This window comes from Alicycliphilus denitrificans K601 (assembly GCF_000204645.1).
Classification (GTDB): Bacteria; Pseudomonadota; Gammaproteobacteria; order Burkholderiales; family Burkholderiaceae_C; genus Alicycliphilus; species Alicycliphilus denitrificans.
This window is the reverse complement of sequence record NC_015422.1, coordinates 3,340,659-3,395,675: the sequence shown is the minus strand read 5'-3', so window position 1 is coordinate 3,395,675 and position 55,017 is coordinate 3,340,659. Positions and strand designations below refer to the sequence as shown.

General features: G+C 66.7%; 52 protein-coding genes, 1 tRNA gene and 1 pseudogene (2 of these 54 running past the window's edge). 33 read left to right on the top strand and 21 right to left on the bottom strand.

Annotation, left to right across the window (positions count from 1 at the left end; all coding sequences use genetic code 11):
* On the bottom strand, positions 1-212 hold the beginning of the coding sequence (locus tag ALIDE2_RS16135; RefSeq protein WP_013722590.1) for a protein adenylyltransferase SelO. The gene continues 1,276 nt to the left of window position 1, outside the view; 212 of the gene's 1,488 nt are visible here — the first part of the coding sequence; it begins with the start codon at positions 210-212; its stop codon lies off the left edge, out of view.
* A gap of 142 nt (positions 213-354) precedes the next feature.
* On the opposite strand from ALIDE2_RS16135, the gene ALIDE2_RS16130 reads away from it, so the two are divergent.
* The 20 genes and pseudogenes from ALIDE2_RS16130 (at position 355) to ALIDE2_RS24580 (ending at position 20,984) form a co-directional block, all read left to right on the top strand.
* Positions 355-1,992, top strand: a complete 1,638-nt coding sequence (locus tag ALIDE2_RS16130; RefSeq protein ID WP_013722589.1) for a 3-(methylthio)propionyl-CoA ligase — start codon at positions 355-357, stop codon at positions 1,990-1,992.
* A 140-nt stretch (positions 1,993-2,132) separates the two neighbouring features.
* Positions 2,133-3,368, top strand: a complete 1,236-nt coding sequence (locus ALIDE2_RS16125; RefSeq protein WP_013722588.1) for a branched-chain amino acid ABC transporter substrate-binding protein — start codon at positions 2,133-2,135, stop codon at positions 3,366-3,368.
* A gap of 73 nt (positions 3,369-3,441) precedes the next feature.
* Positions 3,442-4,395, top strand: coding sequence for a branched-chain amino acid ABC transporter permease (locus tag ALIDE2_RS16120; RefSeq protein ID WP_013722587.1), 954 nt, complete (start codon positions 3,442-3,444; stop codon positions 4,393-4,395).
* A gap of 4 nt (positions 4,396-4,399) precedes the next feature.
* Positions 4,400-5,734: a branched-chain amino acid ABC transporter permease gene (locus ALIDE2_RS16115; protein WP_013518424.1), complete on the top strand. Its 1,335-nt coding sequence runs from the start codon at positions 4,400-4,402 to the stop codon at positions 5,732-5,734.
* A complete protein-coding gene (locus tag ALIDE2_RS16110; RefSeq protein WP_013518425.1) occupies positions 5,731-6,519 on the top strand; it encodes an ABC transporter ATP-binding protein in 789 nt (262 codons plus the stop codon). Before ALIDE2_RS16115 ends, ALIDE2_RS16110 begins: the two co-directional genes overlap by 4 nt.
* A complete protein-coding gene (locus ALIDE2_RS16105; protein ID WP_013518426.1) occupies positions 6,519-7,214 on the top strand; it encodes an ABC transporter ATP-binding protein in 696 nt (231 codons plus the stop codon). Before ALIDE2_RS16110 ends, ALIDE2_RS16105 begins: the two co-directional genes overlap by 1 nt.
* Before the next feature lie 194 nt (positions 7,215-7,408).
* A complete protein-coding gene (locus ALIDE2_RS16100; RefSeq protein WP_013518427.1) occupies positions 7,409-9,508 on the top strand; it encodes a 3-hydroxyacyl-CoA dehydrogenase NAD-binding domain-containing protein in 2,100 nt (699 codons plus the stop codon).
* A gap of 34 nt (positions 9,509-9,542) precedes the next feature.
* Positions 9,543-10,712: an acetyl-CoA C-acyltransferase gene (locus ALIDE2_RS16095; protein ID WP_013518428.1), complete on the top strand. Its 1,170-nt coding sequence runs from the start codon at positions 9,543-9,545 to the stop codon at positions 10,710-10,712.
* A 227-nt stretch (positions 10,713-10,939) separates the two neighbouring features.
* On the top strand, positions 10,940-11,842 hold the full coding sequence (locus ALIDE2_RS16090) for a glutamate ABC transporter substrate-binding protein (protein ID WP_013722586.1): 903 nt from the start codon (positions 10,940-10,942) through the stop codon (positions 11,840-11,842).
* Positions 11,843-11,845: 3 nt separating this feature from the next.
* Positions 11,846-12,508, top strand: a complete 663-nt coding sequence (locus tag ALIDE2_RS16085) for an amino acid ABC transporter permease (RefSeq protein ID WP_013722585.1) — start codon at positions 11,846-11,848, stop codon at positions 12,506-12,508.
* Positions 12,505-13,305 (top strand): amino acid ABC transporter permease, encoded by an 801-nt coding sequence (locus tag ALIDE2_RS16080; protein ID WP_013518431.1) that lies wholly within the window; start codon positions 12,505-12,507, stop codon positions 13,303-13,305. Before ALIDE2_RS16085 ends, ALIDE2_RS16080 begins: the two co-directional genes overlap by 4 nt.
* A 467-nt stretch (positions 13,306-13,772) precedes the next feature.
* Entirely contained in the window at positions 13,773-15,638 is a 1,866-nt protein-coding gene (locus ALIDE2_RS16075; protein WP_174764502.1) for an acyl-CoA dehydrogenase, read from the top strand.
* Positions 15,639-15,670: 32 nt separating this feature from the next.
* Positions 15,671-16,174 (top strand): flavodoxin family protein, encoded by a 504-nt coding sequence (locus ALIDE2_RS16070; RefSeq protein WP_013722583.1) that lies wholly within the window; start codon positions 15,671-15,673, stop codon positions 16,172-16,174.
* A 21-nt stretch (positions 16,175-16,195) separates the two neighbouring features.
* On the top strand, positions 16,196-16,333 hold the full coding sequence (locus tag ALIDE2_RS25205; protein WP_158306328.1) for a hypothetical protein: 138 nt from the start codon (positions 16,196-16,198) through the stop codon (positions 16,331-16,333).
* An 81-nt stretch (positions 16,334-16,414) separates the two neighbouring features.
* Positions 16,415-17,272 (top strand): DMT family transporter, encoded by an 858-nt coding sequence (locus ALIDE2_RS16065; RefSeq protein ID WP_013722582.1) that lies wholly within the window; start codon positions 16,415-16,417, stop codon positions 17,270-17,272.
* A gap of 127 nt (positions 17,273-17,399) precedes the next feature.
* Positions 17,400-17,475 (top strand) — tRNA-His (locus ALIDE2_RS16060).
* Positions 17,476-17,584: 109 nt separating this feature from the next.
* Positions 17,585-17,749, top strand: a pseudogene (locus tag ALIDE2_RS25785) (DUF6538 domain-containing protein); the annotation flags it as partial.
* A 12-nt stretch (positions 17,750-17,761) separates the two neighbouring features.
* Positions 17,762-19,048, top strand: coding sequence for a site-specific integrase (locus ALIDE2_RS24585; RefSeq protein WP_013722581.1), 1,287 nt, complete (start codon positions 17,762-17,764; stop codon positions 19,046-19,048).
* Positions 19,049-19,234: 186 nt separating this feature from the next.
* A complete protein-coding gene (locus ALIDE2_RS25045; RefSeq protein ID WP_148262977.1) occupies positions 19,235-19,474 on the top strand; it encodes a hypothetical protein in 240 nt (79 codons plus the stop codon).
* Positions 19,475-19,823: 349 nt separating this feature from the next.
* Complete coding sequence (locus ALIDE2_RS24580; protein WP_081471091.1) at positions 19,824-20,984, top strand: plasmid recombination protein; 1,161 nt, start codon at positions 19,824-19,826, stop codon at positions 20,982-20,984.
* A 1,661-nt stretch (positions 20,985-22,645) separates the two neighbouring features.
* Here the strand turns inward: ALIDE2_RS24580 and ALIDE2_RS16045 are convergent.
* The 4 genes from ALIDE2_RS16045 to ALIDE2_RS16030 are packed head-to-tail and all read right to left on the bottom strand — an operon-like array spanning position 22,646 to position 25,789.
* Entirely contained in the window at positions 22,646-23,992 is a 1,347-nt protein-coding gene (locus tag ALIDE2_RS16045; RefSeq protein WP_013722579.1) for a TolC family outer membrane protein, read from the bottom strand.
* Positions 23,993-24,008: 16 nt separating this feature from the next.
* The gene (locus ALIDE2_RS16040) at positions 24,009-24,347 is read right to left on the bottom strand and encodes a rhodanese-like domain-containing protein (RefSeq protein ID WP_013518446.1); all 339 of its coding nucleotides are present in this window, start codon (positions 24,345-24,347) and stop codon (positions 24,009-24,011) included.
* A gap of 18 nt (positions 24,348-24,365) precedes the next feature.
* Entirely contained in the window at positions 24,366-25,076 is a 711-nt protein-coding gene (locus ALIDE2_RS16035) for a protein-L-isoaspartate O-methyltransferase family protein (RefSeq protein ID WP_013518447.1), read from the bottom strand.
* Between the two features lie 50 nt (positions 25,077-25,126).
* The gene (locus tag ALIDE2_RS16030; protein WP_013518448.1) at positions 25,127-25,789 is read right to left on the bottom strand and encodes a TetR/AcrR family transcriptional regulator; all 663 of its coding nucleotides are present in this window, start codon (positions 25,787-25,789) and stop codon (positions 25,127-25,129) included.
* A gap of 148 nt (positions 25,790-25,937) precedes the next feature.
* On the opposite strand from ALIDE2_RS16030, the gene msrA reads away from it, so the two are divergent.
* The 6 genes from msrA to ALIDE2_RS16000 all read left to right on the top strand — a co-directional run bounded on the left by msrA (position 25,938) and on the right by ALIDE2_RS16000 (position 32,835).
* Positions 25,938-26,486 (top strand): peptide-methionine (S)-S-oxide reductase MsrA, encoded by a 549-nt coding sequence (msrA, locus tag ALIDE2_RS16025; protein WP_013518449.1) that lies wholly within the window; start codon positions 25,938-25,940, stop codon positions 26,484-26,486.
* 24 nt (positions 26,487-26,510) lie between these two features.
* Positions 26,511-26,894 (top strand): hypothetical protein, encoded by a 384-nt coding sequence (locus ALIDE2_RS16020; RefSeq protein WP_013518450.1) that lies wholly within the window; start codon positions 26,511-26,513, stop codon positions 26,892-26,894.
* Positions 26,895-27,066: 172 nt separating this feature from the next.
* Positions 27,067-29,118: a TonB-dependent receptor domain-containing protein gene (locus ALIDE2_RS16015; protein WP_013518451.1), complete on the top strand. Its 2,052-nt coding sequence runs from the start codon at positions 27,067-27,069 to the stop codon at positions 29,116-29,118.
* A 502-nt stretch (positions 29,119-29,620) separates the two neighbouring features.
* The gene (locus ALIDE2_RS16010; protein ID WP_013518452.1) at positions 29,621-30,493 is read left to right on the top strand and encodes a hypothetical protein; all 873 of its coding nucleotides are present in this window, start codon (positions 29,621-29,623) and stop codon (positions 30,491-30,493) included.
* Positions 30,494-30,544: 51 nt separating this feature from the next.
* Positions 30,545-31,765 (top strand): chromate efflux transporter, encoded by a 1,221-nt coding sequence (gene chrA / locus ALIDE2_RS16005; protein ID WP_013518453.1) that lies wholly within the window; start codon positions 30,545-30,547, stop codon positions 31,763-31,765.
* 131 nt (positions 31,766-31,896) lie between these two features.
* Positions 31,897-32,835, top strand: a complete 939-nt coding sequence (locus ALIDE2_RS16000; protein ID WP_013722578.1) for an AEC family transporter — start codon at positions 31,897-31,899, stop codon at positions 32,833-32,835.
* Here ALIDE2_RS16000 and pdxH read toward each other — a convergent pair whose 3' ends face one another.
* On the bottom strand, positions 32,836-33,489 hold the full coding sequence (gene pdxH / locus ALIDE2_RS15995; protein ID WP_013722577.1) for a pyridoxamine 5'-phosphate oxidase: 654 nt from the start codon (positions 33,487-33,489) through the stop codon (positions 32,836-32,838).
* Positions 33,490-33,505: 16 nt separating this feature from the next.
* On the bottom strand, positions 33,506-34,099 hold the full coding sequence (locus tag ALIDE2_RS15990; protein ID WP_013518456.1) for a gamma-glutamylcyclotransferase: 594 nt from the start codon (positions 34,097-34,099) through the stop codon (positions 33,506-33,508).
* Between the two features lie 62 nt (positions 34,100-34,161).
* Here ALIDE2_RS15990 and ALIDE2_RS15985 point away from each other — a divergent pair, with 62 nt between their 5' ends.
* Positions 34,162-34,683: an OmpA family protein gene (locus ALIDE2_RS15985; RefSeq protein WP_013518457.1), complete on the top strand. Its 522-nt coding sequence runs from the start codon at positions 34,162-34,164 to the stop codon at positions 34,681-34,683.
* 48 nt (positions 34,684-34,731) lie between these two features.
* Here ALIDE2_RS15985 and ALIDE2_RS15980 read toward each other — a convergent pair whose 3' ends face one another.
* Entirely contained in the window at positions 34,732-35,778 is a 1,047-nt protein-coding gene (locus ALIDE2_RS15980; RefSeq protein ID WP_013518458.1) for a DUF72 domain-containing protein, read from the bottom strand.
* Positions 35,779-36,183, bottom strand: coding sequence for a hypothetical protein (locus tag ALIDE2_RS15975; RefSeq protein ID WP_013518459.1), 405 nt, complete (start codon positions 36,181-36,183; stop codon positions 35,779-35,781).
* A 92-nt stretch (positions 36,184-36,275) separates the two neighbouring features.
* Between ALIDE2_RS15975 and ALIDE2_RS15970 the strand changes: the two genes are divergently transcribed.
* Positions 36,276-38,660, top strand: a complete 2,385-nt coding sequence (locus tag ALIDE2_RS15970; RefSeq protein ID WP_013722576.1) for a Tex family protein — start codon at positions 36,276-36,278, stop codon at positions 38,658-38,660.
* Positions 38,661-38,675: 15 nt separating this feature from the next.
* Here the strand turns inward: ALIDE2_RS15970 and ALIDE2_RS15965 are convergent, their stop codons facing one another.
* Genes ALIDE2_RS15965 through ALIDE2_RS15935 form a run of 7 tightly spaced genes read right to left on the bottom strand, consistent with a single transcriptional unit; the run spans position 38,676 to position 45,609 of the window.
* Positions 38,676-39,650 carry a Bug family tripartite tricarboxylate transporter substrate binding protein gene (locus ALIDE2_RS15965; protein ID WP_013722575.1) on the bottom strand — a complete coding sequence of 325 codons (975 nt, stop codon included), beginning with the start codon at positions 39,648-39,650 and terminating at the stop codon, positions 38,676-38,678.
* A gap of 22 nt (positions 39,651-39,672) precedes the next feature.
* A complete protein-coding gene (locus tag ALIDE2_RS15960) occupies positions 39,673-40,071 on the bottom strand; it encodes a Zn-ribbon domain-containing OB-fold protein (RefSeq protein WP_013722574.1) in 399 nt (132 codons plus the stop codon).
* Positions 40,068-41,240: a thiolase domain-containing protein gene (locus ALIDE2_RS15955; protein ID WP_085945349.1), complete on the bottom strand. Its 1,173-nt coding sequence runs from the start codon at positions 41,238-41,240 to the stop codon at positions 40,068-40,070. Before ALIDE2_RS15955 ends, ALIDE2_RS15960 begins: the two co-directional genes overlap by 4 nt.
* Before the next feature lie 5 nt (positions 41,241-41,245).
* The gene (locus ALIDE2_RS15950) at positions 41,246-42,229 is read right to left on the bottom strand and encodes a Bug family tripartite tricarboxylate transporter substrate binding protein (RefSeq protein ID WP_013722572.1); all 984 of its coding nucleotides are present in this window, start codon (positions 42,227-42,229) and stop codon (positions 41,246-41,248) included.
* Between the two features lie 37 nt (positions 42,230-42,266).
* On the bottom strand, positions 42,267-43,067 hold the full coding sequence (locus ALIDE2_RS15945) for an SDR family NAD(P)-dependent oxidoreductase (RefSeq protein WP_013518465.1): 801 nt from the start codon (positions 43,065-43,067) through the stop codon (positions 42,267-42,269).
* Between the two features lie 26 nt (positions 43,068-43,093).
* Positions 43,094-44,650: a class I adenylate-forming enzyme family protein gene (locus ALIDE2_RS15940; RefSeq protein ID WP_013518466.1), complete on the bottom strand. Its 1,557-nt coding sequence runs from the start codon at positions 44,648-44,650 to the stop codon at positions 43,094-43,096.
* A gap of 5 nt (positions 44,651-44,655) precedes the next feature.
* Positions 44,656-45,609: a Bug family tripartite tricarboxylate transporter substrate binding protein gene (locus ALIDE2_RS15935; protein WP_238530031.1), complete on the bottom strand. Its 954-nt coding sequence runs from the start codon at positions 45,607-45,609 to the stop codon at positions 44,656-44,658.
* A gap of 129 nt (positions 45,610-45,738) precedes the next feature.
* On the opposite strand from ALIDE2_RS15935, the gene ALIDE2_RS15930 reads away from it, so the two are divergent.
* Positions 45,739-46,746, top strand: coding sequence for a LacI family DNA-binding transcriptional regulator (locus ALIDE2_RS15930; protein ID WP_013518468.1), 1,008 nt, complete (start codon positions 45,739-45,741; stop codon positions 46,744-46,746).
* 90 nt (positions 46,747-46,836) lie between these two features.
* Here the strand turns inward: ALIDE2_RS15930 and ALIDE2_RS15925 are convergent, their stop codons facing one another.
* The 5 genes from ALIDE2_RS15925 to ALIDE2_RS15905 are packed head-to-tail and all read right to left on the bottom strand — an operon-like array spanning position 46,837 to position 51,908.
* A complete protein-coding gene (locus tag ALIDE2_RS15925; protein ID WP_013518469.1) occupies positions 46,837-47,688 on the bottom strand; it encodes a citryl-CoA lyase in 852 nt (283 codons plus the stop codon).
* Positions 47,685-48,887 carry a CaiB/BaiF CoA transferase family protein gene (locus ALIDE2_RS15920; protein ID WP_013518470.1) on the bottom strand — a complete coding sequence of 401 codons (1,203 nt, stop codon included), beginning with the start codon at positions 48,885-48,887 and terminating at the stop codon, positions 47,685-47,687. Before ALIDE2_RS15920 ends, ALIDE2_RS15925 begins: the two co-directional genes overlap by 4 nt.
* Before the next feature lie 2 nt (positions 48,888-48,889).
* Complete coding sequence (locus ALIDE2_RS15915; RefSeq protein ID WP_013518471.1) at positions 48,890-49,855, bottom strand: Bug family tripartite tricarboxylate transporter substrate binding protein; 966 nt, start codon at positions 49,853-49,855, stop codon at positions 48,890-48,892.
* Positions 49,856-49,887: 32 nt separating this feature from the next.
* Positions 49,888-50,847: a Bug family tripartite tricarboxylate transporter substrate binding protein gene (locus ALIDE2_RS15910; RefSeq protein WP_013518472.1), complete on the bottom strand. Its 960-nt coding sequence runs from the start codon at positions 50,845-50,847 to the stop codon at positions 49,888-49,890.
* Between the two features lie 50 nt (positions 50,848-50,897).
* Positions 50,898-51,908 carry an amidohydrolase family protein gene (locus ALIDE2_RS15905; protein ID WP_013518473.1) on the bottom strand — a complete coding sequence of 337 codons (1,011 nt, stop codon included), beginning with the start codon at positions 51,906-51,908 and terminating at the stop codon, positions 50,898-50,900.
* A 148-nt stretch (positions 51,909-52,056) separates the two neighbouring features.
* Between ALIDE2_RS15905 and ALIDE2_RS15900 the strand changes: the two genes are divergently transcribed.
* The 4 genes from ALIDE2_RS15900 to ALIDE2_RS15885 form a co-directional block, all read left to right on the top strand.
* Positions 52,057-52,767: an IclR family transcriptional regulator gene (locus tag ALIDE2_RS15900; RefSeq protein ID WP_013518474.1), complete on the top strand. Its 711-nt coding sequence runs from the start codon at positions 52,057-52,059 to the stop codon at positions 52,765-52,767.
* A gap of 64 nt (positions 52,768-52,831) precedes the next feature.
* Positions 52,832-53,656, top strand: a complete 825-nt coding sequence (locus ALIDE2_RS15895; RefSeq protein WP_041701037.1) for an HDOD domain-containing protein — start codon at positions 52,832-52,834, stop codon at positions 53,654-53,656.
* Positions 53,657-53,751: 95 nt separating this feature from the next.
* On the top strand, positions 53,752-54,627 hold the full coding sequence (locus tag ALIDE2_RS15890; protein WP_013518476.1) for a 2-keto-4-pentenoate hydratase: 876 nt from the start codon (positions 53,752-53,754) through the stop codon (positions 54,625-54,627).
* A gap of 75 nt (positions 54,628-54,702) precedes the next feature.
* Positions 54,703-55,017: the 5' portion of an alpha/beta hydrolase fold domain-containing protein gene (locus ALIDE2_RS15885; protein WP_373279457.1), read on the top strand. The gene runs 606 nt beyond the window's last position; only the first 315 of its 921 coding nucleotides appear in the window; the start codon lies at positions 54,703-54,705; its stop codon lies off the right edge, out of view.

The window sequence follows — 55,017 nt, the reverse complement described above, 5'->3', positions numbered from 1 at the left end:
AAGGACTGCAGCGCGTCGTCGCGCTGCTGCCAGCCCTCCGGCAGGCCCAGCAGCGCAGCCACGTCGTCGCTCGCGCCCACCCAGTGGGGGGCGGGCAGGGGCGTGGGGCGCAGCTCGGTGAAGAACGCGGGCCCCAGGGCGGCGAAGCCGTTGCGCCAGCCGGCCACCAGGGGCGCCTGCGCGGGGGCTGCGAGGGCCTGGTGCGAAGTCATGTGGTGGATTGTCTCCTGCGTTGCAATGCCCCGCCTCGGCATGCGGCAAAGTGGGTTTTCACTGATGCAACGGCTGGTTCTAGGCGTTTCATCACCGTTACGATGGCGCGGTTTACGTCCACCAATAGATAAAGGAGCACCCATGCTGGGCTTGATGCAGAACCAACCTCTCCTGATCTCCACGCTGATCACGTTCGCCGAGCGCAACCATGGCGACGGGGAGATCGTGTCGCGCAGGGTGGAGGGGGACATCCACCGCTACACCTACCGCGACCTGGCGCGGCGCGCGCGCCAACTGGCCAATGTGCTCGACGGCATGGGCCTGCAGTTCAGCGACCGCGTGGCGTCCCTGGCCTGGAACGGCTACCGCCACATGGAGATGTACTTCGGCGTCTCCGGCTCGGGCCGCGTGCTGCACACCGTGAACCCGCGCCTGCACCCGGACCAGATCGCCTGGATCGTGAACCATGCCGAGGACCAGGTGCTGTGCTTCGACATGACGTTCCTGCCCATCGTGCAGGCCGTGCACGCCAAGTGCCCCACGGTGAAGAAATGGGTGGCGCTGTGCGACGCCGACCGGCTGCCCGCGGATTCGGGTATTCCCGGCCTGACGAGCTACGAGGACTGGATCGGCGGCGCGCCGGGCGAGTACGACTGGCCCACTTTCGACGAGAACTCCGCGTCCAGCATGTGCTACACCAGCGGCACCACGGGCAACCCCAAGGCGGCGCTGTACAGCCACCGTTCCACCACGCTGCACGCCTACGCGGCGGCGCTGCCCGACGTGATGTGCCTGTCGGCGCGCGACAGCGTGCTGCCCGTCGTGCCCATGTTCCACGTCAACGCCTGGGGCATCCCGTACTCGGCCGCGCTCACGGGCTGCAAGGTGGTGTTCCCCGGTCCGGCGCTTGACGGCAAGTCGGTCTACGAGCTCATCGAGGCCGAGGGCGTGACCTTCGCCGCGGGCGTGCCCACCGTGTGGCAGATGCTGCTCAACCACGTGCAGGCGGCCGGCCTGAAGTTCAGCACGCTGGGCCGCACGGTGATCGGCGGATCGGCCTGCCCGCCGGCCATGATCACGGCCTTCCAGGACGGCTACGGCGTCTCGGTGCTGCACGCCTGGGGCATGACCGAGATGAGCCCGCTGGGCACGCTGTGCACGCTCAAGAACAAGCACCTGCGCATGGGCCGCGACGAGCAGATGCACATCCTGCAGAAGCAGGGGCGCGCCATCTATGGCGTGGAGATGAAGATCGTGGGCGCAGACGGCAAGGAACAGCCCTGGGACGGCAAGGCCTATGGCGACCTGCTGGTGCGCGGCCCCTGGATCCTGGAGCGCTACTACAAGGGCGAGAGCCCGCTGGTCAAGGACGAGCACGGCGTGGGCTGGTTCCCCACGGGCGACGTGGCCACCATAGACGCCGACGGCTACATGCAGATCACCGACCGCAGCAAGGACGTGATCAAGTCCGGCGGCGAATGGATCAGCTCCATCGACATCGAGAACATCGCCATGGCGCACCCCGCCGTGGCCATGGCCGCCTGCGTCGGCATGCCGCACCCCAAGTGGGACGAGCGCCCCATCGTGGTGGTGGCCAGGCGCCCGGGCGCGGAGGTCACGCGCGAGGAGCTGCTCGCCTTCTACGAGGGCAAGACGGCCAAGTGGCAGATCCCGGACGACGTGGTGTTCGTGGACGCGATCCCGCTGGGAGCCACCGGCAAGATGCTCAAGACCCGCCTGCGCGAGCAGCTGGCGGGCTACAAGCTGCCGGGGCTGTGAGCGCGTACGCGCCCGGTGCGCCGCCGCCTTCGGGGGCGCGCCGGTCGCATTCGCGATAGGGGCTACGGGCTATCCCTGAAGAAGCTTTCGTCGCCAGCCCTTACGCTGCCGCCTATCCATTCTCATAGAGGAGGCAAGGCATGAGGCGTACTATCAAGAAAATAGCTGTCAGTGCAATGCTGGTGGCTGCTGGCGGCGCATTTGCCCAGAAAGGCGAAACCGTCAAGATCGCCTGGCTCGACCCGCTGTCGGGCCTGATGGCGGCGGTGGGCACGAACCAGCTCAAGAGCTTCCAGTTCATCTCCGAGGAGTTCAACAGGAAGAACGCCTCGGGCGTGAAGTTCGAGATCATCGGCATCGACAACAAGCTCAGCCCGCAGGAGACCACCAGCGCGCTGCGCTCGGCCATGGACCAGGGCGCGCGCTACGTGGTGCAGGGCAACGGCTCGGGCCCGGCGCTGGCCATCATGGATGCGCTGGAAAAGCACAACGCGCGCAACCCCGGCAAGGAGGTGGTCTACCTCAACTACGCCGCGGTGGACCCCGACCTCACCAACAGCAAGTGCAGCTACTGGCACTTCCGCCTGGATGCCGACACCTCGATGAAGATGGAGGCTCTGACCACCTTCATGAAGGACCACGCCGAGATCAAGAAGGTCTACCTGATCAACCAGAACTACTCGCACGGCCACCAGGTCTCCAAGTACGCCAAGGAGAACCTCAAGCGCAAGCGCCCCGACGTGCAGATCGTGGGCGACGACCTGCATCCGCTGGCACAGGTGCGCGACTTCTCGCCCTACATCGCCAAGATCAAGCAGTCGGGCGCCGACACGGTGATCACGGGCAACTGGGGCTCGGACCTCGCGCTGCTCATCAAGGCCGCCAACGATGCGGGCCTGAACAACGTCAACTTCTACACCTACTACGGCGGCGTGACGGGCAGCCCCACGGCCATGGGCGCGGGCGCCGCGGGGCGCGTGTACATGGTCTCGTACGGCCACCTGAACCTGCCGGGCGACATCGGCCGCATCGTGGGCGAGTACAAGAAGAAGTTCAACGACGACATGTACACCGGCGCCGTGTACCACGCCTTCGCCATGCTGGACGCGGGCTTCGTGAAGGCCAAGTCCACCGATCCCGTGAAGGTGGCCGCCGTCATGGAAGGCATGAAGTTCAACAGCTTCAACGGCGAGGTGGAGATGCGCAAGACCGATCACCAGCTGCAGCAGGGCCTGTTCGTCACGCGCTGGGAGAAGGCGGGCGGCAAGTACCCCGTCGATGCGGAGAACACCGGCTACACCTTCGTGCCCGTCAAGTACTACGAGCCCTACGTGGCGAGCACGCCCACCTCGTGCCAGATGAAGCGGCCGTCCTGATCGTTACTCCTGGTGAGACCTTCGGGGCCCGATTCTCCTCGGGCCTTTTTTTCACCTGCCACGAAGCGTTTCCATGAATCTCGAGTTTTTCGTGATCTCGCTGCTGAACGGCATCAGCTACGGGCTGCTGCTGTTCATGCTGAGTTCGGGGCTGACGCTGATCTTCAGCATGATGGGGGTGCTCAACTTTGCGCACACCAGCTTCTACATGCTGGGTGCGTACTTCGCCTACACCCTCTCGGGCGTGATCGGCTTCTGGCCGGCGCTCGTGGCCGCGCCGCTGCTCATCGGCGCGCTGGGGGCGCTGTTCGAGCGCTACGCGCTGCGCCGGGTGCACAAGTTCGGCCACGTGCCGGAGCTGCTGGTCACCTTCGGCCTGTCGTACCTGGTGCTGGAGGTGGTGCAGCTCGTGTGGGGCCGCTCCACCGTGCCCTATGGCCTGCCCGCGCAGCTCCAGGGGCCTCTGTTCACGCTGTACGGCACGCAGTTCCCCAAGTCGCGCTCGTTCATCATGCTGGTGGCGGTGCTCATGCTGCTGTCGGTGTGGCTGCTGCTCACGCGCACGCGCATCGGCCTGGTGATCCAGGCGGCGCTCAAGCACCCGCACATGGTGGAGGCGCTGGGCCACAACGTGCCGCGCGTGTTCATGCTGGTGTTCGGCGGCGGCTGCGCGCTCGCCGGGCTGGCCGGGGTGATCGGCGGCAACACCTACGTGACGGAGCCGGCCATGGCCGCCTCGGTGGGCTCGATCATCTTCGTGGTGGTGGTGGTGGGCGGCATGGGGTCGCTCGCGGGGGCGTTCCTCGCCTCGCTGCTCATCGGGCTGGTGCAGACCTTCGCGGTGGCGCTGGACTATTCGCTCGTGCACGCCTTCACACGCTTGGGCGTGCAGGTCACCGAGCAGACCTTCGGCTACCCGGTGCTCAGGCTCACCATCTCGCAGGTGGCTCCCATCCTGCCGTACCTGTTCCTCGTCCTGATCCTGATCTTCCGCCCCAAGGGCCTGCTGGGCACGCGGGAGGACTGAAGCCATGCGAACGACTTCCTCCCTCTCCCCGGCCGCCGCGCCGGACGCCACCCGGTACTACCGCTTCAAGCCCCTGAACGTGGGCCGGATCGTCATCTGGAGCCTGTTCGCCATCGCGCTCATCGCCGCGCCCCGGCTGTTCACCAGCGGGCTGGCGCTGACCATGCTCTCGCAGATCGGCTACGCGACCATCATCTGCCTGTCCTACAACATCCTGCTGGGGCAGGGCGGCATGCTGAGCTTCGGCCATGCGGTGTACACGGGCCTGGGCTCCTTCATCACGGTGCACGCCATCAACATGGCCGGCGCGGGGCAGCTGCCCATTCCGCTGTGGCTCATGCCGCTCGTGGGGGGGCTCGCGGGCATGTTCTTCGCCGTGCTGCTGGGGTTCGTGACCACCAAGAAGTCGGGCACCACCTTCGCCATGATCACGCTGGGCATCGGCGAGCTGGTGGCCTCGATGGCGCTGATGTTCCCCGAGTTCTTCGGCGGCGAGGGCGGCATCACCACCGATCGGGTGTACGGCCAGCCCTTCTTCGGCATCACCTTCGGGCCGGCCATACAGGTGTACTACCTGATCGCGGCGTACTGCTTCGTGTGCACGGCGGCCATGTACGCCTTCACCGGCACGCCGCTCGGGCGCATCCTGAACGCCGTGCGCGACAACCCCGAGCGCGTGGAGTTCATCGGCTACAACACGCAGCGCGTGCGCTATTTCGCCTTCATCATCGCGGGCTTCTTCGCGGGCATCGGCGGGGCGCTGGCGGCCATCAACTTCGAGATCGTCACCGGCGCCGACAGCGTGAGCGTGGTGCGCTCGGGCGGCTACCTGCTGTTCACCTTCCTGGGCGGGGCCACGTTCTTCTTCGGGCCCATCATCGGGGCGGTGCTGCTGGTGCTGGCCTCGGTGCTGTTGTCGGAGCTGTCCAAGGCCTGGCTGCTGTATCTGGGCCTGGTGTTCCTGTTCATGGTGATGTATGCGCCCGGAGGCATCGCCAGCCTCATCATGATGAACCTGCGGCTGGCCAGGTACGGCAAGCTGCGCGGCATCGTCGGCGCGTACCTGGCGCTGGGCGGCACGGCGCTGGTGGCGGTGCTGGGCGCGGCCGCGATGATCGAGATGACCTACCACCTGCAGCTCAACGCGGCGCTCGGGCCCCGGCTGGAGTTCCTGGGCGCCACGCTGGACGCGCGCAGCGTGGCGAGCTGGTTCGGCGCTGGCTTCGTGCTCGCCACGGGGCTGGGGCTGTTCGAGCTGTGCAGGCGGCAGTTCCTGCGGCAGTGGGGCGAGATCCAGGAAGAGATCGAGCACGAGATCAAGCGCGGGGAGGCGGCATGACGACGGACCACCAGGCGGCCCATGCGCTGGAGCTGCGCGACCTGCGCAAGAGCTTCGGCAAGACGGAGATCATCCGCGGCGCCAACCTGACCGTGCGCTCCGGCGAGCGCGTGGCCATCATCGGCCCCAACGGCGCGGGCAAGTCCACGCTGTTCAACCTGATCAGCGGGCGCTTCGCGCCCACCAGCGGCCAGGTGTTGCTGCACGGCGCGCGCATCGACGGCAAGGCGCCGTTCGAGATCAACCGCATGGGCCTGTCCCGCAGCTTTCAGATCACCAACATCTTCCCCAAGCTCAGCGTGTTCGAGAACTTGCGCTGCGGCGTGCTCTGGAGCCTGGGCTACCGCTACGCGTTCTGGCGCTTCCTGTCGAAGCTGCAGGACGCCAACGAGCGCGCCGAGCAGCTCATGGAGATGATCAAGCTCGACAAGAAGCGCGACACGCTGGCCATGAACCTGACCTACGCCGAACAGCGGGCGCTGGAGATCGGCATCACCATCGCGGGCGGCGCCAGCGTGATCCTGCTGGACGAGCCCACCGCCGGCATGAGCAAGAGCGAGACCACGCGCTTCATCCACCTCATCAAGGAGGTGACCGAGGGCCGCACGCTGCTCACCGTGGAGCACGACATGGGCGTTGTCTTCGGCCTGGCCGACAAGATCGCGGTGGTGGTGTACGGCGAGGTGATCGCCTTCGACACGCCCGAGAACGTGCGCGCCAACCAGCGCGTGCAGGAGGCCTACCTGGGCTCGGTCATTGCGGCGCAGCAGGAAGGGAGGCACTGATGCTGAAGATGGAGAACCTGCACGCCTACTACGGCAAGAGCCACGTGCTGCACGGCGTGACCTTCGACGTGCAGCCCGGCGAGATCGTGGCGCTGCTGGGCCGCAACGGCTCTGGCCGCTCCACGGCTGCCAAGGCCATCATGGGCCTGGTGGACTGGGAGGGCACGCTGGAGTGGAAGGGCCGGAGCCTGCGGGGCAGGAAGGCCTACGAGATCGCCCACCTGGGCCTGGGCTACGTGCCCGAGAGCCGCGACGTGTTCCCCAACCTCACGGTGCACCAGAACCTGCTGCTGGGCCAGAAGGGCAGCGGCCGGGGCAGCCGCTGGACGTTCGACGACATGTATGCCATGTTCCCGCGCCTGAAGGAGCGGCGCAACATCGAGGCGGGCGTGATGTCCGGCGGCGAGCAGCAGATGCTCACGCTGTGCCGCACGCTCATGGGCGACCCGGACCTCATCATCATCGACGAGCCCACCGAGGGCCTCGCGCCCAAGATCGTGGAACTGGTCGCCGAATACTTGACGAGGCTCAAGGAGCGCGGCATCTCGGTGCTGCTCATCGAGCAGAAGCTCACCATCGCCATGACCATCTCCGACCGCGCGCTGGTCATGGGCCACGGCAGCATCGTCTTCCAGGGCACGCCCGACGAGCTGCGCGCCAACAGCTACGTGCGCAAGGAGTGGCTGGAGGTCTGATTCAAAGCCAAATCGGCCTCTGGTGCCCATGCAAAAAGCGTTGGTTGCTATTGAATTAATAGCGAATGACAGCCCGGGCCCGGGCCTTGTCCCGCCAGCGACAAAAAACGCGCCCGAGTCCCCCTAGACTTGCCGAAAAAAACGCACGAGCGTACTTTTCTTTCATCCACCCGAGATCCAAGAGGAACGACAGCATGACGGCTGAATACCAGGTCCACGGCGACGTGGCCGTGATCACCCTCAACAACCCGCCCGTCAACGGGCTTGGCCTTGATACGCGGCGCGGCATCGTCGATGGCCTGGAGCGCGCGCAGGCCGACGCGGCCGTCAAGGCCATCGTCGTCACCGGCGCGGGCGGCGCCTTCTCGGGCGGCGCGGACATCAAGGAGTTCGGCACCGAGAAATCCCTGCAGGAGCCGAACCTGCACTCCGTCATCAGCGCCGTCGAGAACTGCGCCAAGCCCGTGGTGGCCGCCATCCACGGCGTCTGCATGGGCGGCGGGCTGGAACTGGCGCTGGGCTGCCATTACCGTATCGCCGCGCCCGGCTGCAGCGTGGCGCTGCCCGAGGTGAAGCTGGGCCTGCTGCCCGGCGCGGGCGGCACGCAGCGCCTGCCGCGCGTGGTGGGCGTGGAGGCGGCGCTCAACATGATCGTGAGCGGCGAGCCGGTCAAGAGCGAGTTCATCGGCGCCGTGCCCGGCCAGAAGCTGTTCGACAGGATGGCCGCCTCGCCCGAATCCTTGCCCGAGGAAGCCCTGGCCTTCGCGCGCAGCGTGGCCGAAGCGCGTCCGCTGCCGCTGGTGCGCAACCTGCCGTGCAAGCACCCCGAGGGCGACGCGTACTTCCAGTTCGCGCGCAACATGGTCAAAGGGATGGCCAAAAACTTCCCAGCGCCCGCCAAGTGCGTGGACGCCGTGGAGGCCGCCACCAGGCGCAAGTTCGCCGACGGCCTGCAGTACGAGCGCGAACTGTTCATCAACCTGATGTGGACGCCCGAGTCGCGCGCGCTGCGCCACCTGTTCTTTGCCGAGCGCGCCGCGAGCAAGATCCCCGACGTACCTTCGGATACGCCCAAGCGCGACATCAAAAAGGTGGGCGTGATCGGCGCCGGCACCATGGGCGGCGGCATCAGCATGAACTTCCTGAACGCGGGCATCCCCGTGACCATCCTGGAGATGAAGCAGGAGGCGCTGGACCGCGGCATCGCCACCATCCGCAAGAACTACGAGGCCCAGGTCAAGAAAGGCAAGCTCAAGGAGGACAAATACCAGCAGCGCATGGCCCTGCTGTCCACCACGCTCTCGTACGACGACCTCAAGGACTGCGACCTCATCATCGAGGCCGTGTTCGAGGAACTGGGCGTGAAGGAGGCCGTGTTCAGGCAGCTCGACCAAGTCGCCAAGCCCGGCGCCATCCTGGCCTCCAACACCTCCACGCTCGACGTGGACAGGATCGCCGCCTTCACCCGGCGCCCGCAGGACGTGGTGGGCATGCACTTCTTCAGCCCCGCCAACGTGATGAAGCTGCTGGAGGTGGTGCGCGGCAAGGCAACGGCCAAGGACGTGCTCGCCACCGTCATGGCCATCGCCAAGAAGATCAGGAAGACGGCCGTCGTCTCCGGCGTGTGCGACGGCTTTATCGGAAACCGCATGATCGAGCGCTACAGCCAGCAGGCCGGCTTCCTGCTCGACGAAGGCTGCACGCCCAGCCAGGTGGACAAGGCCATCGAGAGGTTCGGTTTCGCCATGGGCCCGTTCCGCATGGGCGACCTGGCCGGCAACGACATCGGCTGGGCCATCCGCAAGCGCCGCTACGTGGAAAAGCCCGACATGAAGTACAGCAAGACGGCCGACCTGCTCTGCGAAATGGGCCGCTTCGGCCAGAAGACCGGCGCGGGCTGGTACGACTACGCGCCCGGCAAGCGCGACGCCATCCCCAGCCCCATGGTCGAAAAGATGGTCGAGGAGCACCGCAAGGCCCTGGGCATCGCGCCGCGCAAGATCAGCGACGAAGAAATCGTGCAGCGCCTCGTCTACTCGCTGGTCAACGAGGGCGCGAAGATCCTCGAAGAGGGTATCGCCAGCAAGGCGGGCGACATCGACATGGTGTACCTGACCGGCTACGGCTTCCCCATCCACCGCGGCGGCCCCATGCACTACGCGAGCGAAGTGGGCCTGTTCAACGTGGTGCAGGCTATGAAGCGCTTCGCCAGGAACCCGCTGGACGACGCGCGCGCCTGGGAGCCCGCGCCCCTGCTGGCGCGCCTCGCCGCCGAAGGCAAGGCCTTCGCCTGATCGAGAGCATCCCTATAGAACAAGGAACACCGACATGACATCCGCAGTGATCGTTTCCACCGCCCGCACGCCGCTCGCCAAGAGCTGGAAGGGCTCGTTCAACATGACCCACGGTGCCACCCTGGGCGGCCACGCGGTGCAGCATGCCGTGCAGCGCGCGGGCATCGACGGGGCCGACGTGGACGACGTCATCATGGGCTGCGCCAACCCCGAAGGCGCTACCGGCATGAACATCGCGCGCCAGATCGCGCTCAAGGCCGGCCTGCCCGTCACCACATCGGGCATGACCATCAACCGCTTCTGCTCATCGGGCCTGCAGACCATCGCCACCGCCGCCCAGCGCATCATCGCGGGCGAGGGCGAGGTGTACGTGGCCGGCGGCGTGGAAAGCATCTCCTGCGTGCAGCAGGAGATGAACCAGCACATGCTGATGGACCACTCGATCACCAAGCCCGAGCTGTACTGGTCCATGCTGCAGACCGCCGAGATGGTGGCCAAGCGCTACGGCATCGGCCGCGACGCCATGGACGAGTACGGTGCCGCCAGCCAGCAAAAAGCCTGCGCCGCCCAGGCCGCAGGCAAGTTCGACGACGAGATCGCCCCCATCACCGTCACTGCCGGCATCGCCGACAAGACGCTGGGCCTGATCACCAGGCAGGTCACCGTGAGCCGCGACGAAGGCACGCGCGAAGGCACCACCAAGGAAGGCATCAGCGGCATCCGCCCGGCGCTGCCCGGCGGGCTGATCTCGGCGGGCAACGCCAGCCAGTTCTCCGATGGCGCCGGCGCCTGCGTGGTGGTGAGCGAGGAATACGCCGGCCGCAAGGGCCTCAAGCCCCTGGGCCGCTTCCTCGGCTTCGCCGTGGCCGGCTGCGAGCCCGACGAAATGGGCATCGGCCCCGTCTTCGCCGTGCCCAAGGTGCTCAAGAAACTGGGTCTCACCGTGCAGGACATCGACCTGTGGGAACTCAACGAAGCCTTCGCCGTGCAGGTGCTCTACTGCCGCGACAAGCTCGGCATCCCCGCCGACCGCCTGAACGTCAACGGCGGTGCCATCGCCCTGGGCCACCCCTACGGCGTGAGCGGCCAGCGCCTCACGGGCCACGCGCTCATCGAAGGCAAGCGCCGGGCTGCCCGCCGCGTGTGCGTGACCATGTGCATTGGTGGTGGCATGGGGGCGGCGGGGGTGTTTGAGGTGCTGTAAGCGCTGACGACTCTCCGAAGACCAACGCCCCGCGCAGGCTGGAAGGCTTGCGCGGGGCGTTTGCTTTTGTTTTGATAGCTGCTGGAGATTGCTGGGTGGGCGTTAAGGGGTATAAAGGATTATTTTCTTGCGATGAACTGGTAGCGGTGGTCGGACCGGACAAGCAGCTCGCGCATTCCATAGCTGCTATATATTGATTCACGTCACAGACCATCCAAGAGGACCGCATGTCGATCAAATCCATTCTGAAATCCACCGTGGTGGCTCTGGCGATCGTGACCGGTGGGTCGCTTTTCGCACAGGGCACGCCCATCGATGCAGCGGCGTTTGACGCACTGGTGGCGCAGGGCCCCGTTGCCGACGCGGCGACTATTCGCTCGAGCACCTGGGCCAGCAAGATCAAGCAGGCCGGTACGCTACGTCTCGGCGGCACACAGACCTCGAATCTTTTCTCGCTGCTCAACGAAAAAGACGGCAAGATCCGCGGCTTCGACGCCGGTCTGGCCCAGCTGATCACCCGCTACATCCTGGGCGATGGAGCCAAGTACCGGTTCACGCAGGTGACCTCGTCCACGCGCGAACAGGTGCTCATCAACGACCAGGTGGACATGGTGTTCGCCACCTACTCCATCACCCCCGCCCGCGCCGAGAAGATCTCATTCGCCGGCCCTTACTACACCTCGCAGGCTGGGGTGTTGGTCAAGGCGAACAACAAGACGATTCAGTCGTACAACGATCTGGCCGGCAAGAAGGTCGCCACGCAGGCCGGCTCCACGGGGCCCGCGATCCTGGCGCAGTATGCGTCCAAGGCTGTCGTACAAGAGTTCCAGACGCATCAGGAAGCTCTCGATGCACTGCGCCAGGGACGCGTGGACGCCTACGTGACCGATTACACGCTGCTGCTCAACGCCCTGAGCCTCGGCACCGGCGACGCGCGGCTGGCGGGCGCGCCCTTTGGTGCGCAGGATCCCTACGGCGTCGGACTGCCCAAGGGCTCGGACGGCGTGGCCTTCATCAATGCCCTCCTGAAAAAACTGGAAGCCGACGGCACCTGGGCCAAGCTCTGGGCCATCTCCATCGGACAGCGCACCGGCAGCACAGCCGTTCCGACGCCGCCCACCCTCCCATAACCGATGGGCGATGTTTCCAGGCTCCTGGCCGACTACGGGCCTGCCTTCGGGCAGGCCCTCTTGCTGACGTGGAAGCTCACTGTAGTGTCGTTCGTGCCCGGCTTTCTGCTGGGTATGGTCGTGACGGTGCTTCGGCTCCTTCCGCTGCCGCCGCTGCGCTTCGTCCTGACCGGCTACGTCGAGATCTTCCGCAACATTCCCAGCGTAGCGCTGCTGATCTTCATCGTGTTCGCGCTGCCCGATCTCAACGTCGTGATTGACTATGAGCCCAGCGTGATCCTGACGTTGGCGCTGGTCTGCTCCGCGTTCACGGCGGACTACCTGCGCTCGGGCATCAACACCATTCCTGGCGGCCAAATTGAGGCCGCACTCAGCTTGGGGCTGCGGCCGATGCGCATCATCTCTGCGGTGGTATTGCCGCAGGCGCTGCGCGCGGTGGTGCAGCCGATGACGTCGCTGCTCATTGCGCTGATGTTGTCCACCTCATTGGCATCGCAGGTACCGTTTCCGGGCCGGGAGCTCACCGCGCTCGTGTCCAAGATCGCCACCGATTCTGCCGCCGGTATTCCCGCGTTCGCGGTGGCCGCCGCGATGTACGTGGCGACCGGGTTGCTCATCGCCTGGGCTGGCGCCGCCCTGGAAAAGAAGGTGCGGATCCTGCGATGAGCCGCCCTCTGGAAGACATTCTGTTTGGTGCGCCGAGCCCCCGGGCCCAGACCGCCATACGGGTGGCCAGCGTGACCGCAGCGGCCGTGCTGCTCCTGCTGGCTGCGGGCATCGTGTTCCGGTTCCATGCCGCAGGGCAGCTCGACGCCCGATTCTGGGAATTCTTCGCCTGGCCGACGACTTGGGCCTTCCTGGGCAGAGGCCTGCTTGGCACGCTGGCATCGGCGGCGATGGCCGCCGTCATCGCGCTGGCCTTCGGGCTGGTGCTGATGATGGGGCGCCTGGCGCGGCTGAGGCTCGTGCGCTGGCCGAGCATCGCGGTGATCGAGTTCCTGCGCGGCACGCCGACGCTGTTGCTCATCTATGTGTGTTTTCTGGTGCTTCCGTCGGTCGGGATCAAGCTGAGCACCTACTGGATGTTGACGCTGCCCATCGGCCTGGCCACCGCCGCCGTGGTGGCCGAGGTCTACCGCGCGGGCGTGCTCGCCGTTCCCCGCGGCCAGACCGATGCGGCGCGAAGCCTGGGGCTGACCGAAGCCCAGGTTTTTTTCCTCGTCGTCTTCCCCCAGGCCCTTCGCTACATCGTCCCGGCACTGGTCGCGCAACTGGTCATCGTGGTCAAGGACACCACCTTCGGCTACGTCGTCACCTACGGTGAGCTCATGCAGAACGCCAAGGTGCTCATCGCCAACTACCACGCGCTGGTACCCGTGTACCTCGTTGTCGCGGCGCTTTACTGCCTCGTGAACTACGCGATATCAAGGGCGAGCAAACGGCTCGGCGGGCCGATGCATTGACCATCACCAAGCTGCTCACGTGCTGTGCTGGACAGTTGCAATGCAAGGAAGTTGCTGCAGGATGTTCTTGACTGCTCGTATGAAATATCGGACGAGGCCTTTGCCATGGCTGCCGAAGCTGGAAGGACTCAGCGGTCTCTTCTCAGTCGTAGCTGTCTGCAACCTCGAGAGCAGGCGTTACAGAGTCGATTGACTAGGAATTTGGTCAACGGCACATAGCGCCCCTTGATGTCGATGAAGTCTATGACTGGGGCGCTTCAAGGCTTCCAGGACGGGACGGCAGCGGCGCATCACAGGTGGACGGAAGTTGGTGAAGCAGTGGAGCGATCCCGAACGTCCGGTTGGGAGTTCGCAATGGGTCGGCTTCCGCCATCTAGAACAACAAGATCGACCCTCCGCTGAACCAGCTTCCACCGCGTCACGCACAGGACATGTCTCCCCAGGGCATGCCTCCCATAATTTCCAGCATGACCACCTCCCTGCGCTCCACCCTCGACTTCCTGCTCTACGACTGGCTCCGCGCCGCATCGCTCACCGCCCGGCCGCGCTTTGCCGACCACTCGCGCGAGACCTTCGATGCCGTGCTCGACACCTGCGAACGCATCGCGCGCGAGAAGTACGCGCCGTTCAACCGCACCGTCGACACGCAGGAGCCCCGGTTCGACGGCGAGAAGGTCATCCTGCCCCAGTGCACGCACGACGCGCGCCAGGCCTATGCCGACAGCGGCATGCTCGGCGCCGCGCAGGACTACGAGCTGGGCGGCATGCAGCTGCCCTACGTGGTGGAGTCGGCGGCCAACAGTTTCTTTGCCTGCGCGTCGATCAGCATCGGCTCCAACCTGCTGACCACGGGCAACGCCAACGCCATCCTCGTTCACGGCACGCCGATGCAGCAGCGGGTGTTCGCCGCCAACGAGTTCAACGGCCGCTGGGCGGGCACCATGTGCCTGTCGGAGCCGCAGGCGGGCTCGTCCTTGAGCGACATCGCCACGCGCGCCGAGCCGGACGGCGCGGGTTTCGAGGCCGATCCGCTGGGCCCGCGCTACCGCCTGCGCGGCAACAAGATGTGGATCAGCGCGGGCGACCACGAGCTGACCGAGAACATCGTGCACCTCGTGCTCGCCAAGATCCCGGGGCCGGACGGCAAGCCGGTGCCGGGCGTGAAGGGCATTTCGCTGTTCATCGTGCCCAAGAAGCTCGTGGACACCGAAGGCAAGCTGACCGGCGAGCGCAACGATGTGGCCCTGGCCGGGCTGAACCACAAGCTCGGCTGGCGCGGCACGACGAACACGCTGCTGAACTTCGGCGAGGGCAGGTACCCCGTGCGCGCAGGGCAGGGCGGCGGCCTGGACGGCCGGGGGGCAGGGGCCATCGGCTACCTGGTCGGCAAGCCGGGCGAGGGCCTGAAGTGCATGTTCCACATGATGAACGAGGCGCGCATCTCCATCGGCATGGCCGCCACCATGCTGGGACTGGCGGGCTACTACGCGAGCCTGGACTACGCCAGGACGCGCCTGCAGGGCCGCCCCATCGGCAGCGGCGGCAAGGACGCCAGCAGCCCCCAGGTGCGCCTGATCGAGCATGCCGACGTCAAGCGCATGCTGCTGGCGCAAAAGAGCTACGGCGAGGGCGCGCTGGCGCTCAACCTGTACTGCGCGCGGCTGGTCGATGAGGGCCGCACGGGCGATGCCGGGGCAGCCGCCGATGCCAGGCTGCTGCTGGAGGTGCTCACGCCCATCGCCAAGAGCTGGCCCAGCGAGTTCTGCCTGGAGGCCAACTCGCTGGCCATCCAGATCCACGGCGGCTACGGCTACACGCGCGACTTTCCCGTGGAGCAGTACTGGCGCGACAACCGCCTGAACATGATCCACGAGGGCACGCACGGCATCCAGGCCGCCGACCTGCTGGGCCGCAAGGTGGTCATGCAGGGCGGGGCTGGGCTGCAGTTGCTCGCGCGCACCGTCGCCGTCACCATCGCCAAGGCGCGCCAGCGGCCCGGGCTGGCCGCCTGGGCCGGCCAGCTCGAACAGGCCCTGCGGGACGTGATCGACGCCACCCGGGCCGCCTGGGCCACGGGCAACGCGGGCGAGGCCCTGGCCAACGCCGTGCCCTACATGCAGGCCTTCGGCCACGTGGTGCTGGCCTGGATGTGGCTGGACGTGGCGGACAGCGTGCTTGCCAAGGATGCTTCGCTTTCCATAGCTGCAAGCGTAGGCAGAATGGGCGCTGCACGCTATTTCTTCCACTACGAACTGCCGAAGACCGGCGCCTGGCTGGCCGTGGTGTGCACGCGCGACGCCACCTGCGCGGACATGGCCGAAGACGCTTTCTGACCATTCCCCCCGGGCAGCGGGACAATGCGGGCATGTCCACCGCGCCCAAGACCCTGCTGATCGTCTACCACTCGCTGACCGGCGGCACGCGCCAGATGGCCGAGGCCGCGCAGGCCGGCGCCGTCGCCGAGCCCGCCGTGGCGGTGCGCCTGCTGCACGCGGCTCAGGCCGGCCCGGACGACGTGCTGGCCGCGCAGGGCTACCTGTTCGCCACGCCCGAGAACTTGGCGGCCATGAGCGGGCAGCTCAAGGACTTCTTCGACCGCTGCTACTACCCGGTGCTCGACCGCATCAACGGCCGGCCCTACGCCAGCCTGATCTGCGCCGGCAGCGACGGCCAGAACGCCGCGCGGCAGATTGCGCGCATCGCCACGGGCTGGCGCCTGAAGGAGGTGGCCGAGCCGCTGATCGTCTGCACCCACGCGCAGACGCCCGAGGCCATCCTGGCGCCCAAGCAGATCGGCGCCGACGAGCTGGAGCGATGCCACGCCCTGGGCGAGGCGTTGGCCGCGGGGCTGGCGCTGGGCGTGTTCTGATCCGCACTACACTCGCCGCCCATGTCCCTCCTGCCCTCGCACCAGCTTCGCGCCCGGCCCGCCGCCGGCCTGCGCGTGCGCGCGGGCAACCCTCCCCCTCCCATCCAGCACGCCGTGGCGGCCTGCCCGCCACCGCCGGCGCACGTCCTCCTGGGCTGACTTCCGGCTCGGCCTCCTCGTCTGCGCGGGGCATTGCCGCCCGCTGCGCACTGGGCTTGTTTCTTGACGGATGGGATATCCATGTCTTTTCGTACCTCTTCCTGGGCCTCGTGGGGGGCCATGCCCATGTTCGTGCTGCTGTGGGGCAGCGCGGCCATCTTCACGCGCTGGGCGCTGGACCATGGCTCGCCCTCGGCCGTGCTGCTGGTGCGCTACGGCGCGGCGTTCGCTGCGCTGCTGGCCGTGGCGCCATGGCGGCGCGGGCGCTGGTGGCCGGCCGCGGGCACGCGCGGCACGGTGGCGCTGGCCGGGCTGCTGATGGTGGCGCTGTACTCCGTGTGTTACTTCCAGGCCATGGCCCACGGCATCACGCCGGGGCTGATCGCCACGCTGCTGGGCGTGCAGCCCATCCTCACGCTGGCGCTGGTAAAGCGGCGCTTTGGCGCCGCGCGCCTGGGCGGCCTGCTGCTGGCGCTGGTCGGGCTGGCCATGGTGGTGTGGCAAAGCTTGGTGGCCACGCGCTTCGCGGCGGCGGGCCTGGCCTTCGCGCTGGGGGCACTGGCCTGCATCACGGCCGGCGCCATCGTGCAAAAGCGCGTGCGGCAGGAACCCCTGCAGGTGCTGCCGCTGCAATACGCCGTGACGCTGGCCGTGTGCCTGGCGTTCGCGCAGGTGCAGCCGCTGCGCCTGGATGGCAGCGCGGGCTTCTGGCTGCCTGCGCTGTTCCTGGGGCTGGGCATTTCGGTGCTGGCGCAGTGGCTGCTGTACCGGCTGATCCAGCGCGGCAACCTGGTGAACGTGACCAGCCTGTTTTACCTGGTGCCCGCCGTCACCGCGCTGCTCGATTACGCGGTGCTGGGCAACCTGCTGGCGCCCATGGCGGTGGCGGGCATGCTGTGCATCCTGGCCGGGGTGATCCTGGTGCACCGGCGCGCCTGAAGGCGGCTGCGCGCGGCCGGCGCGGGCGCAGCCGGTGCCGCGTCCACATGCCTCGGCTCTGGCCGATGGAGAGACTGTGGCAAACGGGGCGAGACCGGAAATTATCAGGCTATAATGTCGAGCTACGGTGGCTGTAGCTCAGTTGGTAGAGTCCAGGATTGTGATTCCTGTTGTCGTGGGTTCGAGTCCCATCAGCCACCCCAAAGACATTTTCCCCTTTGTAATCAATAGGTTACAAAGGGGTTTTGCTTTGTGGTGTAGCAATTGGTGTAGCACTTCCTAGGTGCCGCAACCCCAACCTTGGGGTTCGCCATGCTGCAAAACACCTACCAAAACCGACACGGCACGTTCTACCTTCGCCTGTTCGTTCCTGCTGTACTCCACCCTCACGTTAGCTCCACAAAGTTAGTTCACAGCCTTCGGACCAAAGACCGAAAGCAGGCATACTTACGCTCGTTACAAGTTGCTCTGGCTTTTGAGAAATGGGTCATGGATACGAAGAAAAAACTTGAACTGGTTGATCCAAGGGAGCTCACGGTCAGCCTGCCCAATGGAGTCAAAATTGATTTCAATATGGAAGTTGAGGCAGAACGAGTTGCCTATGAGGACGCCATTGAGCGTATAGGACGATTTAAAGAGCCTCTAATCGTTCAAAAGCAGGTGGAAGCTACTACCCCACATGCAGCGGCTCGCTATCGTCTTATAGACCTGTTTGACTCGTACAAGGTAGCCAAGGTCAAGACCTTTTCCCAGTCAACTCAGGACGGCTACTTTCCTCGCATTCAAAAATTCATTGACTACTATCAGGGCCGTGGAGTCATTTACATTGACGAGATCCACAAGCCCCAAGCCAGTGATTACCGTGAAATCGTAATCAAGGAACAGGATAGCCCTCTGACGGTGGATAACTACACAAAAACCCTCAAAGGCTATTTTGACTTCGCTATTGGTGCTGGAAAATATCCATATGAAAATCCATTTGCGAATATGCACTTGGTCAAAAAATCGGAACGAGCCAAGCACACCAATTCGTGGATTCCATACTCAAAAGATGAAATTCAACGACTGTTCGTTGAAGAATTTGAGGAATACAAACGCCGTTTCAAGAAGCCCGATCTATTTTTTGCTCCTCTGGTAGGTCTGACTATGGGGCTACGTGAAGACGAAATCACGCAGCTTTATATCAACGACGTTTATCAGGAAAACGGAATCTGGCTCATTGACGTCAATGACGACGGTGACGATAAGGAAGTTAAAACACCTTCCTCTGTCCGAAAAATTCCCATGCCTGCCCAACTGCTCCAGACGAATTTTTTGGAGTATTACGAACTTGTCAAAGCAAAGTATGGGGAAACCTCTTTGCTATTTCCCTACCTTATCAAGACTGCTTCCAATGGATATGCCAAAAATGTTTCCTACAACTGGACCCAATACAAGCAGAAGTTGATCAAGGTGGACGAATCCCAAAAATCTTTCCATAGCCTGCGGAAAAACTTCGGAGCGGCAATGGTAGATTTGGGCTTGGATTTGCCATTGCGGAAATGGATTTTGGGGCACAGTCAGGAGCAGGACGTGACCCAAACAGTCTACGGTGCGGAATATTCTTTGCAGAATATTCGCTCCGTGTTAGAGAAAATGGATTGGGGTTTTGACTTCGCCAAGTTCCAATTCAAGTTCAAAAACGAACATATTTTGGCGGGCCTCGTGAACGAGAAAGCCATAAAGTTACGTAAGAAGGCAGCAGCGAAAGCCGAGAAAGAGAAAACCAAGATTTGACTTTTTCTGCTGGTTTCATACCTTGTTCAGAAAAAGGAGCAAGGTATGAGGTGGTTTCGAAAACTAATTGAACTAATTGAGTTATTGAAAATGCGAATTAAACCAAGCTCGTGTTCACCTCAAGAATGCATCGATAAAATTGAAAATTCCCTCCAGATTGAGCTTGACCCAATGGAGGAGGACTTCGTGGAAAATCTCTGTGCAGCGGGTTATCACTGCGAGGAGATATGTAAAGTCATTAATTTCAGAAGAAGACGGAATCAACTAAGGCGACGTCTAAAAAAGCATGGCATGTCAGATTCCGATATAAAAGAAGTTCTAAATCAATCATCAGATCTTCTCCATGGAACAAAAAGTGTGGAAAAGATATTCGAAAAAATAAAAAAAGATATTGAGGAAGCCTCGAATCCAAAGCCAAAAAAATGAGTGGAGTAACACCTATTCAAGCAATGTCAACTATCAAATTTGATAGGTGACAGATTAGATAAAATAGGCCGAGTGTCAAATAAAAATGCTACCGATAGGTGGCATTTTTTTTGGCATTCGGAAAGGAGTTTGAGGACAGGTCCTCAAGGTCCGGGCTTTGACTTTGCTTTTGGGAATCCAAAGGGGAACCCTTTGGCCTACGTAAACCCCGGAGCGCAGCGTAGTGGGTTTGCATAGTAGGCGATGTTCATGAAATGAACGTCAAAGGGGTTTGCTCTTGCCTTTCGGCATTTATGCGTTACGCTTTATATAGGGCAGGAGGCAAAAAGAACGATAAAAAGCCCGCAATATGGCATATAAAAACAAGAACGAAGTCAAGCCAATGTATGCATGCCTTCGCACCAAGAAAATCAGAAATAGGTACCACCTAGCAGGTGCCATGCGGCACAACCTACGGTTAAGAAAACAGAAAAATATCGATTCCTCACGTAGCGAGTTGAATCAAATTTTGGTCAATGACTTCGGCATTGACTGTACTTCGGGTGCGGAGTTCACTGCCAAATTGAACGAGCACTATCAGAAGTTGGGTATCAAGGAAAAGAAAAACAATGTGCTCGCCTTTGAATACTTTGCCATTGCTTCGCCTGGATTTTTTGAGGGGAAGTCAATCGAAGACATTGGGAAGTGGGCCGCTGATCAGGTCAAGTTCATGCGGAAAGAATTTGGTGATCAACTCAAATTCGGCGTACTCCACCTAGACGAAAAGACACCTCATATTCATTTTTTTGTGACCACTGAACAGAAGTCCATGAAGCGGTACAAAAATCAAAAGGGGGAGTTTTTTAAGGAAACCTGGTCATTGAGTTCTCGCCATATCAATCCAGAATTCCTTGCAGACCTGCAAACGAGGTTTGCAGAAAACAATAGCAAATGGGGATTGGTGCGAGGTCAAAAAGGTTCCAAGGCGAAGCACCAGGAAGCGGGTGATTACGAGTACACCATTCAAAAAGTTCAGCAGATTTTGGAAAGCAGTCCTGCATATGAGGAAAAATTCCGTGAACTCATAGGCGGAATTTATTTCACTTGGAAAGAGCGAATGTCAGAAGACATGCTCAAGAAAAAATTTTCTGAATGCGTTTTACCCCTAATAAAAGACATAAAACATGAGGCGGACATTTACAAGCAATTCTCCATGCTCAATTTCCAGAAGCTGCAAATGAAATTTTTCAAGGAAACCAAGGCTGTGGTCTTGGAGAGGGAAGAAATCAAAGAGGAGCGAAAGGAAATAGAAGCCAGAAGGGAAGTCTATGCAACCGCAATCAATGAAAAATTTGGTGATGCTGGCCTTGTCTTTCGTCTGCAAGACCAGTTGCTTAAAAAGGACGAAGAGTTGGCAACGGAGAGAAAGAAAAATGCGGAGTTGAGATCCAGACTCCGGCAGCGGTTTGAAAAATTCTTGGAGATTGCCAAAAATTTCCTTGGCGAGCCGCCAAAGCCAAAAATTTCCTAAAAACGTGCTCTTAAGTGGCCGCCGTCCGTTTATATTAACTTCGTTAATATCTACCCTACGGGTACAGATCTCTATTGATGGTTATTTATATAGATCTCTAGTATTGGATCTGTACTGTACTCTATATAGTCTACTTCGTAGACTAGTTTGTCTTTAAGCTTTACCGGCTTATCCGTCTTTCAGACTACTAAGCCCGGCAAAGCTCTGCTTAAAGGTCAACGAAATTGTTGCCCGAATAGCGGCTCTTACCAGGCCTAGAATATGTATGATTTATGAGCTTGGTCTAGCTGATAAAACACCTACATACCCGGCATGCAGTCATGTTATGTGCTGCAATATCTCGGTTCAGGAACATAACCCCCTGTAAACGTGGTCCGAGATTACTCTCACTTGTGCTCTGTTCACAACTCTTCTAGCACTTACCCTATAAAATTTTAGTTGGGCTGTAGGTCCGTCCAATACAGTATCGATCTATCGCTCTACAAAGCCCTATCGAATTTTGGTCAGGCTCAAGCAGTGAAGTTTATTAACGCGACTCTCTGCATTACGACTTATATCGGCTCCTACTGGCAATATTTACGAACATTGATGCCCCGTTAATAAAAATTGCCCCAGCGTTTTCACTGGAGCAATTCTTTTATATTCGGGGATTGACTTTTTCAATCGGCTGATTATATTTAGATTGCGCCTCGGAAACGCCTTCTTCTTATTTAAACAATTTTTCGGAATTGTCAAATCGGAGAAGATAGAAGCAAAAAAGCCAGTCAAACGACTGGCTTTTGCTATTCCATATCTAGGTGCTTGAAGAACTCGGACGGCTGCAAGTCCATGTAGGTCTATCGTTATTTCCAGTTTCGGTAGAATAAATTTCGCCATTTTCCGCCACGCACTTTCGTTTTCCAGTAAAACCAATTTAATGGGACAAGCGCAAGCAAGGCGACTTTGGAAGAAAATGTCACGTGAGCGTTTGTGGATACGTCACCATTGGCGTGCATTAGATAAACCCCCACAAACAAAGAAACCAGAACCCACAAGAGGACATTCAAAAGAGCCCATGTAACCATGTTGAAAGTTGTACGGCCCACGTCAAAATACAAGGTTGTTTTGTTCGGATCTTGCACGCTACCCCCAATTTTTAAGTTCGCGCGCTTACTTTGCCATTGGCATGGTCACTATACAAGTCCTATGTCGCTCAATCGCCGCTGGGCTCGTTGGAAGGTCTGCCGTTGGCATGTCCTAACGGAACAGGTGAGAAGGTTCAGGAGCTTATACCCCTAATACGAATAGGGTTAGTGTAGCACTTGGTGTAGCACTTTTTCGGGTAAAATAGGTCAACCTACAATGGGTTTTCGTAGAACAATCAATGGGTTGTAGCGCTTTTGGATTTACTCCCATCAGCCACCCCATAAACACTAGCTCTAGTGCTACGCAATATGTAGCAATGGGAAATTAAAAGGCCCTCGTGGGAAATCACGGGGGCCTTTTTGTTACAGAGAGCGACGTTTTGCCTCACGACTGCGCTCGTACACCCTGACCTGCTCAAGCGCCGCGGGCGGACGGTCGTGCTGATCGCGCACAGACCATCGGCCATCCGCCATGCGGATCCGGATCGCGTGGTGCCGCTCCTGGGCAGTTCCCGGGAGTGAGGTTCGGGCGTATGTCTACCGCGCCAGCAGCGTATCCACCGCCGCCACGTCGTCGGCCGTCAGCGTGCCTGCCGCCTGCTTCAGGCGCAGGGTGCCGACCAGCACGTTGTAGCGCGCGGTGGCCAGGTCGCGCTTGGTCTGGTAGAGCTGGCTTTGCGCGTTGAGCACGTCGATGTTGATGCGCACGCCCACCTTGTAGCCGAGCAGGTTGGCGTCCAGCGCGCTCTGGCTCGATGCCTCGGCCGCCTGCAGGGCGCCGACCTGGCTCAGGCCCGACTGCACGTTGAAGAAGGCGGCGCGCGCGGCCTGGGCCGCGGTGCGGCGGGCGTTGTCGAGGTCGGCGCGGGCCTTGTCCTCCAGCGACAGGGTTTCCTTCACGCGGTTCTGCACCGCGAAGCCCGCGAACAGCGGCAGGTTGAGCGCCACGCCCACGCTGGCCACGTTGGTGCGCGAGTGGATGCCGGGCATGAGCACGGTGCCGTTGGGCGTTCGCTGCACGCCGTAGCTGGCCTGCAGGTCCACCGTGGGCAGGTGGCCGGTCTCGGCCTTGCGGGTCTCCAGGCGCGCCACGTCCAGGGCCAGGGCGGCTTGGCGCACCTGCGGCTGCCGGTCTTCGGCGGTGCGCACCCAGTGGTCGACGTCCGCGGGCCGCACGCCGGGCAGCTGCACGGGCTGGGCCAGGGGCAGTGGGCTGGTGCCGGGACGGCCGACGATCTGGTCGAGTGCCAGGCGCTTGACGTGCAGGTCGTTTTCGGCGGCGATTTCCTGGGCGGAGACGAGGTCGTGGCGGGCCTGGGCCTCGCGTTCGTCGGTCACGGTGGCGGTGCCGACCTCGAAGTTGCGCTTGGCCGAGGCCAGCTGTTCGGCCACGGCGGCCTTTTGCGCGCGCACGAAGGCCAGGGTGTCCTGCGCGCCCAGCACGTCGAAGTAGGCCTGGCTCACGCGCACCAGCAGGTCCTGCTCGGCGGCGTCGCGCTGCGCGCTGGCCAGGTCGATGCCGCGCTGGCCCTGTTCGAAGCCGATGCGGCTGGCCGGGCGGTACAGGGGCTGGGATGCCTGCACGCCCAGGGTCTGCGTGGGGCCGTTCACGCCTACGCCGGGCAGGGGCGGGCGCGTCACGTCGTTGCGCGCGTAGGTCACGCCGCCGCTGAGCCCCGCGCTGGGCAGCAGGCCGGCGCGTGCCTGCTCGGCGCGGCTGGCGGCCGCCTGCAGCTGCGCCTGGGCGGCCTGCCAGGGGGCGTCATAGCCGCGGGCCAGTTCCACCAGCGCCGACAGGCTCTGCGCCTGCGCGGGGCTGGCCGCTGCGGCAAGGGCGGCGCACACCGCCAGGGATAAGCAGAGCAGCCGTCGGGGGGTGAGCATGGTCGGGCCGGGTCGTTCAATACCGCGGCACCGCCGGGTCGCATTCGTGCGACCAGGCATCGATGCCGCCGGTGATGTTGGCCACCCGGTCGAAGCCCTGGTGTGCCAGGAAGCCGGCCACGTGCAGGCTGCGCACGCCGTGGTGGCACAGGCAGGCGACGGGGCGGGCGGGGTCGAGTTCGGAGAGCCGCGTGGCCAGCTCGCCCATGGGGATGGCCGCGAGCTCGAAGCCCCGCGGCGTGACGCTGGCGGTCTGCAGCTCCCACGGCTCGCGCACATCCAGCACCAGGGGGCGGTCGCCCGCGTGGGCAGCGATCCAGTCGGCCAGCTGGGCCGGGCGGATGTGGTCGATCATGATGTGCAGGGGGCCGGGTCAGAACTTGAAGGGCGAGGGCTCGGGGAAGTTGCGCAGGCGCGGCACGACCACGTCCCAGGGCTGGCTGGTCTCGAAGCGCTCGCCGCTGCGGCGCACGAAGGTGGCCCGCATCATGGGCTGGTGGCCCACGTAGGCGCCCAGGCGGCCGCCGTCGCGCAGCAGCGCCAGCAGCTTCTGCGGCACCTCGGCCACGGAGCCGCTGAGCACGATCACGTCGAACGGGCCGTCGGGAATGGGATCGAGCGCGCCGTCGGCCTGGCGCACCTGGGCGTTTTCCACGCCGGCGCCGCGCAGGTTCTCGCGGGCGAATTCGGCCAGGTCGGGGTCGATCTCCAGCGACACCACGCGCTCGGCGCGGGCGGCCAGCAGGGCGGCCATGTAGCCCGAGCCGGCGCCGATCTCCAGCACGCGGTCGGTGGGCTGGACCTGCAGGTCGTGCAGCATGCGCGCGTCCACGCGCGGCTCCAGCATCACCTGGCCCAGGCGCTCGGCCTCCTGCGCGTCGGGGTTCAGGGGGATCCGCGTGTCGGTGAAGGCCGCGCCCTGGTAGGCGGGCGGGACGAAGTCTTCACGGCGCACGACGGACAGCAGCTCCAGCACGCCCGCGTCGAGCACGTTCCACGGACGGATCTGCTGCTCCACCATGTTGTAGCGGGCCTGCTCGACGGGATCGTGGATGTCGGCGGACGTGTTCAGGGGCATGTTCATGGGAGGTACTCCGGAAGGCTGACTGTGGGGAATCGGACAAACCCGCAATTTTAGGTCGGCCGCACGCACAGGCCCTGCAATACGTTGTCGGCCTGCAGGCGGATGTATTTTTCCGGTGAAAAACACTCCGGGTCGAGGATGCACAGCGACGGCGAGGGCTGCGAGATCGTCAGGAACATCAGCGGCGCGAGCACGCAGTAGACGGCGTGGTCCAGGTCGAGCGGGCGCAGCTCGCCACGGTCCATGCCGCGCTGCAGGATGCGGCGGATCAGCCGGTGGCCGGGCTCGATGACCTCGCGGCGGTAGAAGTCGGCGAGCTCGGGGAAGTTGTTGGCCTCGCTCAGCATGAGCTTGCCCAGGCCCGCTGCCTTGGTCGAGCCCACGCGCTCCCACCAGGTCTGGAAGCAGTACTGCACCAGCTCGCTGCTCGTGCCTTCGTAGGCTTCGAGCTCCAGGTCCCATTCGGCGAAGCGCCCGGCGATGTTCTTGCGCACCACGGCCTTGAACAGCTCTTCCTTGCTCGGGAAGTAGAGGAACAGCGTGCCCTTGGACACGCCGGCGCGCGCCGCGACCTCCTCCACGCGCGTGGCGGCGAAGCCTTTTTCCACGAACAGGTCCAGCGCCGCTTCCAGCAGCTCGCCCGGGCGCGCTTCCTTGCGGCGGCCGCGCCGGGGGGCTTCGGGCTGGTCGGGAAGGGAGGGGAGGGCGTTCATGGAGTTACTGACTTGCCGGTTAGTAATGACGGCGACCGCATGGTAGCGACCGCGCGGCCCACGTGTCAACGCGCAGCGTTCGCCCGGCCATGGGCCTGGATATGGGTTCCTTCCTATCATGTGCGCCCGTGTTTCAAGGAGTGTGCCCATGTCTTCGCAATTGCAGACCATCACCCTGGGCGGCGGCTGTTTCTGGTGCACCGAGGCCGTGTTCGACCGCGTGCGCGGCGTGACCGACGTGCAGAGCGGCTACGCCAACGGCCATGTGGCCGCGCCCACGTACGAGCAGGTGTGCTCGGGCGATACGGGCCATGCCGAGGTGGTGCGCGTTACCTTCGACCCGGCCGAGATCGGCGTGCGCGAGATCCTCGAAATCTTCTTCGCCATCCACGACCCCACCACGCCCGACCGCCAGGGCAACGACGTGGGCACGCAGTACCGCAGCGGCATCTACTACACCGACCCCGCGCACAGGCAGGTGGCCGAGGACCTGCTGCGCGAGCTGGAGCAGGGCGGCCAGTGGGGCGCGCCCGTGGTGACGCAGCTGCAGGAGCTGAAAAGCTACTGGCCGGCCGAGGACTACCACCAGGACTACTTCGCCAACCACCCCGACCAGGGCTACTGCGCCTTCGTCGTGGGGCCGAAGGTGGCGAAGTTCCGCAAGACCTTCGCGCGCCACCTGAAGCCCGGGGCCTGAATCCTGCGCTATCCTCCCGGGCCCATGCTGCGCCCACCGCACCCCCACGCCCTGCCGCTGCTGCGCCGCCGCCTTGCGCTGGCGTGGCTGCTGCTGGCGCTCGTGCTCGCGCCCACGCTGGGCCGCATGCACCAGGTGCTGCACCTGCCCGGCGGCGCGGCCCCCCAGGCGCACGCGCATGGGGCGGAGCGGCAGGCGTTCGACGCGCTGCACGCCCTCTTTGCCGGCCACGGCAACGCCGACTGCCAGGTGCTGGACCAGCAGACGCTGGTGGGCGCCGCGCTCGGCCATGCCCCGGCGCTGCTGCAGGCCCAGCCGCAGCTGCCGCCCGCCTGCGCGCCCGCGCCCGCGCCCGGCACGGGCGGCGCGGCGCCGTTCCACGCGCGCGCCCCGCCGCCGCGCGCCTGAGGCAGCCCCCGCCTCATGCGGCCGCCGCATCGCGCGCCGGCCCGATCAGTTCCATTTTGATAGCTGCCAGCGCTTGCTGAATAAGCGCTTGTGGCGTTTTTCATTGAAATTCCAGTGCGGCCGCGCGCGACCTGTGCGTGCGCGCGCGCCGCCTCTTTGAACGAATCCATCCATGAATTCCTTTGCTTCTTCCCCGCGGGCGCCCGGCGCCCGCCATCCGCTGGCCTGGGCCGTGCTGCTGAGCCTGGCCGGCGCCGCGCCCGCCTGGGCGCAGGCCGAGGCCAGCCTGCCCGAGGTCACCGTGTCCTCCAGCGGCCTGCAGCTGGGCGCGTCGGAGATGACGCAGCCCGTCTCCGTGCTGGAGGGCGACGAGCTGGTGCGCCGGCGCGAGGCCACGCTGGGTGAGACCCTGGAGGGCGAGCCCGGCATCACCGGCAGCCACTTCGGCGCGGGCGCCAGCCGCCCCGTGATCCGCGGCATGGACGGCGCGCGCGTGCGCGTGCTGTCCGATGGCTCGCAGCTGCAGGACGCCTCTACCGTCAGCCCGGACCATGCCGTGGCCGCCGAGCCGCTGCTGGCCACGCAGGTCGAGGTGCTGCGCGGCCCCTCGGCCCTGGCCTACGGCGCCGGCGCCGTGGGCGGCGTGGTGAACGTGCTGGACGGCAAGGTGCCCACGGCCATCCCGCAGAAGGGCTACGAGGGCAGCGCCGAGCTGCGCGCCGGCAGCGCCGCGCGCGAGACGGCCGGCGCCGTGGCCCTGACGGGCGGCGCCGGCAACGTGGCCGTGCACGTGGAGGCCGCGGGGCGCGACGCGGGCGACTACCGCGTGGGCAGCGGCTGGGCCGGCGGCAGCCGCGTGCCCGGCAGCTTCAACCGCACCGATACGGGCAGCGTGGGCCTGTCGTGGGTCGGCAGCCGCGGCTACCTGGGCATGGCACTCACGCGCCAGAACGCCAAGTACGGCCTGCCGGGCCACGACCACGGCTTCGAGGGCTGCCACACCCATGGCGACCACCTGCACTGCGGCAGCCACGACGGCCACGACCACGACGACCATGACCATGGCGACGTGCCGGTGGTGGACCTGCGCAGCGAGCGCATGGACGTGCGCGGCGAGTTGCGCGACCCGTTCGCGGGCTTCGCCGCGCTGCGCCTGCGCGCGGGCGTGACGGACTACCGGCACGACGAGGTGGAGGACGGCGCCGTCTCCACCGCCTTCAGGAACAAGGCGCATGACCTGCGCGTGGAGCTGCAGCACGCGCCCGTCGCGGGCCTGCGCGGCATGTTCGGCGTGCAGACCGCGCAGCGCAGGTTCAGCGCCGTGGGCGAGGAGGCCTACGTGCTGCCCACGCTCACGCGCCAGTGGGGCGTCTTCGTGCTGGAGGAATACCGCATCGGCAACCTGCGGCTGGAGGGCGCGCTGCGCCACGACCGGCAGACGGCTGAGCTGGAGGACGGCACGGACCGGCGTCGCCACGGCGGCACCTCGGCGTCGCTGGGCGCCGTGTGGCGCTTCGCGCCCGGCTACGCGGCGGGCATCAGCCTCACGCGCGCCAGCCGCGCGCCCACGGCCGAGGAGCTGTACGCGCGCGGCCTGCACATGGCCACCTCCACCTACGAGCGCGGCGACGCCGGCCTGCGCGCGGAAAGCTCGCGCAACATCGACCTGAGCCTGCGCAAGACCAGCGGCGACACCACCTTCGACGTGACCGTGTTCCGCAACCGTATCCGCGACTACATCTACGGCCGCACGCTCGACGAGCACGACGGCCTGCAGCTGCTGCAGTACGCCCAGGCGGACGCCACCTTCACCGGCATCGAGGGCCGCGTGCGCCAGCGTATCACGCCCCGCCTGGGCGTGACGCTGTTCGGCGACAGCGTGCGCGCGCGCCTGGACGGCGGCGGCCTGCTGCCGCGCATCGCGCCCATGCGGGCCGGCCTGCGCCTGGACGCCAACTGGCAGGCCTGGGAAGGCCAGGTGGAATGGGTGCAGGTGGCGCGCCAGGACCGCGTGGCGCAGTTCGAGACAGCCACCCCGGGCTACGGCATGCTGAACATGGGCGTGGCCTACAACGGCCGCACCGGCGGCGGCATGCCCTGGCAGCTGTACCTGAAGGCGCGCAATCTGACTGGCCGCCTGGCCTACGCCCACACCTCGTTCATCAAGGACGCGGCGCCGCTGGCCGGGCGCAACGTGACGCTGGGCGTGCGCGTGTCGTTCTGACTAGGGCCTGTTGACGCTATGGGAGGCAACCCGAAGGGAAGCTCATGACAGCCCGCCCCTCGGCGTTGCGCTCCTTGTGCGTGCACACGCACGCACTGCGTCGCGCGCTTTGATGGGCGGGCTGTCATGAGCTTCGCGACCCCTTCCATAGTGTTAACAGGCCCTCAAGACCGTGCGCCGCCGTGCGACAAGCTTGTCGCCGGCGGGCACGGCTGCTAGCATGCCCGCCCTATGTCCCGTCCCGCCTCCGTGTCCAGCACCACCCCGCGCAGCGTGGGCGGCGCGGCCGTGGCGCGCGAGATCTGGCCATACAAGCCGGTCGCACATTCCCCCGCCCGGCGATAAAGCACCCCTTCCCCTTTCCATCAGCGCAGAACCACCATCGCCGGGCATCCGCCCTGCGCTGCGGTGGACTGGCGCTGCCCCACGCGCGCCCACCGGGTCACAAGGACCATGCGCCCGCGCTGCGCATGGCGCCACCATCCAAGGATTGGAGCGTCGCATGGAATTCACCAAGCAGTTTCTCCGGGCCAAGAACCCCTGCGCCAACGGGTTTCGCTGGTTCGTGCGCCACGTCGAGGACGGCGTGGGCTACCAGCAGGCGCTGGACCAGCTGGTCGCAGCCGGCCGCGTGGACGATGCGCTGTGGCTGCTGGGCCAGTTCGGCCCCACGAACGCCGTGCTGCGCGCGGACGGCCTGGAGGCCGAGGCCGTGGTGTTCGCCGGCACCGTGCAGGTGCGCGGCGGCATCGATGTGGACGGCGTGATCCACGCGGGCCGCTCCATCCACGCGGGCGGCGGCATACGCGCGGGCGGCGCCATCGTGGCGGGCGAGGACATCCGCGCGGGCGCCAGCATCCGCGGCCAGGGCCGCCTGCACTGCGGCGGCGACCTGCGCGCGGATTGGGGTGTGGAGGTGCAGGAATCGCTGCACTGCGGCGGCGAGCTGCGCGCCGCGTGGGACGTGGTGTGCGGCGGCGCGCTGGAGGTGGGCGCTGGCGCCTTCGTCGGCCAGGACCTGACCGTGCACGGCGACATGGCCTGCGGCAAGGGGCTGCGCGTGGGCGGCCACCTGAGCGGCGCGGGCAGCCTGCGCGCGGGGCAGGGGATCGTCGTGGGCGGCGCCATCGGCGGCGTGATGCACCTGGAGGCCGGCTGGGGCATCAAGGCCGGCGAATCCATACGGGCCAACGGCGCCATCAAGGCGGGCGAGAGCCTGTGCGCGCGCGAGGACATCCGCGCGGGCGATGGCTACGGCATCTTCGCCGGCCTGAACGTGCAGGAGCCCGCCTGGGAGGACTGCGCCCAGGTCTGGGCGCAGCGGCTGCCCGCGGGCCTGCGCAGCGGCGTGTGGATGGGACCCAGCGCCATTTGAATAGAGCGGGGGGCCCGATACTCGGGGAGTTTGTCGCCAGCCCCCGTGTCCATGCCCCCGCCCCCATCAAACCCGGAAACCCGCCACGCATCGGCCTGGGCGGTGTTTGCCATCTTCCTGCGCCTGGGCCTGACCTCGTTCGGCGGGCCCGTCGCCCACCTGGGCTATTTCCGCCAGGAGTTTGTCGCGCGCCGCCGCTGGCTTCCAGAAGACGCCTACGCCGACCTGGTGGCGCTGTGCCAGTTCCTGCCCGGCCCGGCCAGCAGCCAGGTGGGCATGGCCCTGGGTCTGCGCCGGGCCGGCTGGGGCGGCGCGCTGGCGGCCTGGCTGGGCTTCACGCTGCCGTCGGCCCTGGCGATGGCGCTGCTGGGCCTGGGCCTGGTGGCGGGCCAGGGGCTGGTGCCCGCGGGCGTGCTGCATGGGCTCAAGGTGGCCGCCGTGGCCGTGGTGGCGCAGGCCGTGTGGGGCATGGCGCGCGGCCTGTGCCGGGGGCCGGCCCGGCTGCTGCTGATGGCGCTGGCTTGCGCGCTGGCGCTGCTGTGGCCGGGCGTGGCGGGGCAGGTGGGCGCCATGCTGCTGGCGGCGCTGGCCGGCCTGGCGCTGTGGGGCCGGGGTGGCGCCGCGCCGGTGCCGCCCGTGCACGACGAGCCCGTGGGCGTGCGCGCACGCACGGGCGCGCTGCTGCTGGCGGCTTTCGCCGCCCTGCTGGTGCTGCTGCCCCTGGCGGCGCGTGCCTGGCCGCAGCCTGCGCTGCTGCTGGCCGATGCGTTCTACCGCGCCGGGGCCCTGGTGTTCGGCGGCGGCCACGTGGTGCTGCCGCTGTTGCAGGCCGAGGTGGTGGCCACCGGCTGGGTGGCTGCGGACGAGTTCCTGGCCGGCTACGGCCTGGCGCAGGCCGTGCCGGGGCCGCTGTTCAGCTTCGCCGCCTTCCTGGGCGCGGCGGCGCGCAACGGCGCAGGTGGCTGGCCGGGGGCGCTGGTGTGCCTGGCGGCCATCTTCCTGCCGGCATTCCTGCTGGTGGCGGGCGCGCTGCCGTTCTGGGAGCGCCTGCGCCACGACGTGCGCGCCCGTGCGGCGATGTCGGGCGTGAACGCGGCCGTGGTGGGCCTGCTGCTGGCCGCGCTCTACCGCCCGGTGTGGACCAGCGCCATCCACGCCCCGGCGGACCTTGCCCTGGCGCTGGCCGCCCTTGCGGCACTGGCATGGGGGCGCGTGCCGCCCTGGCTGGTGGTGCCGCTGTGCGGGGCGGCGGGCCCGTGGCTGCTGCGCTGATTCAAGGTCAAATCTCCCTGTAGCGCCCGGCTGGCAAGCGCTGGCAGCTATCGAATGAAAAGCAGCGGCCCGGCAGGCGGCGGCGCCTGGCCCTACACTTGCGGCCCGCTGCCTTCCGACATTCACGCGCCTTGCTCTCCTCCATCCTCGTTCCGCTGGTCCCCGTCATCCTGTGCATAGGCACGGGCTATCTCATCGCCCGCGTGGGCTGGGTGCGCGCCGCGGCGGTGCCGGACCTGTCCAACATCCTCTTCCTGCTGCTCACGCCCGCGCTGCTCTTTCGCACCATGGGGCAGGTGCACCTGCAGGAGCTGGACTTCCGGCCCGTGGGGCTGTATTTCGCATCGGCTGCGCTGCTGTTCGGGGCCACGCTGGCCTGGGCGCCGTTCACCACGGCGACGGCGGCGCGGGCGCTGGCGCACACCTTCAGCAACACGGTGATGATCGGCGTGCCGCTCATCAGCCTGGTCTATGGCCCCGCGGGGCTGGTGGCGCTGTTCACGCTGGTCTCGCTGCATTCGCTGGTGCTGCTCACGGCCGCCACGCTGGTGTTCGAGCTGGCGCAGGCGCGCGCGGGCGCCGATGACGGGCATTCGATGGCGCGCACGGTGTGGCAGGCGGTGCGGGGCAGCATCGTGCATCCGGTGCCGCTGCCCATCCTCGCGGGCCTGCTGTTCGCGCAGACGGGCCTGCCGCTGCCCGAGGTGGTCGACAAGCCGCTGCAGATGCTGGGCGCGGCGCTCGGGCCCATGGCGCTGCTGCTCGTGGGCATCGCGCTGGCGCACACGCGCATCGGCGCGCACTGGCGCGGCGCGCTGCGCATCGCGGCGATCAAGAACCTTGTCATGCCCTCAACCCTGGCCGCGCTGGCCTGGGCGCTGGGCCTCTCGGGGCCGGCCGTGGCGGTGATGTTCACCGCGTCTGCGCTGCCCGTGGGCGCCAACGTGCTGTACTTCACGCAGCGCTACGGGGTGATGCAGGAGGAGGTGTCGTCGGCCATCGCCATCTCCACGGCGCTGGCGCTGGCGACCGTGCCGCTGGCGCTCGCGGCGGCGCGGCTGTTCATGTGATCAGGGGGCCAGGCGCTCGCGCACCCAGGCGCCGCCTTCCAGCCGGTAGCGCAGCCGGTCGTGCAGCCGGCTCTTGCGGCCCTGCCAGAACTCCCACTGCTCGGGCTTGAGGCGGTAGCCGCCCCAGTGCGGCGGGCGCGGGGGCTTGAGCAGAAACTGCGCGCCGTACCTGGCGGCGTTGGCCACGAGCACGCCGCGGCTGGCGATCACCTGGCTCTGCGGGCTGGCCCAGGCGCCTATGCGCGAGTCGAGCGGGCGGCTGTGGAAGTAGGCGTCGCTTTCCTCGTCGCTGACCTTCTCCACGATGCCCTCGATGCGCACCACGCGTTCGAGCTCCACCCAGTGGAACTGCAGCGCGGCATAGGGATTGCCCGCGAGCTGGCGGCCCTTGCGGCTGTCGTAGTTGGTGTACCAGACGATGCCGCGCGCGTCGTAGCCCTTGATGAGCACCACGCGCGTGCTCGGGCGCAGGTCGCTGCCCACGGTGGCCACGGTCATGGCGTTGGGCTCGGGCACCTGGGCGGCGACGGCTTCCTGCAGCCATTGGTCGAATTGCTGCAGCGGATCGGCGTGGGAGGCGTCTTCGCTGAGCTCGGCGCGCTCGTAGCTCTTGCGCAGGTCGGCGATGGAGGAGGAGAGGGGGCTGTGGCTCATGCGCCGATTGTGCCCCTCAAGCGTGCGGCCGCGACAGGGCCAGCAGGCGCGCCAGCGCCCGGTCGTGGATGCCCAGGCGCAGCAGCTCGGCGTGGGTGGCCTCGGCGTAGTCGCGCGTGGTGCCGTAGATGCCGCTGGCCTGCGCGAAGATGCGCCGGTATTCCTCGTCGGCCAGCACGCCCGTGTGGCTGGGGCTCTTGCGCGAGAGGGTGAAGGCCAGGGCGCGCACCGGGCCGGCGGGGGTGCGGCAGTCGAGCCAGCGCGGGTCGTACACGCCCAGCACCATCTCGCGCTGCCACAGGTTGACCATGACCTGGCGGGCATGGGCCTGCTCCACGCGGAACACCATGCCGCGGCAGCTTCCGCCCGAAAGCATGCCGAACACCAGGCCCGGGCATTCGGGCGTGCCGCGGTTCACGCGGCTCCACATCTTGAGCGCCCGGTGCCAGCCGTGCACCTTGGCGGCGCGGCGCTCGGCGAAGGGGAAGTCCGGGCGCCAGATCAGCGAGCCGTAGCCGAAGATCCACAGGTCGCACGCGCCGCCCCATTCTTCGAGCGTGCGTTCGAGCATGGGGGCGGGATCGCGCAGGGGGGCGGCAAGCGCAGGCATGGCGAGACTCTACAATCGACGGGTTTTGTCCAACGCACGGATTATTCACGGGAGTCTCCATCATGTCCTTCAGCAGCTCCGACGACGACAGCCAGCAGCGCTTCGCACTCGGGTTCCTCTTCGCCCTCATCGCCCTGGTGGTGTCCACCGTCGTGGGCGTGGTGGTCTACAAGCGCGGCATCGCGCACGCGCCGGCCAAGGCGCCGGCCGCCGCCGTGGTGACGACAGCGGTCGAAGTGGTGGCCGAAGACGCTGCCAGCGTGGTGGTCGAGGGCGGCGTGGTGAAGTTCTTCTTCGCCAGCGGCAAGGCCGACCTGGCCGCGGGCGCCAGCGAGGCGCTGGCCGAGGCGGTCAAGGGCGTGCTCGAAGGCGGCAAGACGGCCGTGGTCTCGGGCTTTCACGATGCGACGGGCGACGCCGCGGTGAACGCCGAGCTTTCCAAGCAGCGCGCCCTGGCCGTGCGCGACGCGCTCAAGGCGCTGGGCGTTCCCGAAGAGAAGGTGGAGCTCAAGAAGCCCGAAGTCACGCAGGGCAGCGGCAGCAATGCCGAGGCGCGCCGCGTCGAGGTGATGCTGGCGCCCTGACGGCCCATTCCCACGCGCGCACGAGAAACCCGGCATTGCCGGGTTTTTTTATTGGGCGGCGCCCAGTGCGGCCACCTGCTCGGCCAGCCGGCGCACCGTGAGCGGCGCGCAGCCCTCGGCATGGTTGCTGATGGTGACGTAGGCGTTCTGCCCGCGCCCGCACACGCCGGCGAGCGTGCGAGCGAGCAGCGCATGGGTGTCCGGATCGGGGTGGTGGATGCGGTCGTAGGGGGCGTACAGCTTCTGCGCGTCCTCGTAGCCGTGGGGGCCGTGCACGGGGTGCAGGTTCCAGCGGCATACCAGCGGGCCGGGCCACAGCAGGCGCAGGAGCGGCAGTTGCTCGGCCAGCGGCGGCAGGCGCGCGTGCAGGCCCAGGCAGTAGGTGGCGCCGCTGCTCCTGAGCACGTCGGCGAAGTGCCCCATGTGTTCGGGCGCCAGCCACTCGGGGTCGCGCACCTCCACGGCCAGCACGGCGTCCGGCTGGCCCAGGGGCGGCTGGGCCTGCAGCAGGGTGCGCAGGCGCTCCAGCACCTCGGGCAGGCGGTCGAGCAGGCGCCAGGGCAGGGGACTCAACTGGAACACCAGGGCGCCGGTGCGTGCGCCCAGTCCTTCGAGCGCGGGCGCCACGAACTCCTGCGCGGCCAGCTGCGGGTTCAGGAAGGCCGGGTTGGGCTCGCGCGCGCGTCCATCCTCGCTGCGCACGAGAGCGTCGGCGACCAGGCTGGGCGCCTTGACGACGAAGCGGAAATCCCCCGGCACCTGGGCCGCGTAGCGCGCGTAGTCGCTGGCCGTGAGGGGGCGGTAGAAGCTGCGGTCGATGCTCACCGTGCGCAGCAGCGGGTGCCTGGCGTAGACGGGCAGGCCCTTTTTGGCCAGTGTCTGCTCGGAATGCGCACTCTCCCACACCAGGCCCTGCCAGCCGGGGTAGCTCCACGACGAGGTGCCCAGGCGCAGCCGGGGCGGCAGCCTGGCGGCCAGGGCGTGCAGGTCGCCGCCCCAGGTGGCGGGGTGCACGCCGGTGCGGCGCGCGGGGGCTTTATCGGGCGCGGCCGGGGCCGAGGGCGGCGGCGGGCCGCCGAACAGATCGTCCTGCACCTACATCCCCTCGAACAGGCCGCCCTCGTCGAGCAGGCCGTAGGCGATCTCGGGCCGCCGCTCCATGCTTTTGCGGATGGCCTCGGGAATGGCCTTGCGCGTCTTGCGGCACAGGCCCGGCTGCGCGTGCACGAGGATGGCGATGCCGCGCAGCGTGCGCACTTCATGGGGGCTGGCGGTGATGGACAGGCGCACGCCGAGCTGCTCGAACAGGCGCTGCTCCATGTGGCGCAGGTCGGCCAGGCTCGTGAGGTTCTCCAGCCGCTGCACCAGGCGCTTCTCCTCATCGCGCGTCAAGCGCAGGATGCGCACGTCGCCGCCGGGCGCGCGCATGAGCGCGTCGCGTTCGCATACGCAGCTGCCGGGCGGGCATTCGGTGCGGATGGGAAAGGGCTGGGCGGACATGGCTGGCGTTCGATTATGGGGCGGCCGCCACGGGTGCGCCGGGCCGTATGGCAAACTCCCGCGCTTCGTTTTCCCTCGCGTTTTCCAGGCACATGCAGCAGATCGTCCGGCAGTTGGCCGCAGAAATCAAAATCACCGAAACCCAGGTCCTGGCCGCCGTGGAACTGCTCGATGGCGGCGCCACCGTGCCCTTCATCGCGCGCTACCGCAAGGAGGCCACGGGCGGGCTGGACGACGTGCAGCTGCGCGAGCTCGAAGCCCGCCTGTCCTACCTGCGCGAGCTGCAGGAGCGGCGCGTGGCGGTGCTCAAGGCCATCGACGAGCAGGGCAAGCTGACCGCGCAGCTCCGCGCGCAAATCGCCGCAGTGCCGACCAAGCAGGAGCTGGAGGACATCTACCTGCCGTTCAAGCAGAAGCGCCGCACCAAGGGCCAGATCGCCAGGGAGTTCGGCATCGAACCGCTGGCCGACAAGCTGCTGGCCGACCCGACGCTCGACCCGCACGAGGAGGCCAAGGCCTTCTGCCAGCCCGCGACGACGCTCGACGACGGCAAGCCCGGCCCTGATTTCTCGACCACCTTCGCCGTGCTCGACGGCGTGCGCGACATCCTCTCCGAGCGCTGGGCCGAGGACGCGCAGCTCGTGCAGTCGCTGCGCGAATGGCTCTGGGCCGAGGGGCTCTTGCGCAGCAAAAAGGTGGACGGCAAGAACGAGAACGACCCCGAGGTCGCCAAGTTCCGCGACTACTTCGACTACGACGAGCCCATCGGCCGCGTGCCCTCGCACCGGGCGCTGGCGGTGTTCCGCGGCCGGGCGCTGGAGATCCTGGAGGCCCGGCTGGTGCAGCCGCAGGAGCCCGAGCCCGGCCAGCCCAGCCTGGCCGAGGGCCGCATCGCCCTGCACCTGGGCTGGAGCCACCAGGGCCGCAAGTGCGACGACCTGCTGCGCAAGTGCGTGGCCTGGACGTGGCGCGTGAAGCTGTCCCTCTCCACCGAGCGCGACCTGTTCTCGCGCCTGCGCGAGGAGGCCGAGAAGGTGGCCATCAAGGTCTTCGCCGACAACCTGCGCGACCTGCTGCTGGCAGCCCCCGCCGGCCCCAAGGCCGTGATGGGGCTGGACCCCGGCATCCGCACGGGCGTGAAGGTGGCGGTGGTGGACGCCACGGGCAAGCTGGTGGAGACCGCCACCGTCTACCCGCACGAGCCGCGCCGCGACTGGGACGGGAGCCTCGCCGTGCTGGGGCGCCTGTGCATGAAGCACGGCGTGCAGCTCATCGCCATCGGCAACGGCACGGCCAGCCGCGAGACCGACAAGCTCGCGGCCGAGCTCATAAAGTTAATGCAAAAACAGGCTCCAGCGCAGACGGGGCAAGCGCCTATAGCTATCGAAAAGGTAGTGGTGAGCGAGGCCGGCGCCTCGGTGTATTCGGCCAGCGAATACGCATCCCAAGAGATGCCCGACGTGGACGTGAGCCTGCGCGGCGCGGCCAGCATCGCGCGGCGCCTGCAGGACCCGCTGGCCGAGCTCGTGAAGATCGACCCCAAGAGCATCGGCGTGGGCCAGTACCAGCACGACGTGAACCAGGGCGAGCTTGCGCGCACGCTGGGCGCCGTGGTGGAGGACTGCGTGAACAGCGTGGGCGTTGACCTCAACACCGCCAGCGTGCCGTTGCTCTCGCGCGTTTCGGGCCTGTCGGGCAGCGTGGCCAAGGCCGTGGTGCGCTGGCGCGAGCAGCATGGCGCGTTCAGGAGCCGCAAGCAGCTCATGGAGGTGGGCGGCCTGGGCGCCAAGACCTTCGAGCAGGCGGCGGGCTTCCTGCGCATACGCGGCGGCGACAACCCGCTGGACATGACCGGCGTGCACCCCGAGACCTACCCGGTCGTCGAGCAGATCATCGTGAAGACCGGCAGGCCCGTGCAGGAGCTGATGGGCCGCGCCGAAGTGCTCAAGGCCCTGAAACCCGAGCAGTTCGCCAGCGAGCGGTTCGGCGCCATCACCGTGCGCGACATCCTGGGCGAGCTGGAAAAGCCCGGCCGCGACCCGCGCCCGGACTTCAAGGTGGCGCGCTTCAACGAGGGCGTGGAGGAAATCACCGACCTGAAGGAGGGCATGGTGCTCGAAGGCACGGTGAGCAACGTGGCCCAGTTCGGCGCCTTCGTGGACCTGGGCGTGCACCAGGACGGGCTGGTGCACGTGAGCCAGCTCGCGCACAAGTTCGTTCAGGACGCGCGCGAGGTGGTCAAGACCGGCGACATCGTGAAGGTCAAGGTGCTGGAGGTGGACGTGGCGCGCGGCCGCATCAGCCTGAGCATGAAGCTGGACGCCGCGCCCGCGCGCCAAGGACATGAAAGGGGCCCGCGCGAGAACCGCTTCGAGGGGGCAGGGCGCGGCTATGCCCAGCCGCAGCGCCGGGGCAACGACCCGGCGCCGCAGTCGGCCATGGCATCGGCGTTCGCCAAGCTGCAGGGCCGCAGATAGGCAGCCACGGATTCCTTACTGCACCGTGGCGCCCGATGCCTTGACGACCTTGGCCCAGCGCTCCATCTCCTGGTGCACATAGGCGTTGAACGCCGCGGGGTCTGTCACCTGGGCCTCTGCCCCCATGTCGGCGATGCGCCGCAGCACTTCGGGCTGGGTGAAGATCCGCACCATCTCGGCATGCAGCTTGTCCACCACGGGCCTGGGCATGCCCGCAGGGCCCATCAGGCCGAACCAGGAGCGCACGTCGAAACCGGGCACGGTTTCGGCAATGGCCGGCAGGTCGGGAAACGCGGCATTGCGCCGGGCGCTGGTGACGGCCAAGGCGCGGAGCTTGCCGGCCCGGATGTTGGGGGCCGCGGCGGGCAGGTTGTCGAACATCAGGTGGACGTGGCCGCCGAGCAGGTCGTTGGTCGCGGGGGCCGCGCCCTTGTAGGGGACGTGCTGGTACTTGACGCCGGTGGCCATGCGGAACATTTCGGCGGAGAGGTGCTGCGACGTGCCGTTGCCGGACGAGGCGAACACCAGCGTATCGTGCGTTCGCGCGTACTGGATGAACTCCGCCAGCGTGGTCACGGGCAACGAGGGGTGCACGACGAGCACGTTGGGAATGGAGACGAGGTGCGAGATGAAGGTGAAGTCCTTCACGCTGTCGTAGGGCAGCTTGCCGACCAGGCTCGCATTGATGGTGTGGTTGATGGCGCCCATGAGCAGGGTATGCCCGTCCCCGCTGGCTCGCGCGACGACCTGCGTTCCGATGACGCCGCCGCCGCCCGCGACGTTTTCCACGACCATGGGTTGCGGCCAGGCAAGGCTTGCCTGATGGGCGACCAGGCGGCCGATGATGTCGGTGGCTCCGCCCGCCGCGGCGGGCACGATCAGCCGTATGGGCTTGCCGGGGTAGGTGGCTTGCGCGCCCGCATGGAGGGCGGGCATCGTGCCTGCGGCGGCGATGGCTTGCAGCAGGCGGCGGCGCGTAAGGGGAATCATCGGTCGTCTCCTTCGTTGTGGTTCATGCCGGCCGGAAGACCGGCGCATGCCGGCCTTCGGCGGTCGCGCGGAAATCGCATCGCACGGCCATTCCGATATGCAGGTCTTCCGGGGCCGCATCGATGATGTTGGTCATCATCAAAGGACCCTCCTCGACCTGCACATAGGCCAGCACGCAGTGGGAATCCGGGCGCCGGATGACGGTGCAGGCGTGGATCGTCCCCCTGCCGCTGGCCTCTTCCCAGCGCACGGCCTCCGAGCGGCAGTAGGGGCAATGGGCGCGCGGGTGCCAATGGGCTTGCCCGCAGTCGGCGCAGCGCGGCAGCAAGAGCCTGCCGCGCGCGGCGGCTTCCCAGAAGGGCAGGTTTTCGGGAAAGGCGGCGACATAGGGATCGCCGGCAAGGGCGTGGGCGTTGTTCATTGCAGGCGCTCCAGCAATACCGTGGCGTGTGCATGGCCCGCGCCCATGACGAGGCCCGGGCCGCTGGTCAGGGCGATGTCGCAGTTCGGGACCTGCACGGCAGGATGGGCTTCTCCGCGCAGCTGGCGCACGGCCTCGATGACCTTGGTGATGCCGCCGCGGTTCTGCGGGTGGTTGTTGCACAGGCCGCCGCCGTCCGTGTTCCAGGGCAGCCTGCCAACGCCAGAGATGAGGTTGCCGTCGGCGACGAAGCGGCCGCCATCGCCCTTGGCGCAGAAGCCCAAGTCTTCGAGCTGCATGGCCACCATGATGGTGAAGTTGTCGTAGACCGAGGCGTACTTCACGTCCGCGGGCGTGAGGCGGGCGTTCTCGAAGGCGCGCGGGCCGGTGACTGCGGCACCGGTCTGCAGCAGGTCGAGGCGCCCGGCCTCGTTGGTGCGGATGGTTTCCGCGAACCCGCGCACGCCGACCATGGGGCGCTTGAGCGACCGCGCAATGGAGGGGTGGACCATCACCAGCGCGCCCCCGCCGTCGGTGATCACGCAGCAATCCAGCCGCCGCAGCGGATCGGCCACGAGGGGGGAGGCCAGCACGTCGTCCGTGGTGAATACCTTGCGAAGCAGCGCATGGGGGTTGTGCTGGGCATGGTGCGACGCAGCGACCTTGACCCAGGCCAACTGCTCCATCGTCGTGCCGTATTCGTACATGTGCCGGCTGGCCAGGATGCCGTACAGGCCGGCGACCGTCCATGCGTAGGGCTGCTCGAAGGGCGCGGCGGGGCGCTCCGGGGGAATCTTGCGGATCTCGGTGCCGGTCGCCTGGCCGCTGCTGCGCGGCTTGCCGGCCAGCGTGATGAGGGCCACGGAGCACCTGCCCTGTGCGATGGCCGTGGCGGCATGGCCTACGTGCGCGATGTACGAGCAGCCGCCGGACTCCGTGCCGTCGATGTGCCGCAGGCGCAGATTCAGGTAGTCGGCCATCAGGGCGGGGATGCCGCCTGGCGCATCGGCGGCGCAGAAATAGCCGTCCACGTCGTCCATGCCCAGCCCGGCGTCGGCCAGCGCGCCGCGCGCGCATTCGGCATGCAATTGCGCCACCGACTTGTCCGGCGCATGGCGCGTCGGGTGCTCGAAGGCGCCCACGATGAAGGCGGGATGATGAAAATTCATGGCGTTCATTGGGTGGTGGCGCAGCGTTCGGGAACGGCGGTGCACGGCAGCTTGCCTATCACCTCGCCCCACTTGAGGGTTTCCGCCTTCAGGCGCTTTTCCACATCTGCCGGCGTCCCGGGCAAAGGCTCGTAGCCGAGTGCCGCGAGCTGCTCGCGGAATTCGGCCGAGGCCTGGATGCGGTTGAGTTCCGTGTTCAGCCGTTGCACGATGGCCGGCGGCAGCCGGGCCGGCCCGATCAGCGCGAACCAGCCTCCCGACTCGTAGCCCGGCACGCTGTCGGCAATCGGCGGCACGCCGGGCAGCAGCGCATGGCGCTTGACGCCGCTGACGCCTAGGGCCTTGACCTTGCCTCCTTCGATCTGCGCGATGGCGCCGCCCACCACGTCGAACATGAAATCCGTGCGGCCCGCCATCACGTCCAGGATGGCCGGGCTGCCGCCCCGGTAGGGGATGCCGTTGAGATCGGCCTGTGCGAGCTGGCCGAACAATGCCGCAGCCAGATGGTTGCCGGTGCCCACGCCCGAGGAACCGTACGAGACCGTTCCGGGGTTCTTGCGGGCGCGCTCGACCAGCTCGGCGACGTTCTTGTAGGGCGCATCCGGCGCGGTGATCAGCACGTAGTCGAAGGCGGCATAGGTGCCGACGAAGCTGAAAGCCGAAAAAGCGTCGTAGGGCAGCTTGCCCATGTGCGGCGCGATGGTGTGCAGGCTGTTGGCCGTGGCGCCCAGCGTGTAGCCATCGGGCTCGGCCTGCGCAAGCCGCTGCAGCGCGATGCTGCCCGAGGCGCCGGTGACGTTCTCCGCGACGACCTGCTGGCCCAGCGCAACGCTGAGCCGCTGGGCCACCAGGCGCGCGGCCTTGTCCGTGGCGCCGCCGGCAGCCAGCGGGATGATCATCTTGACCGGCTTGGCCGGCCAGGCCTGGGCGCTGGCGGCGCCCTGTGCCACGCACAGGCCGACCGCGGCGGCGAGCGATATCCATTGCATGGGGGTCTCCTGAAGTATCGGGATGGCCGTTGCCGCTTCAATGCGGCAGGGAGCAGGTGATGCCGCCATCGACGGCCATCACCACGCCAGTGACGTATTTGGACTCGTCCGCGGCGAAGAACAGTGCCGCGTTGGCGATGTCCCAGGCTTCGCCCATGCGCTTCATCGGCACGGCCTGCGAACGCGATGCGCGCATCCTTTCCACATCGCCGCCGAATACCGGCAGGATGGTCTGGTAGATGCGCGGGGAGTCGATGAGGCCCGGCATGATGCAGTTGCAGCGGATGCCTTCGGCCGCGTGCTGCACCGCGACCATGCGCGTGAGCTGGTTCAGCGCGGCTTTCGACGACTGGTAGGACAGCAGGGCATGCCCCGTCCAGCCGACGGCGGCAATCGACGAGACATGGATGATGGAGCCGCCGCCCTGGCGCTGCATGTGCGGGATCACCGCCTTGCATGCGAGGAAGGCGCCCCTGGCGTTGACGGCGTACACGCGGTCCCAGCTTTCCTCGCTGGAATCCAGCGTGCCTCCGCGCACGCTGATGCCTGCGTTGTTGTGCAGCACGTCGATGCGCCCGTAGGCCTCGAGCGCAACGGCCGCCGCATGCTCCAGCTGTTCGAGGCTGGCAACGTCGGCACGCACGTGCACGGCCTTGCCGCCCTCGCGGCGCACGAGTTCCGCGGTTTGCGCTGCGGACCCCTCGTTGATGTCGGCGCACACCACGTTGGCGCCTTCGCGCGCGAAGGTCACCGCGGTCGCGTTGCCGTTGCCCCAGCCCTCGCCGACGCAGCCCGCGCCCAGCACCAGTGCCGTCTTGCCCTTGAGTCGTTCCGTCATGGCCGTCTCCTTGCCTGCGTTTGCGCTCAAACGCGCCGGCTCTGCCCCGCCCAGTAGCGTTCGCGGATCTCCCGCTTCAGCACCTTGCCCACCGTGCTGCGCGGCAGTTGCGGCCACACCTCGATGGACTTGGGCGCCTTCATGCCACCCAGGCGATCGCGGCAGTAGGCCAGGGCCGCGTTCTCGTCCCACGGCACGCCGGGCTTGAGTTCGACGATAGCCTTCACCGACTCTCCCCAGTGGCTGTCGGGCACGCCGATCACGGCGCATTCGCTGACGGCCGGATGCGCCCACAGCACCTGTTCGACCTCGCTCGGGGAAATGTTGAAGCCTCCCGAGACGATCAGGTCCTTCATGCGGTCGACGATGTAGAAGTAGCCGTCCTCGTCGCGGTAGCCTACGTCGCCCGTATGCAGCCAGCCGTGGCGCAGGGTCTCGGCGGTCTTTTCGGGATCCTGGTAATAGCCCTTCATGACGAGGTCGCCCTGCACGACGATCTCCCCGCGTTCGCCGGGCGGCAGCAGGCGGCCTTCTGCGTCCATGACGCCCACGCGCACGAACGGCGAGGCGCGCCCGCAGCTGGACAGGCGGTGCCCCAGGGCCGGGTCGCCCAGGATGTGCGCGTGCTCGTCCGCCGTCATGATCGTGCAGGCGAAGGGCGCCTCGGCCTGGCCATAGGCCTGCACCATGACCGGGCCGAATACCTGCAGCGCCTCGCGCAGCTTGTCCACCGACATCGGCGCTGCCGAATAGACGAAGTAGCGCAGCGAGCGGTAGTCGCCCCTGCGCACGTCCGGGTGTGCGAGCAGCTTGTAGATCACCGTGGGCGGCAGGAAGAGCTGCGTCACCTTGTAGCGCTCGATCGCCTCGATGATGGCTGCGGGCTCGGCGCTCGGCAGGATGATGTTGGCGCCGCCGTAGCCGCAGGTGGCGAAGCACAGCGAGCCGGCCGCGTGCGTCAGCGGCGCCACCACCAGGTGCACGGGCCGCTCGCGCACGGGCATGGCGGCGTACCAGTTGGCATACATGGCCAGGTAGTTGCGGTGGCTGATCAGCACGCCCTTGGGCAGCCCCGTCGTGCCTCCGGTGCCGCGGATCGCGACGACGTCGTCGGTCCGGTCTTCGCTGCGAAAGGGCTGGGCCGGCTGCTCCCCGGCCCAGGTTTGCAAGCCGGGCACGCCGGGCAATTCGGCATCGATGCACACGATGCCTTTGAGCGCCGGCATGGCCTCGCGCAGCTGCGGCAGCTGCGCCGCGAACTGGCTGTGCACGAACAGGAATTCGCAGCCACCACGCACCAGGATGTTGACGTTCTCCTCGGGCGCATTGCGCGCATTCACGGGCAGCCAGATGCCGTTGGAGCGCACGATGCCCAGGATGGCCGCGAACGTCAGCACGTGGTTGGCGCTGAGCAAGCCGACCTTGCTCCCTCGCTCCACCCCGCAGGTCTGCAGGCCGTTGGCGATGCGGTGCGATAGGTCCTGCACCTGCGCGTAGCTCCAGGTGCTTCCTCCGGGCTCGATCAGGCAGGGGCTTTCGGCGCCATAGGTGGCTCCGCGGTCGAACAGATCGATCAATTGCATGTCCGTCACTCCGCCTTGGCGCCGCTGGCGCGCACGACTTGCAGGTAGCGCTGCCGCTCCGCCGCGATGGTGCGGCTCCACTCGGCTTCGCCCATGAAGTCGGCGTCCATGCCTATGCCCTTGGTGAACTCTCGGTAGCCGTCGCTTCCGGCCACTTCGCCCAGCACGCCGGAGAGTTTGCGGACGATGTCGCGCGGGGTGTTCGCCGGCGCGAGGAAGAAAGTGTTGGCCACCCACTCGAACCCCGGCACGCCGGCCTCGGCAACGGTGGGCATCTCCGGGAAGGAGGCCGATCGGCTGGACCCGCTGACGGCCAGGACGCGGATCTTGTCCGCGGCCAGCAGGGGCTTGGCCGTGGCGATGGCGATGAAGGAAAAGTCCACCTCGCCGGACGCAGTGGCCACTGCCGCCGGCACCTGCGCCTTGTAGGGCACGTGCATCAGCTGCGTGTTCGACAAGGTGCCCAGCTGCGCGCCCGACAGGTGCTGCGAGCTGCCGTTGCCGCCGGAGGCATAGGTCAGCCTGCCGGGGTTGGCCCTGGCGAAGTCCACCAGTTCCTTCGCGCTGCGCAAGCGCGAATTGGCGGGCACGCACAGCAGAAGCTGCACACCGCCCACCTTGGCCACGGGCACGAAGCTGTCGAGCGGGTGGTAGGGCAGCTTGGACACCATGGCCTCGTTGGTGAAGAAGCCGGTGGAGGTGATCAGGAAGGTATAGCCGTCGGGCGCCGCGCGGGCCACGTACTCGGTGCCGATGATGCTGTTGGCGCCGACCTTGTGCTCCATCACGGTGGGCACCTTCCAGCGCTCGGAGATCTGCTGGGCGATGTAGCGCGAGGATGCATCGGTCGCGGTCCCCGGCGCATAGGGCTGCACGAAGGTGATGCTGCGCTCAGGCCATTGCGCAGCGCGCACGGTCAGACCTGCCGGCAGGGCCAGGGCCGCCAGTGCCTGCAGCACGGCACGTCGCCGGGATGGGAGAAGGTTCGCTGGTTCCATGGGATCTTGTGGAAGCGTTTTCACACGATAAATCCTATGTATGCTGTGCAAAATCAGCAATCCTGTGGAACGTTTTCATTCGCGTAAACCATGACCGAACGTGTATCGATCAGAGATGTCGCAGCAGCGGCCGAGGTGTCCATCGGCACCGTGTCCCGTGTACTCAACGGCAGCGGCTACGCGAGCCAGGCCGTGCGCCAGCGCGTGCAGCAGGCCATTGCGCGGCTGGGGTACGAGCCGGACTTCACCGCCCGCCACCTGCGTACCGGCCACAGCCGCACCATCGGCTACCTGCTGCCGAACATCGCCAACCCGTTTCTGGCGATCCATCTGGCAGAGGTCGAGAAGCTCGCGCAGGGCGCGGGCTACTCGCTGTTCATCGGCAGCTCGGAGCGGCCGGCGCGCGACAAGGAACTGGTCGCGTTCTTCGAGAACCGGCGGCTGGAGGGCATCATCGCCTCGCCGTCGCACGAATACGAGGATCCGAAGTCATCGCCCTTCGGCACGACGAGCCTGCCCACGGTGATCGTCGATCGCGACCTGGGGCCCGGGTTCGACAGCGTGCTGGTGGATCACTGCCAGGGCATGCGCAAGGTGATGGAATACCTGCTTGCCCTGGGCCACCGGCGCGTGGCGCTGTTCGCCTCGGGCCCGCGCCTGCGCCCGGGCCGCGAAAAGCTGCGCGGATACCGCGCGGCGCTGGAGGATGCGGGGTTCGCGTTCGACGAGCGGCTGGTGCATCTCTCCGAGTCGTGGCTCGAATCCTCGCGCGAGCCCATGCGGCGCATGCTGCGGCTGGAAGCGCCGCCCACGGCCATCATTGCCGTGGGCACCCAATTGCTGTCGGGCGCCGTGCACGTCGTGCGCGAAGCGGGGATGGACATCCCGCGCGACATGTCCGTGGTGGGGATCGGCACGCTGGAGACGCTGGAGCTGATGTACCCGCCCGTCACGGCCCTGCGCTACAACTTCCACCAGAGCGCAAGCGCCGCCGTGCAGCTCATTCTGCAGCGCATCGAGAAAGTGGCTCCGCCGCATGCGCGCACGGTGGTCATCCAGTCGGATTTGATCCTGGGTGCTTCCTGCGGCGCGGTGTGACGAACGTATCGATGTAAAAAGGATAGCGGATACCGCTTTTCCCGCAAGACTCTACGTCGAATTCCGGGAGGAAATCAATCCGACCCGGTTTCAGGTCTGGCTGCCCGGCACCGCGCGCTGCGCAGGGCCGTCGTAGCTCCAGATGTACTCGCGGGGGATGGGGCCCTTGTTGCGCCCTCCCTGCCGCGTCTGCTCCCACGCATGGGCCAGGATGCCCACCGAGCGCGACAGGCAGAACAGGCCGCGCGCGAGCGCGGCGGGAAAGCCCAGCTCGGCATAGATCACCGCGGTGGCGCCGTCGATGTTCATCGGGATGCGCTTGCCGTTCTTGCGCGCCGCAAGCTCCTCCTCCACCGCGCGCCCTATGCGCGCAAAGCGCCCGCCGACCACGCCGGCCCGGGCGGCCTCGTCCACCAGTTCCAGGAGGCGCGGCGCGCGCGGGTCGATGGGGTGGAAGCGGTGGCCGAAGCCGGAGACGAACTTCCCGTGGCGGTCGATCGCCTCGTCGAGGCCCGCGCTCGCGGCGGCGCGAAGGTCCTCGCCCCGGTCCAGCCGCCGCGCGATGCAGGCATACATCTCCACGGCCTGCTCACCCGCGCCTCCGTGCACGTCGCCCAGCACGTTCACCGCCGAGGCCATGGCGTTGTTCAGGCCCACGCCGCAGGTGGCGGCCATGCGGGCTATGGCGATGCTCGGCGCCTGGGGGCCATGGTCCACCGCGGCCACCAGCGCGGCGTCGAGCAGGCGCGCCTCGCCTTCGCTCGGGAGCTCGCCGCGCGTCATCAGCCAGATCATCTGCGCGAAGCCGACGCGGCCGATCAGCTCCTGTATGGGGTAGCCGCTGTAGCGGATGCTGCCCGGCGCCATGTCGATGATGGAGGTGCGCCACCAGTCCCTCACGGCCTGCCGCACCTGTTCCGTGTCTTTCGGTGTCGTGCTCATACGATCTCCTGCTGCTTGAAGGATGCGATCTCTTCCTCGGCATAGCCCAGCTCGGCCAGGATCGCGTCGGTGTGCTCGCCCAGCCGGGGCGGCGGCGCGTCCACGGAAGGCGCCTCCCCGTTGAGCTTGAAGCCCGTGCGCACGAGCCGGATGTCGCGGCCCACGCCCGGGGCGTCCTTGAACGTGGCCACCATGCCCCGCGTGCTGATCTGGGGGTGGTCCAGGGCCTGCGGCACGCTGTACACGGGCCCGGACGGCACTCCGGCGGCGTTGAGCAACTGCCACCAGGCATCGGCCGAACGGGCGGCCAGCTCGGTTTCCATCAGGCGCTTGAGCTCGGCCCTGTTCCCGAGCCGGGCGTGGCGCTCGGCAAAGCGCGGGTCCTGCTTCCATTCGGGGCGGCCCAGCACGTCGCAGACTTTCTCGAACTGCTCCTGCTTGTTGGCCGCGATGTTCAGCAGCCCGTCGCCCGTCCTGAAGGTTCCGGAGGGGCTCGCGGTCACGTTGTCGTTGCCCATGGGCTGCGGTGCGCGCCCGGCGACGAGGTGGTTGGAAACGGCCCACCCCATCGTCGCCATGGTGGCCTCCAGCATCGATACGTCGATGAACACGCCTTTGTTGCGCTTCGGACTGGCCAGGGCCGATGCCACGGCGAATGCGGCCGTGATGCCGCCGATGGTGTCGGCGATGGGGTAGCCGACGCGCAGCGGCGCCGACTCCTGGTCGCCGGTGATGCCCATCACGCCGGACATGCCCTGGATGATCTGGTCATACGCGGGGAAGTCGCGCAGCGGGCCGGTCTGGCCGAAGCCCGAGATCGCGCAGTAGACGAGCCCGGGGTTCTCCTGGAGCAACTCCGCGTAGCCCAGGCCCAGGCGGTCCATGACGCCGGGCCGGAAGTTCTCCACCACCACGTCCGCCGTGCGCACCAGCCTGCGGAACACGGCCTTGGCGCTCTCTTTCTTGAGATCGAGCGTGATGGAGCGCTTGCCGGGGTTCTGCGCGAGGAAGGACACGCCCATGTTGCGGCGGTTGAGCTCCACGTCGGCGCCCAGCTGGCGCGCCAGGTCGCCGCCCAGCCGCGCCTCGACCTTGATGACGTCGGCGCCCATGTGGGCGAGCTGATGGCAGCAGAAGGGGCCGGCGAGCACGTTGGTCAGGTCCAGCACCCGAACGCCTTGCAGAGGTTTGATCGGCATGGTCACTCCGGCTTGATGCCGGCCTGTTTGATGACTGCGCTCCAGCGCTGGATCTCGCTGTGCACGAACTGCGTCGCCTGCTCGGGCGTGCTGCCCACCACGGTAAGCCCCATCTCGGCGAACTTCTTCCTGGCCTCGGGTTGCGCCAAGGCTGCATTGATGGCCTTGCCGAGCTTGTCGATGACGGGCTGGGGCGTGCCTGCCGGCGCGCCGAGCCCGACCCAGTAGTCGATGTCCATCGCCGGGATGCCCGCTTCCTTGGCCGACGGCACGTCGGGCAGCAGGGCATTGCGCTGTGCACCGGTCACCATCAACGCCCGGAGCTTGCCGCTGCGGATGTGGGACAGCGCGGTGGGCACCGCGGTGATCAGCGCCTGCACCTGGTTGCCCATCAGGTCGGCAAGCACCGCGCCGGCCCCCTTGTAGGGCACGTGCACGATGTCCGTCCCGGTAACGCTCTTGAACAGCTCGCCCGCCAGATGGGTGTTGGTGCCGTTGCCTCCCGAACCATAGTTGAGCTTGCCGGGCTGCGCCTTTGCCAGCGCGATGAATTCCTGCACCGTCTTGGCGGGCACGTTCGGATTCACCACCAGCACATGCGGCACCTTGACGGCCGTCGTGATCTGGGAGAACGCCTTGAGCGGATCGAAAGGCATGTTCGGCAGCAAGCCTGCGGCAATCGCGTAGGCCAGTTCGACCGTCAGCAGTGTGTTGCCATCGGGGGCCGCGCGCGAGGCGAGGCCCCAGCCGATGAGCCCGCCGCCTCCGGTGCGGTTATCGACCACCATGGGCGAACCCACGCTTGGCGCCGCGAACTGCGCAATCACCCGTGTCGAAAGGTCTGCAGTACCGCCAGGCGAATAGGGAACGATGATGGTGATGGGCTTGCCCTGCGCGAAGGCCGGTGTGCCGAGCATGCTGGCGGCGCCGGCCAGAAGCATGTGGCGGCGCATGTTGTCGATGGGCATGGATGTCTCCGAGTCATGGTGGAAAGAAGGTATCAGTCGAGCTTGGCGCCCGACTCGCGTACGGCAGTCCCCCAGCGGGCCTGCTCGCTCTTCAGGAAGGCGCCGAGTTCGGCGGGGGTGCCGCCACGCGCCACGCTGCCTTCGTCGCGCAGGCGCTCGGCGATCTCCGGGCGGGCGAGCGCCGCATTCACGGCCTTGTTGATCTGGGCGATAGCTTCCGGCGGCGTGCCGGCCGGCGCCACCATGGCCTTCCAGTCCTCCGCCTCGAAGCCCGGGTAGCCGGATTCGGCCACCGTCGGCACGTCGGGCAGCACCGACAGGCGCTTGGGCGAAGTGACGGCCACCGCGCGCAGCTTGCCGCTCTTGATCAGGGAAATGACGCTCGGCGGCGTGGCGAAGTACATGTCCGTGACGCCGCCCAGCAGATCGGTGGTGGCAGGTCCGGCGCCCTTGTAGGGCACGTGCATGACCTTGATCCCGGCACGCTTGGCAAACATCTCGCCGCCCACGTGGCCCACCGTACCGGTACCGGCCGAGGCCATCGTGAGCTGCTTGGCCTGCGTCTTCACGTCGGCCAAGGTTTTGATTGGAGAGTCCGGCCTGACCACGAGCACCACAGGCTGCGAAGCCAGCAGCACCACGGGCGCGAAGTCCTTGCCCGCATCGAATGGCATCTTCGTGTACAGGGTCGGGTTGATCGCCAGATTGGCCGTCTGCCCCGTGCCCAGGGTGTATCCGTCTTTCCTGGCTTTGGCGACAGCGTCCAGTCCGATGTTGCCTCCCGCGCCGGGCTTGTTATCGACCACGAAGGTCCATTTCTCCTTGAGCGCTACCTCGTTGGCAACCAGGCGCGTCAGCACGTCAGTGCCGCCGGCGGGGGGGAACGGCACGATCAGCTTGATGGGCTGGCTTGGGTAGCCGCCCTGCGCCATCGAGGCCAGGGGCAGCGCGCAAATGGCGGCAAGAAGCAAGCGGCGAGGCGTATCGACCATGGAATGTCTCCGTTGAGTAGATGAAAAAGAATGTGGGCCGGTGGGCCGTTTCAGGCGATCCTGTAGACCCGCGTCGCGGTGCCTTCGAACAGCGCCCGCCTTTCCTGTGCGCTGGCGCCGGATGTGAGGCGTTTGAAGGCGTTCCAGAGCGTCGCGTAGGAATACGAGCCCTTGTCCACGGGGAAATTGCTCTCGAACATGCAGCGCTCGGCGCCGAAAGCCTCGATGCAGGTTTCCATCCATGGGCGCCACGCGGCGGCCAGTTGCTGCGAGGAGGGCGGTGTTTCGGATTTCTCGAAATCGAAGCCGTTGATGCGCATGCCCAGCCCGCCCAGCTTGACGTACACGTTCGGAAGCCGGGCCAGTTCCCGCATGGCGCGGGCCCATTGCCTGAAGACCTCGTCCCGGCATTGCGCATAAGGGCCGATGCGCACGATGCCGCCGCAATGGTTCACGACGACCGTGGTGTCGGGAAAGGCCTCGGCAAGGTCCTGCAGTTCGGGCAGCTGGTGGAAGAACAGCCAGGCGTCGTAGGACAGCCCCAGCGGCGCGAGCTGCGCCACGCCCTCCCTGTAGGCGCCGTCAAGCATGAGCCGCGCGGGGACCGCCGACAGCGGATTGACCAGCGATGCGTCCGCGTCCCAGGTCGTGAGGTGCCGGATGCCGCGGAAACGCCCGCGCCCCGCCTCGATGTGTGCCTGCAGAACCTCGCGTACCCGGGCCCCCGCGCGCAGATCGGCGTGGCCGACGATGCCCGCCGCGACGTTCACGCCGGTCGCTGCCAGGGAGTCGGCGGCATGGGCGACGTACTCGGTCTCCCCGGCGGCGCGCAGGTTGGCGGGCCCTTCCCGGCGGTACCGGGTCTGGGCCTGCATATAGACCGTTGAGTGGATCTTGTGGCCCGAGCGCACGTCCGCCAGGTATTCGCTGGCCAGATAGGTCCAGCCCGGGCGATCGAAAAAGTGGTGATGGACATCCACGATCGGCAGGTCCGGCTCCAGGATTTCTTCCTGCCCGAGTGCAAGCCAATCGGGACGCACGGCCAGGTAATTGCTGCTCATGGTGGTGTCCGGGATGAGGGATCGGCGCCCTGGCGCCGAATATGTTTTGTTCTGTCTTATAGAACTAAAATTCAAAAGATAGAACAATAGTAGTTGTGAGGATCCGGCGTGTCAATCGGGCCCCTGGTTTCCCGTTACCCTCGGCGCCATGCCAAAGAAGTCCGCAACCACCTCTCTCGCCGATGAACAGGCCGCTCCAGGCGGCGCCGCCGCCGTCGACAAGGCGGTCACCGTCCTTGCCGCCTTCCGGGCGGGAGACAGGGCGCTGAGCGTCACGGAGCTGGCAGAGCGCACACGGCTTTACAAGAGCACCGTGCTGCGCCTGCTGGCGTCGCTTGCGCATGGACGCCTGGTGCAGCGGACGGCGGACGGCCAGTGGAGCCTCGGCCCCGAGGTGGCACGCCTGGCGTCGATCTATTCGGCATCGTTCTCGCTCGAGGACCTGGTCATGCCCGAGATGCGCGCGCTGATGGAGCGCACGCAGGAAAGCGTGGCGTTCCACGTCCGCCAGGGTGATCAGCGCCTGGTGCTCTACCGCGTCGATTCGCCCCAGTTGCTGCGCGACCACGTGCGCGCCGGGGATCTGCTACCGCTGGACCGGGGGGCGGGGGGGCGCGTCCTCATGGCGTTCGCGGGGGCCAAGGGCCGCATGTACGACAAGGTGCGGCGCGATGGATTCGTCATGGTCTCGGGAGACCGCGTCCCGGGGCTGGTCGGCATATCCGCGCCGGTATGGAACGCAGCCCGGGAACTGGTGGGCGCGCTCACGCTCACCGCGCCGGAGCAGCGGGTGCGGCCATCGTTCGCCGACGAGCTGCGGCGCTCGGCGCAGGCATTGACCGGGCTGCTCGGCGGATGAGATGCTGCAGGCGGCAACAATCGTTACATAATCCCCGCACCTTCCTGTCCGGGCAATGCAATCGATGGAGTTGAATGCACTGCTGGAACAGCCCTTCGTGCTGCCCAGCCTGCCACGCGCCGTGGCACTACTGATGAACGAGCTGGGCAGCGCCGAGCCGAGCCTGCGGCGGCTGAACCAGCTCTTCGGCACCGACCCGGCGCTGGCCGCGCGGCTGCTGCAGGAAGCCAACTCCGCCCCCTTTGCCGCGCAGCGCCAGGTCAGCGGCATTCCCGAGGCGCTGGCCCTGCTGGGCGTGGACCGGCTGCGCACGCTGGTGGCCGCGGCCCCGCCGGGCACCACGTCGCGCTCGGTGCCGGGCGTGAACCTGCAGCATTTCTGGCGCTACAGCCTCTACACGGCCAAGCTCGCGCGCGCGCTGGCGGGCCTGGTGCACCACAACCAGATCGCGGCCTACACGGCGGGGCTGCTGCATGGCGTGGGCGAGCTTGCGCTGCACATGGCCGACGCAGCGCGCATGCAGTCCGTCAACGCGCTGGTGGGGCCGCTGGATCTGCGCCGCGCCAAGCTGGAGCAGCACCTGCTGGGCTACTGCTATGCGCAGGTCAGCGCGGGCCTGGCCTGGCGCTGGCAGCTGCCAGACGTGGTGGTCGATGCGCTGCGCCACCATCCAGCACCGTTCGACAACGACGTTTGCGAACCCCTGGCCGGCGTGCTGCACCTGGCCGCCTGGCGCGCCCGCGCGCGCGAGGCGGGGCTGGGCGCGCGCGAGCTGGCCGTGACCTTCCCCGGCGAGGTGGGCGTGGCCCTGGGCCTGGACATCGATATGGTGCTGCAGCAGGACCCCATCGACTGGAAGGCGCGCTCCGACGCGGGCGACTACGTATGAGCCGGGGCCGGCCCGGCCGGTGGGTGAGAGCCTTGTGTGCAGCGCCGGCCGGACGCCATTACGATCAGCCGCCACGACACAACAAGGAGACCGGCATGACCATGAAGCAATCTTTCACCGCGCTGGGTGCGGGCCTCGCACTGGCGCTGGCCATGGGCGCACAGGCCCAGTGCCTGAGCGACGGCGAGGTGGGCGTCCTTGCCTCGCACTATTCGGCCAAGACGCCCGCGCCCAATTTCCCAGCGCTTTCGGACGCGGACGGCGCCTGCACGCGCGCCAAGTTCAACGTGCTGCTGGCCTCCAGCCTGGGCAAGGTGGTGGGCTACAAGGCGGGCTTGACCAACCCAGCGGTGCAAAAGCGCTTCCGTACCGACAAGCCCGTCTGGGGCAAGCTCTACGAGGGCATGGTCCAGCCAAGCGGCACCGCCGTGCCCGCCGCCTTCGGCGCCCGCCCGCTGTACGAGGCCGACATGCTGGTGCGCGTGAAGGACGCGGCCATCAACCACGCGCGCACGCCCTACGAGGTGCTGCAGCACATCGACCAAGTGATTCCCTTCATTGAGCTCCCCGACCTGATCGTGCAGGCGCCGCCGCAGCTCAACGGCCCCGGCGTGGCCGCGATCAACGTGGGTGCGCGCCTGGGCGTGGCGGGCCAGCCCATCGCCGTGCCGGCCACGCGCGGCGAGCGCTACGCGCTGCTCGACGCGCTCGAACGCATGGAGGTGCAGCTCACCAACGACAAGGGCGAATTGCTGGCCAGCGGCAAGGGCAGCGACATCCTGGGCCAGCCGCTCAATGCGGTGGTCTGGCTGGCGCAGGCGCTGCAGCAGGAGGACATCACCCTGCAGCCGGGCGACCTGGTCAGCCTGGGTTCGTTCTCGCCGCTGCTGCCGCCGCGCGCCGGGCTCGGCGTCACGGCCACCTATGTGGGCCTGCCCGGCGCGCGGCCGGTGCAGGTGCATTTCAAGTAAAGGACGCATCCATTGACGACGACCGGCCCCGATTCCGCCCTCCCTTCGCCCCACCATGCGCGGCTCACGCCGCAGATGCGCAGCGTCGTCGACCGCATGGCGCGCGCCGGCCGTCCTCCCCTGCACACGCTGACCCCCGCCGAGGCCCGCGCCGCCTATGAGCTGGGCGCCGGCGTGCTGGAGGTGCCGAAGGCCGCGCTGCCCCGCGTGGAGGACCTGCGTATCCCTGCGCGAGATGGCCTGCCGCTGCCAGCGCGCCTGTACGCGCCCGGGGCCGGGCGCGCGCTGCCGCTGCTGCTGTACCTGCACGGCGGGGGCTTCACCGTCGGCAGCGTGGACACGCACGACGTGCTGTGCCGCGAGCTTGCGCGCCTGGCCGGCTGCATGGTG

What these genes read in the sequence shown, in the direction of transcription:
- ALIDE2_RS16130 (WP_013722589.1), top strand. Translation starts at nt 355, where the DNA reads ATGCTGGGCTTGATGCAGAACCAACCTCTCCTGATCTCCACGCTGATC.
- ALIDE2_RS16125 (WP_013722588.1), top strand. Translation starts at nt 2,133, where the DNA reads ATGAGGCGTACTATCAAGAAAATAGCTGTCAGTGCAATGCTGGTGGCT.
- ALIDE2_RS16120 (WP_013722587.1), top strand. Translation starts at nt 3,442, where the DNA reads ATGAATCTCGAGTTTTTCGTGATCTCGCTGCTGAACGGCATCAGCTAC.
- ALIDE2_RS16115 (WP_013518424.1), top strand. Translation starts at nt 4,400, where the DNA reads ATGCGAACGACTTCCTCCCTCTCCCCGGCCGCCGCGCCGGACGCCACC.
- ALIDE2_RS16110 (WP_013518425.1), top strand. Translation starts at nt 5,731, where the DNA reads ATGACGACGGACCACCAGGCGGCCCATGCGCTGGAGCTGCGCGACCTG.
- ALIDE2_RS16105 (WP_013518426.1), top strand. Translation starts at nt 6,519, where the DNA reads ATGCTGAAGATGGAGAACCTGCACGCCTACTACGGCAAGAGCCACGTG.
- ALIDE2_RS16100 (WP_013518427.1), top strand. Translation starts at nt 7,409, where the DNA reads ATGACGGCTGAATACCAGGTCCACGGCGACGTGGCCGTGATCACCCTC.
- ALIDE2_RS16095 (WP_013518428.1), top strand. Translation starts at nt 9,543, where the DNA reads ATGACATCCGCAGTGATCGTTTCCACCGCCCGCACGCCGCTCGCCAAG.
- ALIDE2_RS16090 (WP_013722586.1), top strand. Translation starts at nt 10,940, where the DNA reads ATGTCGATCAAATCCATTCTGAAATCCACCGTGGTGGCTCTGGCGATC.
- ALIDE2_RS16085 (WP_013722585.1), top strand. Translation starts at nt 11,846, where the DNA reads ATGGGCGATGTTTCCAGGCTCCTGGCCGACTACGGGCCTGCCTTCGGG.
- ALIDE2_RS16080 (WP_013518431.1), top strand. Translation starts at nt 12,505, where the DNA reads ATGAGCCGCCCTCTGGAAGACATTCTGTTTGGTGCGCCGAGCCCCCGG.
- ALIDE2_RS16075 (WP_174764502.1), top strand. Translation starts at nt 13,773, where the DNA reads ATGACCACCTCCCTGCGCTCCACCCTCGACTTCCTGCTCTACGACTGG.
- ALIDE2_RS16070 (WP_013722583.1), top strand. Translation starts at nt 15,671, where the DNA reads ATGTCCACCGCGCCCAAGACCCTGCTGATCGTCTACCACTCGCTGACC.
- ALIDE2_RS25205 (WP_158306328.1), top strand. Translation starts at nt 16,196, where the DNA reads ATGTCCCTCCTGCCCTCGCACCAGCTTCGCGCCCGGCCCGCCGCCGGC.
- ALIDE2_RS16065 (WP_013722582.1), top strand. Translation starts at nt 16,415, where the DNA reads ATGTCTTTTCGTACCTCTTCCTGGGCCTCGTGGGGGGCCATGCCCATG.
- ALIDE2_RS24585 (WP_013722581.1), top strand. Translation starts at nt 17,762, where the DNA reads ATGGATACGAAGAAAAAACTTGAACTGGTTGATCCAAGGGAGCTCACG.
- ALIDE2_RS24580 (WP_081471091.1), top strand. Translation starts at nt 19,824, where the DNA reads ATGGCATATAAAAACAAGAACGAAGTCAAGCCAATGTATGCATGCCTT.
- ALIDE2_RS16045 (WP_013722579.1), bottom strand. Translation starts at nt 23,992, where the DNA reads ATGCTCACCCCCCGACGGCTGCTCTGCTTATCCCTGGCGGTGTGCGCC.
- ALIDE2_RS16040 (WP_013518446.1), bottom strand. Translation starts at nt 24,347, where the DNA reads ATGATCGACCACATCCGCCCGGCCCAGCTGGCCGACTGGATCGCTGCC.
- ALIDE2_RS16035 (WP_013518447.1), bottom strand. Translation starts at nt 25,076, where the DNA reads ATGAACATGCCCCTGAACACGTCCGCCGACATCCACGATCCCGTCGAG.
- ALIDE2_RS16030 (WP_013518448.1), bottom strand. Translation starts at nt 25,789, where the DNA reads ATGAACGCCCTCCCCTCCCTTCCCGACCAGCCCGAAGCCCCCCGGCGC.
- msrA (WP_013518449.1), top strand. Translation starts at nt 25,938, where the DNA reads ATGTCTTCGCAATTGCAGACCATCACCCTGGGCGGCGGCTGTTTCTGG.
- ALIDE2_RS16020 (WP_013518450.1), top strand. Translation starts at nt 26,511, where the DNA reads ATGCTGCGCCCACCGCACCCCCACGCCCTGCCGCTGCTGCGCCGCCGC.
- ALIDE2_RS16015 (WP_013518451.1), top strand. Translation starts at nt 27,067, where the DNA reads ATGAATTCCTTTGCTTCTTCCCCGCGGGCGCCCGGCGCCCGCCATCCG.
- ALIDE2_RS16010 (WP_013518452.1), top strand. Translation starts at nt 29,621, where the DNA reads ATGGAATTCACCAAGCAGTTTCTCCGGGCCAAGAACCCCTGCGCCAAC.
- chrA (WP_013518453.1), top strand. Translation starts at nt 30,545, where the DNA reads ATGCCCCCGCCCCCATCAAACCCGGAAACCCGCCACGCATCGGCCTGG.
- pdxH (WP_013722577.1), bottom strand. Translation starts at nt 33,489, where the DNA reads ATGAGCCACAGCCCCCTCTCCTCCTCCATCGCCGACCTGCGCAAGAGC.
- ALIDE2_RS15990 (WP_013518456.1), bottom strand. Translation starts at nt 34,099, where the DNA reads ATGCCTGCGCTTGCCGCCCCCCTGCGCGATCCCGCCCCCATGCTCGAA.
- ALIDE2_RS15985 (WP_013518457.1), top strand. Translation starts at nt 34,162, where the DNA reads ATGTCCTTCAGCAGCTCCGACGACGACAGCCAGCAGCGCTTCGCACTC.
- ALIDE2_RS15975 (WP_013518459.1), bottom strand. Translation starts at nt 36,183, where the DNA reads ATGTCCGCCCAGCCCTTTCCCATCCGCACCGAATGCCCGCCCGGCAGC.
- ALIDE2_RS15970 (WP_013722576.1), top strand. Translation starts at nt 36,276, where the DNA reads ATGCAGCAGATCGTCCGGCAGTTGGCCGCAGAAATCAAAATCACCGAA.
- ALIDE2_RS15965 (WP_013722575.1), bottom strand. Translation starts at nt 39,650, where the DNA reads ATGATTCCCCTTACGCGCCGCCGCCTGCTGCAAGCCATCGCCGCCGCA.
- ALIDE2_RS15960 (WP_013722574.1), bottom strand. Translation starts at nt 40,071, where the DNA reads ATGAACAACGCCCACGCCCTTGCCGGCGATCCCTATGTCGCCGCCTTT.
- ALIDE2_RS15955 (WP_085945349.1), bottom strand. Translation starts at nt 41,240, where the DNA reads ATGAATTTTCATCATCCCGCCTTCATCGTGGGCGCCTTCGAGCACCCG.
- ALIDE2_RS15950 (WP_013722572.1), bottom strand. Translation starts at nt 42,229, where the DNA reads ATGCAATGGATATCGCTCGCCGCCGCGGTCGGCCTGTGCGTGGCACAG.
- ALIDE2_RS15945 (WP_013518465.1), bottom strand. Translation starts at nt 43,067, where the DNA reads ATGACGGAACGACTCAAGGGCAAGACGGCACTGGTGCTGGGCGCGGGC.
- ALIDE2_RS15940 (WP_013518466.1), bottom strand. Translation starts at nt 44,650, where the DNA reads ATGCAATTGATCGATCTGTTCGACCGCGGAGCCACCTATGGCGCCGAA.
- ALIDE2_RS15930 (WP_013518468.1), top strand. Translation starts at nt 45,739, where the DNA reads ATGACCGAACGTGTATCGATCAGAGATGTCGCAGCAGCGGCCGAGGTG.
- ALIDE2_RS15925 (WP_013518469.1), bottom strand. Translation starts at nt 47,688, where the DNA reads ATGAGCACGACACCGAAAGACACGGAACAGGTGCGGCAGGCCGTGAGG.
- ALIDE2_RS15920 (WP_013518470.1), bottom strand. Translation starts at nt 48,887, where the DNA reads ATGCCGATCAAACCTCTGCAAGGCGTTCGGGTGCTGGACCTGACCAAC.
- ALIDE2_RS15915 (WP_013518471.1), bottom strand. Translation starts at nt 49,855, where the DNA reads ATGCCCATCGACAACATGCGCCGCCACATGCTTCTGGCCGGCGCCGCC.
- ALIDE2_RS15910 (WP_013518472.1), bottom strand. Translation starts at nt 50,847, where the DNA reads ATGGTCGATACGCCTCGCCGCTTGCTTCTTGCCGCCATTTGCGCGCTG.
- ALIDE2_RS15905 (WP_013518473.1), bottom strand. Translation starts at nt 51,908, where the DNA reads ATGAGCAGCAATTACCTGGCCGTGCGTCCCGATTGGCTTGCACTCGGG.
- ALIDE2_RS15900 (WP_013518474.1), top strand. Translation starts at nt 52,057, where the DNA reads ATGCCAAAGAAGTCCGCAACCACCTCTCTCGCCGATGAACAGGCCGCT.
- ALIDE2_RS15895 (WP_041701037.1), top strand. Translation starts at nt 52,832, where the DNA reads ATGGAGTTGAATGCACTGCTGGAACAGCCCTTCGTGCTGCCCAGCCTG.
- ALIDE2_RS15890 (WP_013518476.1), top strand. Translation starts at nt 53,752, where the DNA reads ATGACCATGAAGCAATCTTTCACCGCGCTGGGTGCGGGCCTCGCACTG.